The sequence below is a fragment of the Cupriavidus sp. C3SS-1 genome, from assembly GCF_057073755.1.
In genome coordinates this window covers 2,651,856-2,708,581 of the sequence record NZ_CP172700.1, presented here as the reverse complement: position 1 = coordinate 2,708,581, position 56,726 = coordinate 2,651,856, and the positions used below count along the sequence as shown (strand labels likewise).

Sequence of the window (56,726 nt, the reverse complement as noted above, 5' to 3'; positions counted from 1 at the left end):
GATGCCGCATCCGGGCGGCTCCGTTGTTATGACGATAGACATGCGCATGGACGATGTCAACAACTTCTATATAGGACTTCTACGTAGGAATAGTGGTTTTCTCGGGGATAGCCTTGTTTCTTCTTGACTAAGGCCACGTCGATTCTCTACATTGCATCTCAACACCTATACAGGAGTTAATCAATGCCCCGAGCCATCGTACTGAACCCGGCCGACAACGTGGCCACCCTGCTGGACGCCGGCCATGCCGGCGACGCCTGTGCCCTGGAAGGGGAACGAACCGGAAAGCTGGTCCTGCTGCAGGACGTTCCGTTCGGCCACAAGGTCTGCGTCACCGAGACCACGGCAGGCCAGGACATCCTGAAGTACGGCCAGATCATCGGCCGCGCCAGCCACGCGATCCGTGCCGGCGAACACATGCACGTTCACAACATCGAGTCGGCGCGGGCGCGCGGCGACCTGCACAAGGGCTAACACAGATGGCAACCACCTTTCTCGGTTACCCGCGCGAAAACGGCGCGGTCGGCGTGCGCAACTGGGTCGCCGTCGTCTCGGTCATGGACAACTGCAACCCCGTGACGCGCACCATTGCGCGCACCGTGGGCGGCTGCATCCCGGTCACCACGCTATTCGTGCGCGGCCAGTTCGGCGCCGACCTGGATTTCGCCTTCGAATCGCTGGCGGGTCTGGGCCGCAACCCGAACATCGCCTCGGTGCTGCTGGTGGGCCTGGAGCCGTCTTCCACCGAGGAAGTCGCGCGCCGCATCAAAGCCAGCGGCAAGCCCGTGGAACAAGTGCACCTGCAACCCAACGGCACCGTCGATTGCATTGCCGAAGGCACGCGCAAGGCCACGCGACTTTCCTTGCAGGCATCGCGCGCACGCCGCGTGCCGTGCCCGGTATCGTCGCTGGTGCTCGGCGTCGAATGCGGCGGATCGGATACCACCTCGGGCCTGAGCTGCAACCCGGTAATCGGCCGCATGGCCGACCTGGTGATCGCGGAAGGCGGCACGGTCATCATCTCCGAAACCTCCGAGTTCATCGGCGCCGATCACCTGTTTGCCGACCGGGCCACCGACGGGCGCGTGCGCGAGGCCTTCGTCACGGCCGTGCGCAATATGGAAAACCTGGCGATTTCGCGCGGCGTCGACATGCGCGAGGACCAGCCTTCGCCCGACAACAAGCGCGGCGGCCTGACCACGGTCGAGGAAAAAGCGCTCGGCGCCCTGGCGAAGGCCGGGACTACGCCGCTGGTGGGCGTACTGCGCTATGGCGAGGCGCCGCAGAAGAAGGGGCTGCATTTCATGGACGCCCCGGCCGCGGCAGTGGAAAATCTGACTGCGCTTGCTGCCGGCGGGTGCCAGCTCACGTTCTTCGGCACCGGAGTGGGCAACCCGATCGGCAGCATGGTGGCACCGACCGTCAAGGTGTGCGGCAACGTCAATACGCTGCAGACCATGGCCGACAACATAGATTTCGACGTCAGCGGGATCCTTCAGCACGGAGAAAAAATCTCCGATCTCGGCGATCAGCTCTATGCCTATGCGATGGACGTCGCATCCGGCACGCAGCTGACCAGCGAGGTGCTCGATATCCGGGAGACCGCGATCAGTCGATTCGCACTGAGCCTCTGAGCAACCATGACCAAACTCAACAGCGTCTCCGACGCGATCATCCGCTCCATCGAATCCGGCGACCTGCGCGAGGGCGACCGCCTGCCTTCGGAAGGCGAGCTGGCCGCGATACATGGCGTGAGCGTCGGAACGATCCAGAAGGCGCTGATCCGTTTGACGCACTCGGGACTGATCACGCGCGAGCAGGGACGCGGCACCTTCGTTTCCGGCACGCGCGTTGCGCCCGCGGATGTCCGCTACCTGCGCTTTCGCGATGAAGAGGGCAACGAGCTGCCGTCCTACGTCCATGCGCGCTCGGTCAAGCGCATCAAGCGCAAGGGCCCGTGGGCGGACTTCCTCGAAGGCGATGGCTACGTGCGCATCGAGCGCGTGATCAATGTCGGCGGCCGCTTCGACCTGTACAGCGAATTCTGGCTGCGCGAGGAAGACTTTGCCCAACTGGGTGGCCTGGACCGCGAGGCGCTGGAGAAGAACCTGCGCGAGCTGATCGGCCAGCGCCTGTCGCTGCCGACGCTGCGCGTGGACCAGTGGATCCGCTTCGGCCCGCCGCCGGCAACGGCCGCGCGCGAGCTGGGGCTCGACGCCGAAGCACCTGCCTTCATCATGGAAATGCGCGGCTACACGCTGCGCGACCAGCCGCTCTATTACCAGTCGGTCTATGCCGCCCCGTTCACCGAGCGGCTGATGATCGTACGGGAGAAATCTTCATGACCACACGCCGGACCGCCCAAAGCCTGGAGCGCTGGACGTCTGCCGTATTCGAAGCGTGCGGCGTGGCGCCCAAGCATGCCGCCGAGGCCGCCACCGCGCTCGTGCGCAGCGAACTGCGCGGCTACAAGACGCATGGCATGACGCGCGTGCCGTCCTATGTCGATCGTCTGCGCGCCGGTGACTTCAACCCGCGCGCCAGCATGTCGCACCGCACGTTCCCCGGCGGCATCGTGCTGGACGCCGATGGCGCCATGGGCCAGGTCGCCGGCCCGCACGCCGTGCAACTGGGCCTCGAAGCGCTGGAATCGAGTGCCAGCGTACTGGTTGCCGTGCAGTCGTGCGGCCACCTGGGCGCACTGGGCATCCACGCGCTGCTCGCGGCCGAAGCCGGCGCGTTCTGCATCGTCGGACAGCGCACGCCGCCCGTGCTCGGCATGGAAGGCTTTGCCCGTCCCGCCATCGGGCACAACCCCATTGCCTTCGGCTGCCCCCTGCCGGGCCAGGCACCGATCGTGTTCGACGTGGCCTGCAGCGTCGCCGCGCGCGGCCACATCCTGCTTGCCGCGCGGGAAGGCAAACCCATTCCGGAGGGCTGGGCGCTCGATGCCGACGGCGAACCTACCACCGATGCGCAGCGCGCGCTGGCCGGCTCGCTGCTGCCGACCGGCGGCCACAAGGGCATCGGTATCGCGATGATGGTCGAATGCCTGGCCGGCGCGCTGTCGGCTACCGCAGGCTCGCTTGACCCCGCGCGCAACAGCGTCGGCAGCGGCGGCGCGGTCGGACGCCAGGGCGGCTTTGTGTGGCTGGTGCGGCCCGAGGCATTTTCCGGCCAGGAGCTTTTCGCCGATTACATGGCGCAGTGGACCGGCAACTACCTCGCCGCCGGCGGCCCCGAGGCCAGGCTTCCCGGCCAGCGCGGCGACACACTCGAACGCGAGGGCCGCGAGCGCGGCATTGCCCTGCCCGAAGCCATCGCCCGCGAGCTGGGCGAACTTGGCCGGACCTTGGCCATCCCGTTTCCGGCCTAGCCGGGTTTTCGACCGACATCAACGATATCCGGGCTACCGGCAGACGCTGGCCGTCCCTACCCCACAAATACACAGGCTGAATTCGCCATGAACGCTCCAATTCTCCCCGACGAAGCCCGGAAGGCCATGGAGGCCGTGTCGATCGACGACAAGTACGCGCTCGAATCCGGCCGCGCCTTCATGAGCGGCGTGCAAGCCCTGGTGCGCCTGCCGCTGCTGCAGCGCCGGCGCGATGCGCTGGCCGGCCACAACACTGCGGCATTCATTTCCGGCTACCGCGGTTCGCCGCTCGGCACCTATGACCAGGCAATGTGGCAAGCCAAGAAGTACCTGGCCGACAACCACGTGGTGTTCAAGCCCGGCGTCAACGAGGAACTCGGCGTAACCGCCGTGTGGGGTTCGCAGCAGCTCGACTTCGACGCGGAAAGCAAGAAGTACGACGGCGTGTTCGGCATCTGGTATGGCAAGGGCCCCGGCGTCGACCGCAGCGGCGATGCGCTCAAGCACGCCAACCTGGCCGGCACCTCGCGCCTGGGCGGCGTGATCGCGCTGGCCGGCGACGACCACGTGTCCAAGAGCAGCACGCTGGCGCACCAGAGCGATCACACCCTGATCGCCTGCGGCCTGCCGGTGTTCTTCCCGTCGAACGTGCAGGACATCCTGGACCTGGGCGTGCATGCGTTTGCCATGAGCCGCTTCAGTGGCCTGTGGGCCGGCATGAAGACCGTGCAGGAAGTTGTGGAATCGGGCGCGTCGGTGATCACGGACTCGGACCGCGCGCGCATCCTCCTGCCGGAAGACTTCGCCATGCCCGAGGGCGGCCTGCATATCCGCTGGCCCGATGATCCCCTGGCCGCCGAAGCGCGCATGATGGAATTCAAGTGGCCGGCGGCGCTCGCCTACGTGCGCGCCAACCGCCTGAACCGCAACGTGGTCGAAGGCCCGAGCGACCGCCTTGGCATCATCGCCAGCGGCAAGGCCTATAGCGACACGCGCCAGGCCCTGCTCGACCTGGGGCTCGATGACGCGACCTGCCGCGCGATGGGCGTGCGGGTCCACAAGGTCAGCGTGGTATGGCCGCTGGAGCCGGACAGCGTGCGCGATTTTGCACGCGGACTGCGCGAAGTGCTGGTAGTCGAGGAGAAGCGCCCGCTGATCGAACAGCAGCTCAAGGACGAGCTTTACCACTATCCCGCCGATGCACGCCCGGCCGTGTTCGGCAAGTACCACCACACCGACGGCGCCGGCGGCGAATGGAGCCACCGCAAGCCGGCCGAGGACTGGCTGCTGCGCGCCAAGGCCGACCTGTCGCCGGCCCTGGTCGCCAAGGCCATCGCGCAGCGCCTCAAGGCACTGGGCGTGCCCGCCGACGTGGCCGCGCGCATGGATGTGCGCCTGCAGGAAATCGAGGCCAAGGAGCGCGCCACCGCGCAGGGCGATTCGCGCGCCGCCGACCGTCTGCCGTGGTTCTGCCCCGGCTGCCCGCACAACACCAGCACCAAGGTTCCGGAAGGCTCCGTCGCCACGGCCGGCATCGGCTGCCATGGCATGGTGGTCTGGATGGACCGCTCCACCACCTCGTGGTCGCAGATGGGCGGCGAAGGCGTGCACTGGATGGGCCAGTCGCCGTTCAGCAAGCGCAAGCACATGTTCGCCAACCTGGGCGACGGCACGTACAACCACTCCGGCTTGCTGGCGATACGCCAGTCGATCCACGCCGGCGTGAACCTGACCTACAAGATCCTGTTCAACAGCGCCGTGGCGATGACCGGTGGCCAGCCGGTGGACGGCGGCGAGCTCGATGTCCCCGCGATGTCGCGCGAGCTGCACGCCGAAGGCGTCCGCCAGATCGTGGTGGTCACGGACGAGCCGGAAAAGTACAAGGGGGTCGCCAACCTGGCGGCGGGCGTCACGGTGCGCCATCGCGATGAACTCGACGCCGTGCAGCGCGAACTGCGCGAAGTGAGCGGCGTGACCGCCATCATCTACGACCAGACCTGCGCCACCAAGAAGCGCCGCGAGCGCAAGCGCGGCACCATGCCTGATCCGGCCAGGCGTGTCGTCATCAACGAACTGGTGTGCGAAGGTTGCGGCGACTGCTCCGTGGAAAGCAACTGCCTGGCCGTGCAGCCGGTGGAAACCGAGTTCGGCCGCAAGCGCAAGGTCAACCAGGACACCTGCAACAAGGACTTCTCCTGCACCAAGGGCTTCTGCCCGAGCTTCGTGACCGTCGAAGGCGGCCAGCTGAAGAAGCCGTCGGCAGGCGGCAAGAAGCAGCCGGTCCCGACCGACATCCCGATGCCCCTGCTGCCCGATGCCGCCACGCCCCGGCGCATCGTCGTGGCCGGCATCGGCGGTACCGGCATCGTGACGATCGGCGGCGTGCTGGGCATGGCCGCGCACCTGGAAGGCAAGGGCGTGATCACGCAGGACGCCACCGGCATGGCGCAGATGGGCGGCTCGACCTGGAGCCACATCCAGATCGCCGCGAGCCCCGATGCCCTGCACGCCAGCCGCGTCGACATGGCGATGGCCGACCTGGTGATCGCCTGCGACACGGTGGTGGCCGCCAGCAAGGCATCGCTCGCCGCCATGTCGCCGCAGCGGACCTACGTGGTGCTCAACAGCCACGTCACGCCGACCGCCGCGTTCGTGCGCAATCCGGACTGGGACCCGCAAACCGCGGAAGCCGTTGGACGCATTGCGCAGGCCGCCGGCAGCGACAACGTGGGCAGCTTCGATGCCGAGCAGGTCGCGAAGCAGGTCATGGGGCAGTCGATCTACGCCAACCTGATGATGCTGGGCTATGCGTGGCAGAAGGGCCGCGTGCCGCTGTCGCATGCCGCGCTGATGCGTGCCATCGAACTCAACGGCGTGCAGGTCGACAGCAACAAGGCCGCATTCGAATGGGGCCGGATGTGCGCGCATGACATGTCGCGCGTGCCGCTGAAGGCTGCCAACGCGCAGGTGATCCAGTTCGTGCGCAAGCCGACGCTGGACGATCTGCTCGCCAGGCACGTCGAGTTCCTCACCGCCTACCAGAACCGCGCCTACGCCGCGCAGTACGAGTCCCTGGTCGACCGCGTCAGGAAGGCCGAGACCGTCACGGGCGGCACCCGCCTCACCGAAGCCGTGGCGCGTTCGCTGTTCAAGCTAATGGCCTACAAGGACGAGTACGAAGTGGCGCGCCTGCACACCGACGCCGCGTTCCGCAAGCAGATCGAGTCGATGTTCGAAGGCGACTTCCGCCTGGTGCACCACCTGGCGCCGCCGCTGTTCGCGAAGAAGAACAAGGATGGTGAGCCGCTCAAGGCTGCCTATGGTCCCTGGGTGCGCAAGGCCTTCACGTTGCTGGCCCGCTTCAAGGGCCTGCGCGGCACCGCGCTCGACCCGTTCGGCTACACCGCAGAGCGCCGTGAAGAGCGCGCGCTGATCGCGGAGTACCGCGACTGCATCGCGGCGCTGCTGCCGAAGCTCACCGCGCAGAACGTTGAACTGGCGCTGGAGATCGCACGGCTGCCAATGGACATTCGCGGCTATGGCCACGTCAAGGCACGCAACCTCGCTGCCGCCGGTGCCCGCTGGGAACGGCTGAAGGCGCAGTGGGACGGCAGCGAGGTCCGCGAAGAAGAAATCAAGCCGACCGTGGCGGCCTGAACCAGACTGGTGTAGCGAGGCCCCGCGCTGCAAGGACGGCGTGGGGACCATCCAACGATAAGAGGAGACAAGCCATGAAATCCGTACTGCACCGTGCCCTTGGCGCCATTGCGCTTGCCGCCTGTGCCGCCAGCGCCCTGGCCCAGGGTGGCTACCCGAACCGCCCGGTCAAGATCATCGTGCCCTGGCCGGCAGGCGGCGGCGTCGATACCGTCACGCGCACCGTGGCCGAGAAGCTGAGCGCCAGCCTGGGCCAGCAGTTCGTGGTCGACAACCGTCCCGGCGCGACCGGCAATATCGGCGCGGGTGCCGCGGCCAAGGCCGCGCCCGACGGCTACACGCTGCTGGTCGCCAGCGCACCGATGGCTATCAACGCGAGCCTGCAGAAGAACCTGCCGTTCGACCTGGGCAGGGACTTCGCGCCGCTCGGCCTGATGGCGAGCTCGCCTTACATGCTCGTGGTCAATCCGTCCGTCGCGGGCTCGGTCAAGGATCTCGTCGCCCGGGCGAAGGCGGAGCCGGGCAAGCTCAGCTACGCATCGGTAGGCCCGGGCACGCAGCAGAACGTGGTCAGCGAACTCTTCAAGGACATGGCTCGCGTCGATATCGTCCACGCGCCGTACAAGGGCGGCCCGCAGGCGCTCACCGACATGGTGGGCGGCCATATCCACATGATGTTCCACGGCGTGCCGGCGGTGATGCCGTTCGTGAAGGGCGGCCAGCTCAAGGGCATTGCGGTGGCAAGCAAGCAGCGCCTGCCGTTGTTCCCGGAGATCCCGACCATGGCCGAGGCCGGCTACCCCGGCATCGAGGCAAGCGAATGGTACGGGCTGGTCGCCCCGGCCGGCACGCCGAAGGACATCGTGGTCCTGCTGGGCAAGGAAATCGAGAAGGCGCTCAATGCGCCCGGCGTGCGCCAGCAGTTGGCGAGCAAGGGGTATGAGCCGGCTGCCCCTGGTTCGCCCGACCAGTTCGGGACCTTCATGGCCGCCGAGCAGAAGAAATGGGCACTGGCCATCAAGCAGACGGGATTCCGGCTGGAATAACGCACAGGTGTCCCGTCCCAGCGGGGGGACACTGGCAAGAAGCGAGGAGACGGTTATGACATTCCAGACGCGATGCACGCGAACGGTACTCGGCGCGATCGGACTTACGGCCATGATGATGACCTGCGCCTGGGCGCAGGGCACTTATCCGAATCACGTGGTCCGCGTCATCGTGCCGTGGCCCGCGGGCGGCAGCGTGGACATGGCCACGCGCGTGGTCGCCGAGCAGCTTTCCGGCGGCCTCGGCCAGCCGGTGGTGATCGAGAACCGTCCGGGCGCGGCCGGCAACATCGGCGCGGCCGCTGCGGCGAAAGCGGCCCCGGACGGGTACACCCTGCTGGTGGCGACCACGCCGATGATCATCAACCGCAGCCTGCAAGGCAGCACGGCGGTGGACCTGTCGCGCGAATTCGTGCCGGTCGGGCAGCTGGTCAGCCTGAACTACGTCATGGTGGTCAACCCCGCGGTGGCCGGCACGGTACAGGAGCTGGTGACGAAGGCCAAGGCCAGCCCCGGTCGCCTGAGCTATGCCTCTTCGGGGCCGGGCACGCAGCTCCACCTGATCGGCGAATCGTTCAAGCGAGAGGCGGGCGTGGACATCGTGCACGCGCCGTACAAGGGCGCGCCCCCGGCGCTGGCCGACCTCGTCGGCGGCCATGTGCAGCTGATGTTCCCGGGCCTTCCGGTGGCGGAGCCGCTGCTTCGTGCAAAGCAACTCAAGGCGCTTGCCGTAGTCAGCACCCACCGGCTGCCGCAGTTGCCTGACGTGCCGACGCTGGCCGAGGCGGGTATCTCCGGCATCGACTCAAGCGAGTGGTATGGCCTGGTGGCGCCTGCCGGCACGCCGCCGCAGGTGGTGGCCAGGCTGAGCGGAGAACTGGCCAAGGCCATGCGCAACCCAGCCGTCCGGCAGCGCCTGACGAGCCAGGGCTTCGAGCCGGTTGGCGGCACCCCGCAGGCATTCGCCAGCCTGATCGAGGCGGATCAGAGGAAATGGCCCCTCGCCGTGCGTCGCGCCGGGCTTCAGCCCGAGTAGCGTAGCGGGAAACAAGATTAAGTCGACGGCGCCCCGAAAGGGCCGTCATCGGTCAGATTCAGATTGAGACAACGCGGCAGCCGGACAAGACCTGCCGGCCCGCCGCGCCAGGAGAATTGCAATGCCTCTCGACCCCACCACCATGGCCGCACCGGCGCACCCGCCGGTATCCAGCCACGACACGGACCAGAAGAAACCCATGTCGAAGGCGTCGGCCATTACGGCCATCACCATCGGCGGCGCGCTGGAACTGTATGACTCCGGCGTCTACAACTTCTTCGCCACGCTGATCATTCCGCTCTACTTTCCCGTCGGCAATCCGTTTGGCCAGCTGCTGCTGTCCTTCGGCACGTTCGGCGCGGGCTACCTGATGCGCCCGCTCGGCGGGCTGGTGATCGGCGCCTATGCCGACCGCCGCGGCCGCAAGCCGGCGGTGCTGCTGTCGATGTGGCTGATGGCGTTCAGCGCGCTGATCCTGGTGGTGACACCACCGTATGCCCAGATCGGTGTCATGGCCCCGATCCTGATGATCGTGGCGCGGCTGGTGCAGGGCTTTGCGATCGGCGGCGAGATGGGCTCGGCCACCGCCATGCTGATGGAGTATGCCGACGAACGTTCGCGCGGCTTCTACACCAGCTGGCAGACCGCCAGCCAGGGCATTGCCGCCGTCTTCGCCGCACTGGTGGCGCTTGGGCTCACCCATTCCCTGAGCCCGGCAGCGCTGGAACACTGGGGCTGGCGCGCGGCATTCCTGATCGGCATTCTCGTGATTCCGGTCGGGCAGGTGATTCGCCGCCGCCTGGAAGAGACGCTGGAGCCGCCCGCGCGCAAGAAGGCGGCCGCCGGTGGCTGGAAGCTGATGCGCCAGCACTGGCGTGAACTGGTGGCCAGCGTGCTGCTGATGACGGGCCTGGCAGCCGCGGTGCACCTGATCGCCTACTACCTGCCCAACTATGCCAGCTTCCAGCTCAACATCCCGCGCGGTGACGCCGTCTGGGCGGGCTTTGTTGCCGCGGGCATGATGGTTATCTTCGGCCCCATCGCCGGCTGGATGAGCGACCGCTACGGGCGCCGCACCATCGTCTGGTGGTCGCGCGTGGCGCTGCTGGTGATGGCGTACCCGGCCTTCGAGCTGATCAACGCCTTCCCGACGCTGACGTGCCTGCTGGTGGTGGTCGGCTGCCTGGCGATCCCGATGGCGATGACCTCGCCCGCCACGCTGGTGCTGGTCAGCGAGGTGCTCCCACAGCGCATGCGCGCCACCGGCATGGCGGTGACCTACTACGTGGCCATCGCGGTGTTCGGCGGCTTCGCGCAGTTGTTCTCTACCGTGCTGATCCATATGACCGGGAGCCCTAATGCGCCGGCGTTCTACCTGATCGGCTGCGGACTGGTCTCGCTGCTGGGGCTGGCGATGGTACCCGAGACGCTGGGGAGGAAGCTTTCCTGACGGGGCGGCGAGCGCATACTGACGGTTATTCGAGAATCGTTTGAAGACGCGCCAGCGCGTCTTCCACAACCTCCGCCGGTGCTTGTTCGACTTTTCCGGCACCGCGCGCCTCAAGATCTCGGTTTCTGCATTGTAGATACCGAAAAGTGACAACGTGCCGATGGTCAATTTCTCGCCATACCGAGTTCACAAGGCGTAATATTCCTGAGCCGCATCCTGCCACTCTGTGATTGACGCTGCTCCGCGAGTTCATACCAGTGACGATCGCAGTCAAGCCGACGACTTTCTCCGAGGACAGTTATGAAAACGCTGTTTCTGCAGGCACCTTCATATGACGGCTTCGATGGGGGAGCGGGCTCGCGATTCCAGACCAAGCGCGAGATCCGGTCTTTCTGGTATCCGACGTGGCTCGCCCAGCCCGCCGCGCTGATCCCGGACAGTCGCCTGGTGGATGCGCCCGCAGACGGCCTGTCACTGGAAGCGACCCTGGACATTGCCGAGCCGTATGAGCTGGTCATCATCCATACCAGTTCTCCGTCGTTCCCGAGCGACATCCAGTTCGCGGAACACCTGAAGCGGCGCAATCCGGCGATCCTGATCGGCATGGTTGGCGCCAAAGTGGCCGTGGATCCCCACGGCTCGCTGACGGCAAGCGATGCACTCGACTTCGTGTGCCGCGAGGAATTCGACTTCACCTGCCGGGATATCGCGCAAGGCCTGCCGTTCGAATCCATTCTCGGGCTCAGTTATCGCCTGCCCGACGGTGGCATCACGCACAACGAGGCGCGGCCGATCCTGGAAGACATGGACCAGCTTCCGTTCGTCGCGCCGGTCTACAAGCGCGACCTCACGACCCGCAATTACTTCAGCGGCTACCTCAAGCATCCTTATGTCTCCCTCTATACGGGGCGCGGCTGCAAATCGCGGTGCACGTTCTGCCTGTGGCCGCACACGGTCGGGGGACATCGTTACCGCACCCGTTCGGTCGACAACGTCCTGGAAGAGGTGAAGTGGATCCGGGACAACATGCCCGAGATCAAGGAGATCATGTTCGACGATGACACCTTCACCGACCTCAGGCCGAGAGCAGAAGAGATCGCCCGCGGCCTGGGCAAGCTCGGGGTGACGTGGTCGTGCAATGCCAAGGCGAATGTGCCCTACTCCACGCTTAAGGTAATGAAGGACAACGGGCTGCGGCTGCTGCTGGTGGGCTACGAATCCGGCGACGACCAGATCCTCGTCAATGTCAAAAAGGGCCTGCGTACCGATATGGCGCGCCGCTTCAGCGACGACTGCCGAAAACTCGGCATCAAGATCCACGGCACGTTCATTCTCGGGCTTCCGGGCGAGACGCACGAGACCATCAAGAAGACGATCGAATACGCGAAGGAGATCAACCCTCACACCATCCAGGTGTCGCTCGCTGCGCCCTATCCGGGGACGGTCCTTCACAAGCAGGCGGTCGAGAATGGATGGCTCAACGACAGCAAGGTCATCACCCTGCTTAATGACTCCGGCACCCAGGCTTCGACCATCGGCTACCCGCACCTGTCGCGCGAAGAGATCTATCTTGGCGTGGAGGAGTTCTATAAGCGGTTTTATTTCCGGCCATCGAAGATCTGGGAAATCGTGCGCGAGATGCTGATGAGCTGGGACATGATGAAGCGGCGCTTGCAGGAAGGCGTGGAGTTCTTCAGGTTTCTCAGGGCGCGCAAGGCATAACGTCCAGGGGCGCGAAGCGCCCGTTCTCTCTCAAGCATTCGACACCGATGGTGCGCAGCACGCCAACCTGGCCGCGGCCTATGCGAAAAACGCTGGCGTGATGCTAAATCGCTGGCGACTGCCAACAGCCTGGCGCTGGGCAACGGCTACGTGCCGGGCAACGGGCAGAGCAATATGCTCGGCGTGGCGCTGGGCTTGCGGCACAAGTTCTGATCACTGGGCGGGCAGCACCGGCGACTGATCGGGTCGCCGGTAGAATCGCTGCTTTGATGGCCGGGCAGCGCGCCCGGCATGCGCCGGAACCGCACGTGCCCTTTATCCTGCTCGGACTTGCCCTCATCGGTGCCCTGATCTACGGGTACGTTCGTCTTTACCACGCCGTCGCCGCCGCGTTCGGCACCGTGGCAGGTGCCGGCGCCGTCGCGCTCGCCGTTGCCCTGCTGGCGGCGTTGGTCGCCGGCGGCGTGCGGCGCTGGCGCGCCATTCATGGCGTGCGCATCCAGGGCGAGCGCATCCTGTCGCTAGACGGCACGTGGGGCAGCCTGCGCGTCGATGCGGAACGCAAGCTTGGCACGGTGACACTCGGCGACGCGCAATCGCGCTTTATCTTCGCCGACATCGCCAGCGCGGAGCCGGTATCCGATGCAGGTGCCTGGGCGCTCGCCCTGCGGCTCGAGCACAATACCCGGCCGCTATGGCACATTCCCATGCCCACGCGCACGCATGCGCGGCGCTGGGCGAAGATCTTCTCGCTGGCCGCGCTGCAGAGGCTCTGAGGCTGGAGGTGTGCGATAGAGGCCGCCAGCCTCGGCTACCGCCACGCAGGCTCGCTCCGCTGCTCGAAATGCTCGTACGCGGCCACCAGGCCGTTCAGCACTTCGGCTGACGTTTCGAACAAGGCCTGGGCTTTTGGATCCGTGACCTTTCCGACATCCGAACGCATATGCTGCAGCGCCGCTTCCAACATCGACTTGATCTTGAGCGCGTGATGTCGCGGGTCGGTGTCCGGGTACTGTTTCTGGTCCGCCATCTCGATTCTCCTGAGGTGCCAACGGGCATGGGGAACGTCCATGATTTCGTTCTATACCAAGCCACTGGTCATCGATGTAGGGCGGTCACTGACAACCGCCGCGCTGGGCACCGTTGAACGGGGATCGCAAGCCACTCGAATGTGACCGTGCGGCGACCGCGTTGGATTACGGAGAAACTGCTACCCCCCGACGTTGCGAAGTCAGGAACATGACCAGGCCGAACAGCTGCAACCCTGCCATGCAGATCGCCATCTTGACCGGGGAGTCCAGTAGCGGGACCAGCAGCGCGGACAACAGCAGATTGCCGAACTGCTGGGTCGTGACATAACCACTGGACGCCAGCCCGCGCCGCGCGGGAAAGCAATCGAGCGCCAGCAGTTGCAGACTGGGTTGCGTGATGGTCATCCCGGCCGCAAAGACCGGCAGCGCAACCAGTGCCCAGGGCATGGCGGGGGCGTGCAGGGCGCATACGGCAATGTTGAAGGTACCGGCCAGCAGCATGATGGCATGCCCGATCCACACGCTCTGCTCCGGACGGACCCGGCCGGCGATGCGATGCGATGCCAGGGCCCCGAACAGAATTCCTGCCACGATCGGGATGAATACCCAGCCGAACGATTGCGCGCCCAGGCCGAGATACTGGGTCACAAAGCGCGGAGCGGTAAAAACGTAGACGTAGATGGCAACATTGACGCCGGCATTGGCTAGCGCCAGGGCGGCAAAGCGGCCATGCGTCAGCATGTTCCCATAGGCGCGCGCGAGCGACATGGGCTCGAGCGGATGCCGGCGCGCCCGCGGCAGGGTCTCCGGGACCCATAGCCAGCAGGCGGCAAGAAGCGATGCGGACACCAGCGCCAGGAAAACGAAGATGCTGCGCCATCCGATCCACAGCAATAGCCAGCCGCCGCAGACGGGTGCGAGGGCCGGCCCGAGTGCGAAGATCATGGCGACGAGTGCCATGACCTTCTGCGCCTTGATGCCGTGGAAAACATCCCTGACCATCGCGCGGCCCACGATCACGCCAATGCCGGCGCTGCCGCCCTGCAAAGCTCGCCCGACGTGAAGCCCCCAGATGCCGGTGGCACCCGCGCAGACCAGGGACCCCAGGGTGAACAGCGCGCAGCCGAGCAGGATCATCCGCCGCCGGCCGAGGGCGTCGGAGATGGCGCCGTGCCAGGGCATCATCAGCACGAACGGCAGCAGATAGGCGGTCAGCGACTGCTGCACCTGCGCCCCGGTGACGTGCATGTCATCGGCAATGACCGGGAAGGCAGGCAAATAGCTGGCAATGGCGAATTGCCCGAGCATCGACAATCCGGCGACGACGGCAGCCATGGCAGCGACCCCCGGCATGGGTTCCGTGTGCGGCGTTTCGCCGGATGCCGGCATGGAGGGGGTGTTCATCGGGATGTCATGAGGTTGCCCTTGGCATCCGATGTCGTGGACATTTCCGTCGTAGTCCACAGATGAACGAATCGTCGAGTTCCATCGGTCTCCGTGCCAGGCTGGCGAAAGCTCTGCCTCGATCGTACGAGCATCGGAGACCGCAAAGATCACAATAGGCGCCATTGACTTGGCAATTCGCGCCACAAGGCGAGTCGTCAGCCCCCGACCGAGCCCAGCGGGGGTACCGTGTCATCGGCATCCGGCAGGCCCAGCGAGAACTTCACCGGAAACCGCAGCGCGATCGCATCCTCTGCCGGCAAGTGGCGGATGAGTCCGCGTGCCTGGACGTGCGGATCGTCGAACAATTCCCCCGCCTGCAGCGACGGCGAGAACGGTACATCCAGCGTCGCGAACACCTGTGCCCACGCAGCCAGCGTGCGCGTGCGGAACATGTCCTGGAGCAGGCGATGCACCTCGCGCTTGTGCTGCTGGCGGCCGGCACGCGCGGCAAAGCGCGCATCGCGCAATGCCGGGAATTCCGCGCTCATGGCTTCGCACAGGTTCGTCCAGAACTTGTTCTCCAGGATGCCAAGCGCGAGGTGGCGGCCGTCGCGGGTCTCGAACAGGTCGTTGTCCGGCATCACCATCGGCGCGTCGACGGGACGGTCCGCGTAGTCGCGTGCCGCCCATGCCCCTTGCGCGGTCCACGACAGGATCGCGTCGTGGATCGACACGTCGAGATGCTGCCCATGGCCGCTGGCGCGCGCACTCATGATGGCCACGGCCAGCGACAGTGCTGCGTAGCCCGAAGCGGCATAGTCGGAGATGCGCGCGCGCGGCCGCGACACCGTGTCATGCACCTGCACCGGCACCGCCCAGTAGCCCGCCAGCGCCAGGTAGTTCAGGTCATGACCGGCATGGTCGGCGTAGGGTCCTTCCTGGCCAAAGCCGGAAATCGAGCACAGCACGATGGCGGGATTCACCTCGGCCAGCGCCGCGTAGTCGAGCCCGAGCCGACGCATCACGCCCGGGCGGAAACCTTCGACCACCGCATCGGCCTCGCGCGCCAGCGCCAGGAAAGCCTCGCGGCCCTCGGCAGTCTTCAAATCGAGCGCCACGGAACGCTTGCCGCGATTAAACTGCGCAAACACCGCCTTGCCAAGCTGGCGCGAGGTATCGCCCGTGCCTGGCTGCTCCACCTTGATCACGTCGGCACCGAGCTGCATCAGCAGGCTGGTCGCGTGCGGACCAGGCAGCAGCTGGCTGACGTCCAGGATCTTCACATCCTTGAGGCAGGACCACTCTGGCTTCATGGCAACGCTCCCGGGTTCAGCTGATATCGCCATTCATGCCGATCGAGCGCATCAGCGCCGCGTAGCGCGCTGTGTCGGCGGCGACCATGGCCTGGAACTGCGCCGGCGACGCGCTGCGGCGCACTTCGCCGGCGTTGGCCTTGACCTGCGCTGCCAGGCGCGGTCCGGACTGCAGCTCCGCCACGGCGGTGAACAGCCGTTGCGTCAGCTCGGCGGGGAAATGCGCCGGCGCGAACAAGCCACTCCAGTTGTCGATGGCAAACCCGGGCGGCAGCACCTCGGCCAGCGTCGGCACGTCGGGAAAGAACGGCGAACGCGACGACGAAGACACCGCCAGCGCACGCACCTGCCCGTTGCGCAGGTACTGCGTGGCGGTGGCGAGCACCGGCATGCCGAACTGGGTCTGGTGGCTCAGCATCGCCGAGAGGATTTCCGGCGCGCCCTTGTACGGGACATGCACGGCCTCGCAGCCGGCCTGGTGCAGCAGCGCTTCGACCGCAAGATGGGCGATGCTGCCCTTGCCGCCCGAGCCGTAGTTGAACTTGCCCGGCGCCTTCTTCATCGCCTGGATCAGTTCGGACGCGGTCTTGTAGGGCGAGTCCGCCGGCACCACCAGCGCGGTCGGGCCGCCCGAGATGGCGGAAATTGCGGTGAAGTCGTGCGCCGGATCGTACGGCGGCTGCCGGTACATATGCACGTTGATGACATGCGTATTCGCCAGCAGGCCGATGGTGTAGCCGTCGGCGGCGGCGCGCTTGAGCGCATTGGCGCCGATGATGCCGCCCGCGCCGGGCATGTTCTCGACCACCAGCGGCTGGCCGAGCCGCGCGCCGAGTTCGGCCGAAACCGTCCGCGCCGTGTTGTCGGGGGAACTGCCGGCCAGAAAGGGAACGATCAGCCGGATCGGGCGGTTGGGATAAGCGGCGGTCGCGGCGGTCGCCGCGCGCACCGGTGCCAGCACGGAACTCACGGCGGCTGCGCCTGCCGTGGCAAGCCATTGTCGGCGGTTCATGGTTGTCTCCGTGGCGGGCACCGTGTCCAGCGCCGCCTGATGTCGTGTTGAGGTGAAGCTGGCGTGCCGCGCAACGCGGCTTACGCCGCCGCCGGTGCCGGTGCCGGTTCGAGAATCGCCTTGGCGATGGTGTTGCGCTGGATCTCGCTGGTGCCGGTGAAGACGCGGAACATGCGCAGCTTGCGGAACGCCTGCTCGACCGGATGGCCGCGCGTCACACCCACGTTGCCGTGGATCTGCACGGCCTTGTCGGCGACCTCGAAGCAGCGCTCCGACACGAACAGCTTGCACGCGGCGGCCTTCATGCGCAGGTCCGCGCCGGCATCGGCGAGCGCGGCGGTCTGCGCGATCATGCATTCGCAGGCCCACAGCGCCGCAGCCATGTCGGCCAGCATGTGCTGGATGGCCTGGAAGCGAGCGATCGGCCCTCCGAACTGGCGCCGCCGTCCCGCGTACTCCAGCGACGACCGGTAAGCCTGCGTCGCCAGCCCCAGCATCGACGGGCAGTGCAACAGACGGTTGACGTTGATGCGCGACATGCCGAGGCGGAAGCCATTGCCTTCGCCGCCGAGGATGTTGGCGCGCGGCACGCGCACGTTGTCGAAGGCGATGTCGGCGTCGATATGCTGGCCCGACATCGGCACATAGGCTTGCGTCACCGTCACGCCCGGCAGGTCGAGGTCAACCAGCACGGCGCTGATGGCCGGCGGCGACACGCTCGCGTCGGTCACGCACATGACGATGGCGAAGTCGGCGAACGGCGCACCGCTGATGTAGTGCTTGCCGCCGTTGATCACCAGCTCGTCGCCGTCGGGCACTGCGGTGGTGGCGATGCTTTGCGCGTCCGAGCCCGAATGCGTTTCGGTCAGCGCGAAGCAAGTCGACTTCTCGCCGCGGATCACGGGACGGAAATAGCGTTCGAGCTGATCGGGCGTGGCGTACTTGAGCATATTGCCCACGCGCGGCGGCCCGCCGAGGTCGCCCAGCACATGGGGCGCTAGTGTGCAGCCGCTGGCCGCGAGGTCCGCCTTCAGCGCGCACTGCTCGACGATATTGAGCCCCTTGCCACCCAGCGCTTCAGGCAGGCAAGCGGCGTAGAGACCAAGCTCGCTCGAGCGGCGCCACACGCCGCGCAGGGTCTCGACGGGCCACGGGTCTTCCGGGCCCAGGCCGAGTTCGCGCTCGAGCGGACGCAGTTCTTCGTCGATGAAGCGCCGGATGGCCGCGCGCGTTTCGCGCAGCACGGGATTGGTCAGGGTATCGAACATGGCGGTGCTTTCCTCAGTTCACGCGGCGCGAAGCGCCATGCCAGTACGGCTCGCGCACCAGCTTGCGGGCCAGCTTGCCGCTGGCGTTCTTGGGCAGTTCATCGACGAAGTCGACCGAACGCGGCGACTTGTAGTCGGCAATCCGTTCGCGGCAATGCGAGATCAATGCCTGCGCGCTGGCCTCGCGTCCCGGGCGCAGCGTGACCACGGCCTTCACGCTTTCGCCCCAGGTGTCGTCGGGCACGCTGATCACGCAGGCTTCGAGCACGTCGGGGTGCTGGTACAGCGTGGCCTCGACCTCGGTCGGGTAGACGTTGAAGCCGCCGGAAATGATCATGTCCTTCTTGCGGTCCACCAGGTAGATGTAGCCCTGCGCATCGACACGCGCCATGTCGCCGGTGCGCAGCCAGCCATCGACCAGCACCTCCTGCGTCAGTGCGGGCTCGCCCCAGTAGCCCTGGAAGACATCCTCGCCGCGGATCACGAGTTCGCCGATCTGGTCGACGCCGACCTCGCGGCCGTGGTCATCGACCACGCGCACTTCCGTCTCGCTCAATGCACGGCCGCAGGAGGCAAGCCGCTCCGGGCACGAAGCCATCGCCAGTGCATGGTCGGCGGTGGACAGGCGCGTGACGCCCGAGGTCGATTCGCTCGCGCCATAGCCTTGCGACAGCACCGGGCCAATGCGTTCCCACGCCTCGCGGATCCGCGCCGGCGCCATCGGTGCGGCGCCGTAGGCGAGCGTCTTCAGGCTGCTGAGGTCCGCGCTGGCGAGAGACGGCTCGGCCAGCAGCATGTTGATCATGGCCGGCACCATGAACACGTGCGTGATGCGCAGGCGGGCCACCTCGGCCAGGAAGTGTGCGGGCTCGTACTTCTCGAACAGCACCAGCGTGGCCCCGCAGTACAGGTAGGGCTGCATCAGCATGCCGGAGGCGTGCGTGACGGGGCCGATCAGCGCCAGGCGATCGCCGGGACGCGGCGGGCTGTCCATGCTCATCAGCATCTTGCGCAGCGCCGCCAGCCGGTTGCCGTAGCTTTGCATGGCGGCCTTGATCTTGCCGGTCGAACCCGATGAAAAATGCAGCACGGCAAGGTCATCGGCTGCCGGCACGAGCTCCGTCAATTCGGTTCCCGCCCGGGCGAGCAGGGCTTCGTAGCCGGCATAGCCCGGGGCGTCCGCGCCGATGGCGATGAAGGTCTCCACCGAGCCGAAGCCGCGCGTGGCGGACGCGTAGCCGGTGTAGCCGGGCCCCGCGATCAATACGCGCGGCTTGCAGTTGTCCACCACGTCAGAGGCTTCGGCAGCCGTGAAACGCGGGTTCAGCGCGGCCTTCACCAGCCCCGCCTTGTACAGCGCGCATTCGATCTCGACCAGTTCCGGGCGGTTGCGCGACTGCACGGCCACGCGGTCGCCCTTGCGCAGCCCGAGCGCGAGCAGCGCGTTGGCGAGCCGCGTGGAGCGCTCATCCAGCTGCCGATAGGTCAACACCTGGTCGCGGTAGAGAACGGCCGGCTGGTCGCCCCAATAGCGCGCCGCGCGGCGCAGGAAATATGCAAAGCCCATGGGCGTCTCCGTGTATTCGTTTTTGCGTCTTGCCTGTGGCTAAGTCTGTAAGATGGACGACATCACCACAATGCATGAATGGCTATAAAGCCATAACTGATGGGAATGCCAGCATGGAGACACGCGACGTTGAATACATCCTTGCCGTGGAACGCAGCGGAGGGATCGGCCGGGCCGCGGACCAGCTGGGCATCAGCCAGCCCGCCCTGACCAAGGCCGTGCAGCGCGTCGAAGCCCAGGCTGGCCTGCCACTGTTCGAGCGGACGGCCAACGGCATGAGCGTCACCCATGCGGGCCGGCTCTTTATCGAACGCGCCCGCCGCATCCACCTGGAGTACGAAGACGCACTCAAGGAGATGCAGGGCATCCGCACAGGCGAACTGGGTATGCTGCGGCTGGGATATTCGCCTTCGTTGCCGAATGCCATCGTGCTGGGCGCCTGCCGCCAGCTCGTGAAGGAGCGGCCGGTGGCCCGCCTGAAGCTGCGCCGGCGCCTCGCCCGTGACCTGATGGACCTGCTCGCGGCCGGGGAGCTTGACCTGGCCGTGGCACCCCTGCCACGTCACGCAACCGAGGCCTTTGCAATCGAACCGCTGTTCGACGACCGGCTGGTCGTGGTGGCCGACGAATCCCATCCGCTGCAGCAGCGGCGCAACCTCAGCCTGGCGGACCTGGCCAGCCAGGAGTGGCTGCTGCCCGAAGGGCATATCGTGCTGCGCCAGCAGGTCGACGAGGCCTTCCGCCGGCGTGGCCTGCCGCCGCCTGCGCTGCGCGTGGAGGTCGATTTCGGTACCGCGTCGCTGTTCGCGCTGGTCCGCGGCACGCCGATGCTGAGCATTTCCAGCGCGCATGTCGAAGCCATCATGCCCGGGCTCAGGCCGCTGGACGTCGGGCTGGACGAACTGGACCTGCGGCGGCGCATCGGCGTGGTCACGCGCGCGGGTGCGTATCTTTCGCCACTGGCACAGCGCATGACGACCTTGCTGCGCGAGCAGGTCGGCTAAGACCGCTGCTGCGATAGCGAAACCGCTGGCCCGCGGCGCCGACTCCGTTTAAGATTGCGCGATTATCGAACAAGACAAGCACGATGGAGACTACCCGCCCCCTTGGCATCGGCCAGGCCCAGGCCGATACGGTCCGAGTTGCCCGCCCCCAGTCCGACCTGCTCGGCAGTTTCTCGGGCGATCCGAACTTCATGCTGTCGCTGGCGCGCGGCCTGACCGTGCTTGAAGCGTTTTCCGAACGCAAGCGCCCGCTGACGATCTCGCAGGTGGCCCAGCGCACGCAGCTGTCGCGCGCGTCGGTGCGCCGCTGCCTGTATACGCTCGAGCAGCTTGGCTACGTCAGCCAGCAGGACGGCCAGTTCGCACTGCGCCCGCGGGTGCTGCACCTGGGGCATGCGTATTTCTCATCGACGTCGATGGTGTCGCTGTCGCAGCCGATCCTCGACAACCTGAGCGCGCGCATCCACGAGACCTGCACGCTGGCCATCCTGGACGGTACCGACATCCTGTACCTGGTGCGCTCGGAAGTGCAGCGCGTGGTCAGTTACTCGCTCGGCATGGGCAGCCGGCTGCCGGCCTACTGCACGTCCAACGGGCGCCTGCTGCTCGCGCACCAGCCCTCGTCGGTGCTCGACGGCTTTTTCGAGCATGCGGACCTGCGTCCGCGCACGCTGCAGACCAAGGTGTCGCGCCAGGAACTGGAAAGCTGCTTCGAGCGCGCCCGGGAACTGGACTACGTGATCGTCGATGAAGAGCTTGAACCGGGCCTGCGCGCAATCGCGGTGCCGGTGCGCTCGGCCGCCGGCATCGTGCTGGCGGGCATCAGCGTGAGCGTGCGCGCGGCCAAGGTGACCGAGGCGGAGATGGTGTCGCGCCTGCTGCCGCCGATGCGCGAAGCGGCCGCGGCCATCGGGCGCCTGATCACGTCCTGATCAGCGTGTGAACAGCCGGGAGAGCCGCACTGCCGAATGCCGCGATGCGAGCGGGCAATCGAGCGCCAACCCCCGCCTCAGCCGCGGTGCGCAAGCTCCAGCGAGAACACCAGCCGCTGCAGGAAGTTCTCCATGCGGCCGTCCGGGCTGACGAAGGCGCAGCCGTAGTGGTGAATGGCGCTGTCGTCGTTGCCGACCAGCCAGTGCCCCACGATCTGGAGGTCGACGTCGAGCTTGCCCAGCTCGCGGAAGTCCAGCCGGCAGCGGCTCACCATGGTGCCGACCGGCAGCTGGTCCGCGCCCACGGTCCTGGAACGCAGGCCCACGCCAGACAGCGACAGGTCGGCGATGTCCAGCGCCAGCACGCTGTTGTCCGGGTTGCGGATCTCGCAGCGGTAGCCCTTGGTCACCAGCGTGCGCGCGCGGAAATGGCGGCGGCGCTGGAAGTGGTAGAGCTTCTCGGGAAACTCCACGATAAAGGCCGGACCTTGCTCGTAGCGCGTGGCCGACGGCCGGCCCACCATGAAATTGACCGGCACGCCACGCAACAGGCCCGAGAAGGCGTTCTCGTCCGAGGTCATCAGCGCGTGGCGCTCGGCATCGGCGTTGCACCAGTCGAAGATAAAGGTGCGGTTGACCGGGTCCATGTGCAGCACCGACGTCACGAACTGATGGCCCGTACGCGTGCGCACCGTGATCAGGCATTTCTGCCAGGACAGGTCCCGCAGCACTGTGCCGATCTGCGAGGTATGGGTCAGGCGGTAGCGCTCGTCAGGCAGGGCCCCGGCCTCCGTGTCGGTTTCGTCTTGCGGGCCGGAACCGGCTTGGGTGGACTCGGAGGAATCTTGGAAGCTCATGGAATCACGCAACATCAGAGTGGCAGCACCGCGCGTTGGCAGGAGCGCCGCGGCAGGATAGGCTTGCGGCCCGAGCGCCGCATATTAAGGGGACGCTCCACTGGACGGCAAGACTCATGGCATGGGCTTCGGCATTCTGTGGCGAAACTTGAGCACAGACTTTTGAGGGGTAGCGCTTGCGCCGCTTTCGCGCTGCGGCGGGCCGAATCCCGTTCACGCAGAAACGGGTACGCTTGCCATCGTGTGCGCGTCGCCGGGGTCGATGAGCGGCCACGCGGCGATCGGCGCGTGCGTGGCACCGTGCCGGTCGAGGCGGCTCTCGAACAGCACGAAACGCCGCGCCTGCCAGGGCGGCACGGCAAGCTCCCGATGCGCGGCTACCCAGTCGCGCAGCATCGCGTCGGGGACGGCCGGGCGGCACCGCGCGAGGGTCAGGTGGGCGCGGAAACGGCGCCGCTCGGGCGCGATGCCTGCGGCCTGCAGGCAATCGGTCACGGCCACATGGAGCGCGTCGAGCGCGGGACATGGCGCAAGGCCGGCCCACAGCACGCTGCCCTGCTGGCCGCGAAAGCGTCCGGCGCCCGTCACGCGCAGCGCGAAATCCTCGGCCGCCAGCGTGTCGAGCGCGGCGGTGATGCGTCCGGCCTGCTCCGCATCGCACTCGCCCAGGAAACGCAAGGTCAGGTGCACCTGCGCGGCTGGCGCGGGGCGGATGCCGCTTGCCGCCGGCACGATGCCCACCAGATGCGCCGCGACCGCCGGCGGTGCTTCCACGGCGATAAACAGGCGGGCCATGCTGGCTGCGCTGCCGCGCCTACGCTAACGCCAGCGCGGACTGCTGCATGATCGGCAGGCGCGCGGCCGCGGCAAAGCTTTCGAGCTTGAGCAGCGCGCGCTTGCGGTCAGTTCCGCCCGCATAGCCAGTCAGGTCCCCGTCGGCGCCCAGCACGCGGTGGCACGGCACGATCACCGACAGCGGATTACGCCCCACCGCGCCCCCGACCGCGCGGACATGGCCATGCGGCAGTTCGAGCTGCCGGGTGAGCTGGCCGTAGGACACCGTCTCGCCAAAAGGAATGGCACGCAGCGCCTCCCACACGCGCATCTGGAAGTCGGTGCCCGCCAGCCGCAGCGGCAGCGAGAACGCTTCGAGCGATCCATCGAAGTAGGCCGCAATCTGCGCCGCCACGTCGTCGAACAGGCGCGCGGTGGTTTCGGGCACGGCGCCCGGCACCGCGCCGTGCGGATAGTACTTCTGCCCGTCGAAATAGATACCTGTCAGGAAGCTGCCCTCCGCGCGCAGCAGCATGGCGCCAAGCGGGCTGTCGATCAGGCGGTAGCTGTTCATGTCGTCACCTCGATATCGGAATTGGCAGGAATCATGGCTGCCAAAGGTACCACTGCGCCGTCGCCCTGTGACTTCATCGCTTCATAGCGATGCCACAGGTGGATGGCGGCATAGGCGCGCCACGGCGCCCACTGCGCGGTGCGGGCCTGCATGGCGCGCACGGTGTTCACGCCCAGCATCTTGCGCAACGCATAGTCGGTGCCCGGGAACGCGTCGGGCCAGCCCAGCGCGCGCATGGCGACGTACTGCGCCGTCCAGTCGCCGATCCCGTCGATCTCGCGCAGCGCCGCCACGGTCTGTTCGGGCGCCGTGTGCGGGCCCAGCGGCAACGCGTCGCTGGCGACGCGCTGCGCGAGCGCGCGCAGCGTACGCGCCTTGACCGGCGACACGCCGGCGGCGGCCATTGCGGCATCGGGCAGCGCGGCCAGCGCTGCGGCGCAGGGAAAACAGTGCTGCAGCGGCATACAACCATCGATTGGCATCGCCGCGGCTGGCAAGGCATCTCCCGCCGCCTGCGCGAGCCGCGCCAGGATACGCCGGGCCTGCACCACCGAAATCACCTGGCCGATCACGGCGCGCACCGCGATCTCGAAACCATCGACGCTGCCCGGCAGCCGCATGCCCGGCACATCGCTGGCCAGTTCGCCGAGATGGCGGTCGACGATATCGGGCCGGCAGCCGAGGTCGCACAAGCGCCGCACCTTGCCCAGCGCCTGCGGAATCACGCGCGCGAGCGAGGCCGACAGGGTCACGCGCAGCACTGACCGCGCAGGCACGTGGTCGAGCCGCAGCCAGCCGCGATGCATCACGCCCCCGGCTTCCACCGCAAGCGTGCGGGCATAGGCGCCATCGCGCACCTGCTCGATGCCATCGACCGCGCGCACGGCCAGGAAGCCCAGCAGCGCCTGCCACGCCAGCGGCGGGCGGTAGCCCAGCTCGAACACCAGCCGGTCGGCCACGCCGTCGGACGCGCGCTTGCGCAAGGCCATCGGCGTCAGCCCGTAGCGCGTGCGCAGCACGTCGTTGAAGCGGCGCACGCTGCCGAAGCCCGCGGCCAGCGCCACTTCGGTCACGGGCAACGCGGTATCGGTCAGCAGCCGCTTGGCCAGCAGCAGGCGCTGCGTCTGCACGTACTCCAGCACCGACACGCCGAACTGCGCCGTGAAGAGGCGGTGCAGGTGGCGTTCGGTCACCCCGATGCGCGCCGCCAGTGCGGCCACGCCGGCATCGGCCATGAAGCCTTCGTCGATCAGCGTGGCCGCAGCCTGCGCGAGGCGGCCGGACAGATCGGCCAGCCCGTGGCCGGGCGCCAGTTCGGGTCGGCAGCGCAGGCAAGGGCGGAAGCCTTGCTTCTCCGCCGCCGCGGCGCTTTCGTAGAAGGTGCAGTTCTCGCGCTTCGGGGTACGCACCGCGCACACGGGCCGGCAATAGATGCCCGTGGACGACACGCCGACAAAGAAGCGGCCGTCGAAGCGGCGGTCGTGCGAGGCCACGGCCTTGTAGCAGGTATCGGGATCGAGTTCCATGCAGGCATGCTACCGCTTCAGGCAGGCCCGCACCCGCTGGATTCGGACATTCCCCTCTGGCCAGCGACCGTGCCATGGAGCACAGTCATGGCAAACCCAGTCCGGCTAGAATCACCAGCCTGTGTTGTTTCCCGGAGATTCCATGCGCCCAGTCAAACCGCTTCCGCTGACCTGCTCGCTCGCGCTCGCGGGACTGCTATGGCTGGGACTGCCTGGGGCTGCCGGAGCCGCGCCGGCCGCAGCCACAACGGCTGCGCCGTCAGGCCAGGCGACGGCAAGCGCGGTCGAGGTCACCTCGGTCGAGGGCATCACCGAGTACCGGCTGCCCAATGGCCTGCGCATCGTGCTCGCGCCCGATGCGGCCAAGCCGACCACCACGGTCAACATGACCTACCTGGTCGGCAGCCGCAACGAGAACTATGGCGAGACCGGCATGGCGCACCTGCTCGAACACCTGCTGTTCAAGGGCACGCCCACGCTGCCGAGCAAGACCATCCCGACCGAGTTCGCGCGGCGCGGCATGTCATCCAACGGCACCACGGCGCAGGACCGCACCAACTACTTCGAGACCTTCACCGCCAGCGACGACAACCTCGACTGGGCGCTGCGCATGGAGGCGGACCGCATGGTCAACAGCTTCGTCTCGCGCGCCGACCTCGACAGCGAGATGACGGTGGTGCGCAACGAGATGGAGATGGGCGAGAACAGCCCGGGCCGCATGCTGATCCAGCAGATGATGTCCGCCTCGTACCGCTGGCACAACTACGGCAAGGCGCCGATCGGCGCGCGCAGCGACGTGGAGCAGGTCAGCATCGACAACCTGCGCGCGTTCTACCGCCGCTACTACCAGCCCGACAATGCGGTGCTGGTGGTGGCCGGCAAGTTCGATCCGGCGTGGGCGATCGCGCGCATCGAACGCTATTTCGGCCCGATCGCGCGCCCGACGCGCGTGCTGCCACCCGAGCACACCGTCGAACCGCCGCAGGAAGGCGCGCGCGAACTCGTCGTGACGCGCCCCGGCGACAGCGGGCTGGTGGCGGCGCAGTACCACGTCAGCGCCGGCGCCCACCCCGATACCACCGCGCTGTCAATGCTGACCATCATCCTCGGCGACACGCCCGGCGGGCGCCTGTACAAGGCGCTGGTGGAGCAGAAGAAGGCCACCTCGGTCGGCACCTCGTTCAGTGCGATGAAGGACCCGGGCACGCTGCTGTTCATGGCCGAGACATCGAAGGACCAGTCGCTGGCAGCGGCGCGCGCGGGGCTGATCACGCAGGTCGAGGGCTTCGCCGAAGCGCCCGTGACGCCCGAGGAGCTGGAGCGGGCGCGCGTGCGCATGCGCAACGCCTACGAGCACTACCTGAACGATCCGGGCGCACTTGGCATTGCGCTGTCGGAAGCCATTGCCAAGGGCGACTGGCGCCTGTTTTTGATCGCGCGCGACCGCATCGAGACCGTGACGCTCGAAGACGTGCAGCGCGTCGCGCTCAACTACTTCCAGACTTCGAACCGCACGGTGGGCGTGTTCCTGCCGCAGGACAAGCCGCTGCGCGCGCAGATTCCCGCGACCCCCGACGTGGCGGCGCAGGTGCGCGGCTACCAGGGCAAGCCGGCGCTGGCGGCAGTGCCGGCGTTCGATCCGAGCCCGGCCAACATCGAGGCACACACGCGGCGCCAGACCCTGGCCAACGGCATGCAGCTGGCGTTGCTGCCCAAGCCCACGCGCGGCGGCGTGGTCAACGGCACGCTGATCCTGCGCATGGGCGATGTCGAGAGCCTGCAGGGCCTGACCACGGTGGGTGACCTGGCGGCATCGATGCTCAAGCGCGGTGCCGGCAACATGGACCGCCTGCAGCTTGCCGACCGCATCGAGGCCCTGCGCGCGCGCGTGATGGTCTCGGGTGGCTCCGAGCGCGTCACCGTCAGCTTCGAGACCCGGCGCGAACAGCTGCCGGAACTGCTGGCGCTGGTGCGCGACATCCTGCGCGCGCCCACCTTCCCGCAGGCGGAATTCGACACGCTGCGCAGCACCGCCATCGCCGATATCGAAAGCGTGCGCCGGCAGCCGGGCGTGATGGCCGCCGATGCGCTGGGCCGCCATGGCGACCCCTACCCGGCCGGCGATCCGCGCCACGCGCCCACGTTCGACGAGACCATTGCCGCGCTCAAGGCCACCACGCTGGAGCAGGTGCGCGATTTCCATGCGCGCTTCTACGGCACGGGCAATGCGCAACTGAGCCTGGTGGGCGACTTCGATGCCGACGCGGCCACCGCGCAGGCGGCCGAGCTGTTCGGCGACTGGCGCGCGCAACAGCCGTTTGCGCGCGTGGACCGGCCCTTCGTGGCGATTGCCCCGGCCGACTTCACGCTCGCCACGCCCGGCAAGGCCAACGCCGTGTACGTCGCCGCCGAACCGATCGACCTGGTCAGCGACCAACCCGACTTCGCACTGATGCTGATCGCCAACCGCGTCTTTGGCGGCGGCTCGCTGCGCAGTCGCCTGGCCGACCGCCTGCGCCAGAAGGAAGGGCTCAGCTATGGTGCGTCGAGCTGGGTGAACGTGGGTGCGCTGGACCGTGCGGGCCGCTTCGGCCTGCAGGCGCAATATGCCCCGCAGAACCTGGAGCGCCTGCAACGGGCCGTGTCCGAAGAGCTGGAGCGCTTCGTGCGCGACGGCATCAGCGCGCCCGAACTGTCGGAAGCCGTCAGCGGCATCCTGCAGCAGGGCATGGTGAGCCGCAGCAGCGACGGCGCATTGGCCGGCGCGCTCGCCAATCAGCTTTACCTCGGCCGCACCATGGCCTACACCGAAGAACTGGAAGCGCGATTGCGCGCGGCCACGCCCGAGGCGGTGAATGCGGCGATTCGCAAGTACGTGCGCCCGGACGGGCTGTCGCAAGTCTACGCGGGCGACTTCGCCACCGCCCCGGCACCCGATGGCGCCGCAGGCGAGGCGCCGGCTGCGCGCCCGTAGCCGCTGTCACGCAAGCGACAAGGAGACAGGCCAGAATGGACCGACGCTCCGGCAGCCAGCCGGGCGCCGGAGCGGGGCAGCCCCTTGCCGTGCCCTGGTGTTGACTGTATATTCGTACAGTATAAGTAGAGATAAGAGGTGTGGATGTCAAACGTGCGGGCTGGCAGCAAGGCGGAAGCGCTCCGGCTTCTCGCCGCGGAAGGCGTGCTGGGTCTGGAGCTGGACTACGAGACCGGATGGCAGGACGCCGTCGAACTCGGCAGGCTCGGGGAGAAGCGCGGCATCAAGGTGCAGTATCGCGGCCAGGAAAGTGTCGCCGTACGTTCGCGCGAAGCGCTGATCGAGGGCCTCGCCAAGGTCAAGGCAACGTTCCGGCAACGTAACCTGTACTGCCAGTTCGATCTCGGCACGCTGACGGACCACGAATTGCTCGATCTCGAAGCCCGGGCCACACGGCTTGGCGACTACATTCTTGCCGGACACCTGCTGCGGGACGTGGACTGCGTCTGGCCCGCCGAATAAGGCAGGCGCGAGCGCCGGTTCCTGCAATAAGGCGCGGGCGCCGGTTCCGAATCCTCCCAAAACGAACATGCCGCCAACCGGCGGCATGTTTGCTTCATAGCGGGCAGCGACTCACTCAGTGCCAGACGCGCGCGGCATTGGCCCAGCGCGCGGCGGCTGACTGCACCATCGCACTGCCGGCCACATCCTCGACAACGGCGGCGCAGGGGGTTGCCGCCGGCTGGATCGCGGTATGCCAGAGCACCGCCGACACCAGCGTCTGGCAGTGGCGACGCTCGCCATGGGCGAGCGCGAGCAGGCGCTCATAGCCATCGATCACAATCAGCCGGTCACCGGCCTGTGGCCGCATTTCCAGCGCATACAGGTGGTCGCATTCGCAATGCATGCGGCCCCCGCTTACCGCCACCACGATCGCGCCGGGCAGGGCGATGCCGCTGGCATGCACGTCTTCACGCAGGCGCTCCAGGTGCGCATGCGCGCGCGGATCGCGCGCCGCGGCCAGGTCGCCGGGCATGGCGCTGAGCGCCATCAGCTCGGCCGGCGACACCGCCAGCGTGTAGGCCGGAAAATCCGTCCGGTAGGTCGCCACCACGGCGCGCAGGCGACGCACGCCACGGCCATCCGGAAGGCTGCCCGGGTCGCGTCCCGCAGCCGTGACCGCCATCAGTCGCGCAGCAGGTGCTTGGCGATAATGACCTGCTGGATCTGCGTGGTGCCTTCGTAAAGGCGCAGCAGGCGCACGTCGCGGTAGAAGCGCTCGGCCGTGTACTCGGCGATGTAGCCCGCGCCGCCATGGATCTGCACGGCACGGTCGGCGATGCGGCCGACCATTTCGGTACAGAACATCTTGGTGCACGAGGCCAGCATGCTGACTTCCGGGTCGCTCTTGCCGGCGGGCTTGGCGTCATAGCGCTGCGCGCAATCGCGCATCATCGACAGGCCGGCGTACAACTCGGCCTGGCTGTCGGCCAGCATGCCCTGGATCAGCTGGAAGTCGCCGATCGGCTTGCCGAACTGCTTGCGTTCCTTGGCATAGGCCACGGCGTCGGTGATCAGGCGGTGCGCCATGCCGCAGGCCAGCGCCGACAGGTGCAGGCGGCCGCGGTCGAGCACTTTCATCGCGGTCTTGAAACCCACGCCGGGCACGCCGCCAATGATGTTGGCGGCCGGCACGCGCGCGTTTTCCAGCACCACGTCGCAGGTCTTGGTGCCGCGCTGGCCCATCTTCTTGTCCGGCTTGCCCAGCGAGATGCCCGGGGTGTCGGCCGGCACAATGAACGACGAGATGCCGGAGGCACCGGGACCGCCAGTGCGCGCCATCAGCGTGAAGGCACCGGCGCGTGGCGCGTTGGTGATGAAACGCTTGGTGCCGTTGATGACGTAATGGTCGCCGTCCAGCTCGGCCCTGGTCTGCAGCGAAGCAGCGTCGGAACCGGCGTTCGGCTCGGTCAGCGCAAACGAGATGATCAGCTCGCCGCTGGCGATCTTCGGCAGGTAGGCCTGCTTCTGCGCTTCGGTGCCATCCATCAGGATGCCTTGCGAGCCGATGCCGACATTGGTGCCGAACACCGAACGGAACGCGAACGCAGTGTGGCCCAGGTCGTAGACCACGTCGCATTCCTGCGACATCGACAAGCCGATGCCGCCATAGTTTTCCGGGATGGAGATGCCGAACAGGCCCATTTCCTTCATGTCGGCGACGATATCGGCCGGCACGTCGTCGAGCTCTTCGAGCGTGTCTTCAGCCGGCTTCAGGCGTTCGTCGATAAAGCGCTGCACCGAGGCGCGCAGCAGGGCAAAGGATTCCTGGTCAAGGGCCATGTTGGTTCTCCGATCAAGCCAATTCGACAGTATGGGCGCCAATGGTACGCGCACCGCCTGATTTGACAATCCACCCGATATTGAACAGAAGCGTCAACGAAATTTGACATTCAGTCGCGTGTGACGGCAAGCAGTCCTGCCAGGCCGATTGCCATTGCCGCGAGTGCATCGCCGGCGATCATCCCGCCGCCAACCAGCGACGTGGTGCTCATGTCGTCCGGCATGGGCTGGCTTGGCCGGCGTGGCCCGAACCGTTCGGCGAGGCCCGTCACGACCCCACCGGCCGCCATCCATGCCGCGGCGGGCAGGTTAACGAAGCCGCCGAACGACGAGGCATACGGAGAGGGCAGCAAGACGGCGTCCAGCGCGAAATCCACCGTCCGGCCCGCTTTGCCCGATTGTGCGAAGCGCCGGTAGCCCGCGTGCGCCCGCAGCCCCTTGCGCAGCACTTCCGTCACCAGGCCAATCACTGCCCCGATGATGACGGCAAGGTGCTGGTAGCCCCGTGCCTCGGCCAGCCCGCGCAGCACGCCGACGATCTTGTAGGTCATGGCCGAGGTCCAGCGCGCCGGCTGCTGCGCGGCCGTGAGCACGGTCTGGTCCAGCGCCAGCACCGGATACGCCTGCATGAACAGCCGCGCCAGCGCCACGGCAAGCAGCGCGCCGACGATGATCCCGGCAACCTGGTAGCCGAACTGCACCATGCGGTTGCTGCCCAGGCGCCAGCCGGTGGAGCGGTCCTGCTGCATGTCGCAGGCCTCGGCGGTGGACACCAGCAGCACCGTCGCGGCGATCAGGCCGACATGCGGCGCGCGCAACCCGGCGGCGGCCATGAGGATCACGCACAGCACGAATGCCGACGAGATCGGGTTCTGGTCGACCATGCCGACGGAAATGCCATTGACCAGCGCGAACACCAGCACCAGCAGCACCGCCATCAGCTGGAAGCCCAGCGGCTGCCCGAACCAGGCCACGCCCGCGGCCACCACGGCCGCGCCCCAGAACAGCACCCATGCCGCCACCCAGCGCATGTCGGGCCCGCCGGCTTGCCGCGTCGCGGGCGCGGTGCCGCCACGCCACTGTCGCCACGCACGCGCCAGCAGCAGCGAGACGTCGACCACCGCCGCCCCCAAGATCATGCCGAGCGCGATCAGGAAGGTGATCTTGCGGAAGGGCTCGCCCGGGGCCAGCCAGCCGATCGAGACGAAGGTCGGGGTCATCGCCCATCCCGCCAGGCCGCCGGTCAACGCGGCAATGCCGATGCGCGCGCCGACGATCATGCCGGCGCCGAGGGTCGAGGCCGACATATCGAGCGCCGCCAGCGGCGCCAGCCTGGAGAGCCACAGGCCACTGGCCAACCCCGCCGCCATGCCGCCGGCCAGGCGCGACACCGAGCGGCGCAAGAGATGCGGATCGGTCAGCGCGCGCAGGATATTCGCCACCGCCAGCCCGGACGGAAAAGTAAGCTGCATGCGGTCCACCAGCAGCGGCGTGTACAGCATGCCGACGCCGACGCCGTACATGCCGATGCACAGCATGTATCCGATCAATTGCCATAGCGGTGGCTGGGCCAATCCGAGCCAGCTCATCGCCTGGATCACGACGGCCATGCCGCCCATGCCGGCGACCGATGCCGCCGCGGTCTGGATGTAGTTGGCGCCGTGCCGCCCCGAGGCACCGTAGCCACAGGTCACCACCGAGCCAAGGATGCCGGCCAGCACCTGGCCGCCAACGAAAAAGCCGAGCGAGAAGTTCATATAGGCCGCGGCAATGCCGCCCAGCGGCCCAAGCACCAGCATGCCCGCCGCGCCAAGCAGCAGATGGTATGGCCAGCTCCCCGGCGCAGGTAGCCAGTGCAGGTGCGGAGCGGTTTCTGATGGGACTGAGGGCATGGCAAAGGGCGGCGTGCCGGACAAGTGCTTCAGGCAAAGCATAGGCGAGAGCAGGCTCCGCCTGGGTTTACACTAGTTTCTCGCGCAACTATATTGTCGATATAGTTGCGTGCACAACTACATTTGCAGAGGGTGTCCATGCCAGACCTTTCCGTGCCTGCTTGCGCGGCCATGCCCGCACCGCCTGCCACCGGGCCGCGCCCATGGCCTTTATCCGTCCCGGTGCTCATTGCTGGCGGCGGGCCAGTAGGGCTGGCGTTGAGCGCCCTGCTCGCACGGCATGGCATTGACTCGCTCGTGGTGGAGGCCGATGACGGCTACTGCGCAGGCAGTCGCGCCATCTGCATGTCGCGCCGTTCGCTGGAAATCCTCGGCTGGGTGGACGCCGACCAGGCCACCGTCGACAAGGGCCTGCCCTGGGTCGGCGGGCGCAGCTACTACCGCGACACGGAAGTGCTGCACTTCCAGATGCCAAGCGAACCCGGCGAGCGCTTTGCGCCGATGGTCAACATCCAGCAGTACTACCTGGAGGCCTTCGCCCACCAGGCCGCGCTGGCCTGCGGTCCGCACGCCGACGTGCGCTTCGGCGCGCGCGTGGCCGACGTGCGCCACGATGCGGATGGCGTCAGCGTGGACATCGGGACCGCGCAGGGCAGCCGGCAGGTCCGTGCCCAATGGCTGGTGGCGTGCGACGGCGGCCGTAGCACCGTGCGCGAAAAGCTTGGCCTGCGCATGGAAGGAACGCAGTACGAAGGCCGCTACGTGATCGTCGATATCGTGCAGAAGACGCGGCGCGAGGTGGAGCGGCTGGCGTGGTTCGATCCGCCGTCGAATCCGGGCTCGACCATCCTGATGCACCGCCAGCCCGATGACGTCTGGCGCATCGACTACCAGATCCGCGACGACGAGGATCCGGTTGAAGCCGTCAAGCCCGAAAACGTGCTGCCGCGCGTGCAGAGCCACCTCGATATGATCGGCGAGACCGAACCGTGGGAACCGCTGTGGATTTCGATCTACAACGCCAAGTGCCTCACGCTCGATGCGTACCGGCACGGCCGCGTGCTGTTCGCGGGCGACGCCGCGCACCTGGTGCCGATTTTCGGCGTGCGCGGGCTCAACTCCGGGCTGGACGATGCCGGCAACCTGGCCTGGAAGCTCGCCTCGGTCATCGCGGACCGCGCCGACGCGAGCCTGCTCGATTCCTATTCGACCGAACGTGTTCACGCCACGCGGCAGAACATCGCCTACGGCGCCAAGAGCACGGAGTTCATGGCGCCGCCCAATTTCGCCTTCAGCCTGATGCGCGAGGCCACGCTGCGCCTGGCGCTCGATCAACCCGCAGTGCGTTCGCTGATCAACCCGCGCCAGTCGGCGCCGATCGCCTATACGGGCGCGGGCTCGGCACTGAACGGCCCATCGGACTTCGGCGACGATTGTCCCGGCGCCGCACCTGGCATGCCCGCGCCGGAAGCGCGACTCGATGGCGAACACCTGACCGCCAGCTTCGGCCGGCGCTTCACGCTGCTGTGGTTCGGCGATCGCGCGTCCGTGCCTGCTGAACTGGCGGCCTTTGCGCGGACGCATGCGGCCAACGTGCAGCTTCGCGTGGTGGTTCCCGCCGACAGCGTGCCAAAGGACGGCGCGCTGGCCGATATCGACGGCCACGCCTTCACACGCTATGCCGCGCAAGCGGGCACGCTGTACGTGATCCGTCCCGATGGCTATGTACTCGCGCGCTGGCGCGCACCGCAAGCGGCGCAGGTACGCGCCGCCCTCGCCCCTTTCCTGCAAACCCCGCGCTGACGGAGCCCGCCATGCAAGCTGAAGAACTCGACCTCGCCTACACCCGCTTGTGCGAAGCCGTGGCCGGTGTCGGCCAGGACAAGGCGTCGCTGCTGCTCGCCATGGTTTGCCTGGGCCTGATGAGCCGCCAGGAGGCACTGGACCCGGTGCTTGCCTTGATCGAGACCGCCCGGGCGCGGGTGTAAACTTCCGCTCCCCTGTACGGATCCGCTATGAAAGCCCTGCCCCGCCTGGACCAGTTCCTGACCTACCGCCTGCACCAGGTCAACAAACTCAGCGACAAGGACAGCGCCTACGCCTACCTGGAGCAATGTGGCCTGCTGCTCAGCGAAGGCCGCTGCCTGGCCGCCATTGGCGCGTTCGCGCCGCTGTCGGTCAATGCGCTGGCGCAGAAGGCCAACCTGACCAAGGGCCAGGCGAGCCGCTCGGCGCAAGCTCTGGTCGCTCGCGGCCTGGTCAGCAAGTCCGCGAGCGAGGCGGACGGGCGCGGCGTGGTGCTCGAGCTAACGCCGCAAGGCAAGCCGATGTATCGGCAGGCCATTGCGATGATCGCCCGCCGCAACGAGGAAATCTTTGGCTGCCTGAACGAGCAGGAGCAGGCGGTGCTGGGCGGGCTGCTCGACAAGCTGGTGGCCCACGCCACGCGTGACGACCAGGCCGGCGACGCTTAGCGCCTCAGCCCGTCCACGTGGTCACGCGCCGCGCCGCGTCGCGCGGCCTCGGCCACCTCATTGGGCACCACGGTCTGCCCGATCGGTGCCAGCGCGATGCCGGCCAGCTTCAGGTGCTGGATGGCGAACGGAATGCCGATGATGGTCACAAAGCACGCGATGGCCGACATCACGTGGCCGATCGCCAGCCAGATCCCGGCAAAGAGGAACCACAGCACATTGCCGACCATGCCGAGCGCGCCGGTGCCGATATCGTCGCGCTGGTTCAGCTCGCGCCGGCTGATCGCCTGCTTGCCGAACGGAAAGAAGGTGAAGCTGCCGATCACGAAGCACGCCTTGCCCCATGGAATACCGACGATCGAGCAGAAGGCCAGCAGCCCCGCCAGCCACCAGGCCAGGCCCATGAAGACGCCGCCAAGAATGAACCAGAGGAAATTGCCAATCGCGCGCATGCATGCATTCCGGAAGTGAAGGAGTTCCCGATGATACGCGCCGGCCAAAGCGTACCCGTTTCTGCGTGCCTGCCAAACGCGCCGGGACGTCCGGGATTTCCGCAGTCAAAGCCAGCACCGGCACGCGCAAACATGCCGACTTTCCTGAAGCACGGCATACCAAAGCGTACCCAATTCTGCGTGCGTACCCGTTTCTGCGGACACCGCTCGGGAGGCAGCCGTACCCGTTTCTGCGTGCCGACATAGAGACAGCCGTCCACGCGGCGTGGCGCTGCAGGGCTAGAATGTGCGCCTCGTCTCCCTTGCGCCCTACGCCGTGACCACGGCAGTCGCTCCCGCAGTCTCCGTCATGAAGCCCGTCCTGCTTGTCCTGAACCCGATGTCGTCACAACACCTCGCCAGCCTTGGCGAGCGATTCACGGTGCACTACGCGCCGGATGCCGCCGCGCGCGCCGATGCCGTGGCTACGCATGGCAGCACGGTACGCGCGGTACTCACGATCGGCTCGATTGGCCTGACGGCGGCGGAGATCGACGCCATGCCGCAGTTGGAGTTGGTCAGCGCGCTCGGCGCCGGCTATGAAAACATCGCGCACACGCATGCCCGCGCGCGCGGCATCGCCGTGGCCAATGGCGCCGGCACCAATGACAGTTGCGTAGCCGATCACGCCATGGCGCTGTTGCTGGCCGTGGTGCGCGCGGTCCCGCAACTGGACCTCGCCACGCGCTCCGGCCAGTGGCGTGACACGCTGCCGCTGAGCCCGAACTTCTCGGGCAAGCGGATGGGCATCGTCGGCCTGGGAACCATTGGCCGCCGCATCGCGCGGCGCGGCGAAGGCTTCGACCTGGAAATCGGCTATCACAACCGCACGGCGCGAGCCGATACGACGTACCGGTATTTCGACAGCATCCCCGCGCTGGCGCAGTGGGCCGATTACCTCATCATCGCGACGCCCGGCGGTGCCGGCACGCGCCACCTCGTGGACGCCGGCGTGCTGGCCGCACTGGGTCCGGACGGCTTCCTTGTCAACATCGCGCGCGGCAGCGTGGTGGATACCGCCGCGCTCGCGCAGGCGCTGCGCGCGGGGACCGTTCGCGGTGCCGGCCTGGATGTTTACGAAACCGAGCCGGCACCGCCAACGGTGCTGCTCGACTGCCCGAACGTGGTGTTGACCCCGCACATGGCCGGCTGGTCGCCGGAGGCGATCCAGGCATCGGTGGACCAGTTCATCGAGAATGCCCGCCGCCACTTTGCCGGCGAGCCGCTGCTGACGCCGGTCTGAACCGCGAGCCGGCTCAGGCGGCCGGGAACGTCACGCGCACGCGCAGGCCGGGCGCAGCGTCCTCCAGCGCCAGGCTGGCGCCATGCGACTGCGCGATCTCGGCGACGATGGCCAGCCCGAGTCCGCTGCCGCCGGTGGGGGCATCGGGCAAGCGGTAGAAGCGGTCGAAGACGCGCCCGCGCTCGGCGGCGGGAATGCCCGGCCCGTTATCGCTGACCACCAGCTCCACCTGGCTGCCTTGCGGCGCCCTCACCTGCACGTCGACGCGGCTGCCGCGCGGAACGTACGCCAGCGCGTTGTCGATCAGGTTGGTCAGCAGGATGCGCAGGGCATCGGCATCGCCGCGTATGCGGGCTGCCGGCAGGCTGTCGGCGTCCATGCCGAGGTCGATTTCACGGTCGAGCGCGGCCTGCGCCATATCGGCCACCACGCCGGCTGCCAGCTCGGGCAGGTCCAGCGGCTCATGCGGCAGCGTTACCGCGCCGGGCTCCTGGCGCGCCAGCGTCAGCAACTGCGCCACCAGATGGGTCAGGCGCTCCAGCCCCTGGCGCAATTTGCCGACCGCCTCGCGCCGGGCCTGCGGATCTTCGGCGCGCTCCACCAGTTGCGCCTGCAACTGCAATGCCGTCAGTGGCGTGCGCAGCGCGTGCGCGGCATCGGCCACGAACGCGCGCTGGGTATCGAGCGCGTGCGACAGCCGTCCCAGCAACTGGTCGAGTGCGGCGCTGAGCGGCGCGATCTCGTCGGGCATCGGGCGCTTGGCCAGCGGCGCGAGTGAACTGGCGTCGCGCGCCCGCACTTCGGTGGCGATCTCGCGCAAGGGTCGCAGCCCGCGGCCCACCGCCATCCATACCAGCCAGGCCAGCAACGGCAGCAGGAGCAGCAGCGGCGCCACGGTGCGCAGCGCCATGCGCGCGGCCAGCGTGCGCCGCGCGCTCATGGGCTGCGCGATCTGAACCACGGCGGGTCCCAGCTGCATGCTGTAGAGCCGCCATTCGCCTTCGCCGGTGGTGACATTGGAAAAGCCCAGTTCCGCCCGTGCCGGCAACGCCGGATGCGCGTGCGAAAGGTACAGGCTGCGGCCCGAGCCGTCCCAGATATGGATGACCACGTCCTCGTCCGCGTGCAGCAGGTCGGCGCTGGCGCCCCCTTCCATGATGAACGGCGCCGCCACCGGGTCCACAAACTGGCTCGGCAAGGCGGCGGCGACCTGCTTCATCTGGTAGTCGAACAGCGCATTGGCCTCCTGGCGGGCCTGCCCGTAGATCAGCACGGTGGCCATGGCAATGCCGGCGAGCAGGCCGGCGGCGAGCCACCATAGCAAGGTTCGCTGGATCGAGCGCATCAGTGTCCTGGTTCCTCTTCGAGCCGGGGCACGACATAGCCCACGCCCCGGATATTGCGGATCAGCGCGGCGCCGAATTTCTTGCGCAGCGCGTGGATATAGACCTCCACCGTATTGCTGCCGACTTCGTCGTCCCAGCCGTACAAGCGCTCCTGCAACTGCGCCACCGACCACACCTTGCCCGGACGCGCCATCAGCGCCGACAGCAGCGAGAATTCTCGCGCGGACAGCCGCACGGGCTCGCCGCCCAGCGTCACTTCGCGCGTCGCCGCGTTGAGCGAAATGGCACCGTAGCTGAGGATCGGCTCGGCCCGTCCTTCCGCGCGGCGTGCGAGCGCATGCATGCGCGCGGCCAGTTCCTGCAGGTCGAACGGCTTGACGAGGTAATCGTCGGCGCCCGCATTGAGCCCGGCCACGCGGTCCGCCACCGCGTCGCGCGCGGTCAGGATCAGCACCGGCGTGGATACGCCGCGCGCACGCAGCGCGCGCAGCACGTCCAGGCCCGACCGGCGCGGCAGCCCGAGGTCCAGCAGGATCAGGTCATAGCAGGCTGCGTCGCCGGGCCCACCCGCGGGCGTGGCGGCGGCAAGACCGGCCTCGCCGTCCTGGACCCAGTCCACCGCAAACCCTTCCTGACGCAGCGCGAGCTTCACGCTGTCGCCGATCATGGCATCGTCTTCCACCAGCAACACACGCATGTCTTATCCGATAGTTGGCTGGCCGGGATGAAGCGTATCCGCCAGCGCGCGCGCCAGCCCGGGCAGCGCGGGATAGCTGGCGGTAATCACGTATACCGGCAGCTTGTCGAGGTAGCCCTGCATGCGTCCCTTGGCGACGAAGCGCGCGTTGAACGCGGACGCCTGCAGCGCCGGCACGAAACGCGGCAGGATGCCGCCACCCAGGTAAACGCCCCCGAGCGCGCCGAGCACCAGCGCCACATCCGCCGCGACCGAGCCGAGCAGGCCGAAGAATACCGCCATGGTGCGCTCGCAGAGCGGATCGTGGCGCTCGAACGCGCCCGTGGTGACCTGCTCCGGCGTCAGCGGCGCGTCGGCGAGCGTACCCGTTTCTGCGGACAGCGCGGCGTGGATATGCGACAGCCCCATGCCCGACAAAAGACGCTCCGCCGACACGCGTCCGAAGGTACGGTGCGCGGCTTGCCAGGCGATCCACTCGTCATCGGTCACGGGCATCAGCTCGATATGACCGCCCTCTCCCGCCAAGGCCACGGCACTGCCAGCGGGACACGGCACAAGACCCGACACGCCAAGTCCGGTGCCGGGTCCCACCAGCGCGCGCGGCGCGGTGGCCACGGCCTGGCCCGGCCGCACCTGCACGAGATCGCTCGCGCGGAGGTAAGGCAAGCCCAGTGCAAGCGAAGTGAAGTCGTTGATGGCGACCAGCCGCTCCAGCCCGACCGCCTGCCGCGTAGCCTCGACCGAGAAAGCCCAGTCGTGGTTGGTCAGCCGCACTTGGTCGCCGGTGACCGGATTGGCCAGGCCGATGGCCGCATGACGCGGCAGCGTGGCGCGCGCGGCGCGCAGGCCGTCCAGATAGTGGCGCATGGCCGCTTCGAGCGACGCGTGGTCGGCCACTTTCAGGGCGGTCACCGCGCCAATCTGCATCGGCGCCGTTTCGAGCGCAAAGCGCACGTTGGTGCCGCCCACGTCGGCAAGCAGGCGCGGGTAGGTGTCGTCGACAGACACGGCCGAAGCAGTCATGGCATGGCTCATGCGCGGAAAATATCGAAACCGTGACGCTGGTTGGCGAGCACGATGCTGACCGGCAAGGCAGGCGTCGGCCCTTGTTTGGCGCGATCGAGCACCTTGCCTTTGACCTCGCCCGCAATGGCCAGGAACGTCCGCTCGGCGGCCAGTATCGCGGCCATGTTCAGCGTCACGCGGACATGCGGCGCGTTGGCCGGGTGCGTGACCAGGTAGCCAGGCTTGGGGTCGCTCAGCGCAGTCTGCAGTTCGGGCGCGTCGGGAAACAGCGAACCGGTGTGGCCGTCCTCGCCCATGCCGAGGACGATCACGTCGGGCTGGCGGTACGCCTGGTTCAGGCGCGCCACCGCGCGCTCCGGAGCGGCCACTTCGGCGGCGTCGGCGATCAGCGGCACGAACGCTGCGCGCCCCGCGGCCTCGCGCAGCAGGTGCGCGCGCACCTGCGCGCCGTTGCTGTCAGGATCATCCGGCGGCACCGCGCGTTCGTCGACCAGCGTGACGGTCACGGCTTCCCAGCGCACGGGGCGGTAGCGCAGGCGCTCGAACATCGGGATCGGCGAGCGGCTGCCCGAGACCGCAAGCACGGCCCAGCCGTTGACGCGAATCGCCAGGTCCAGCGCATGGCCGATGGAGATCGCCAGCGCTTCGGCCTGGTCCATCACCGTTGCATGTTCGAACTCGCGCATGATTTGTGTCTCCGTGTCAGGCTTCCTCGTGCCACAGCGCGTCGTCGCGCGACATCAGCGCCGACGAGGCAGCCGGGCCCCACGTGCCCGCGGTATACGGCTTGGGCGGCACGTTGCTTTCCTGCCAGGTGTCGAGGATCGGCTCGACCCAGCGCCATGCCTGCACCTGCTCGTCACGCCGCACGAACAGGCCCAGCCGGCCGCGAATCACGTCGAGCAGCAGGCGCTCATAGGCACCGGCGCGGCGCACCTTGAACGAGTTAGCGAAATCGAGATCGAGCGACGTCGGCGTCAGCTCCAGCGTGTCGCCGGGCTGCTTGACCAGGAAGTACAGCCGGATGCTCTCTTCCGGCTGCAGCTGGATCACGAGCCGGTTCTGCGGCGACAGCGTCAGCGGGCGCGGAAAGATGGCATGCGGCACGTCGCGGAAATGAATCACGATCTCGGCCACGCGCGACTGCATGCGCTTGCCGGTGCGCAGGTAGAACGGCACGCCTTCCCAGCGCCAGTTGGCGATCTCCGCCTTGATCGCGACGAAGGTCTCGGTGCGGCTGTCGGCGGCAATGCCCTTCTCGTCGAGATAGCCCGCCACCGGCTTGCCGCCGATAGCGCCGGCCCGGTACTGGCCGCGCACGGTCTTCTCGGCCACCGCCTGTGGCGTGATCGGCTTGAGCGCCTTGAGGATCTTGATCTTCTCGTCGCGGATGGCGTCTTCGGACAGGCTGGAGGGCGGCTCCATGGCCACCATGCACAGCAGTTGCAGCAGGTGGTTCTGCACCATGTCGCGCAGTGCGCCGGTCCGGTCATAGAAATCGCCGCGCGTTTCGACGCCGAGCTCCTCGGCAATGGTGATCTGCACGTCCTGCACCCATTCGCGCCGCCACAGCGGCTCGAACAGCGCATTGCCGAAGCGGATCGCCATCAGGTTCTGCACCGACTCCTTGCCCAGGTAGTGATCGATGCGATAGATCTGGTCCTCGGCGAAGAACTTCGCCACGGCGGCGTTGATCGCTTCCGACGATTCGAGGTCGTGCCCCAGCGGTTTTTCCAGCACGATGCGCACATTGGGCGTGTTCAGCCCCGTGCGCGCGAGCTGCTCGCAGATCGGCACGAACAGGTGCGGCGCGGTGGCCAGGTAGCACACCACGACTTCAGGACGGCGCGACAGCACCTTCTCGGCGAGCGCGTCGAAGTGCGCGGGCACGCGTGCGTCGGCCTGCACGTAGCAGATGCGGGCCAAAAACGCGGCCCATGAGTCAGGCGGCGCATGGGCCAGCCCCGGGCGCACGCCCTGCTCCAGCGAATCGAGGTAATCCTGCTGGCTGAGCGGCTGGCTTCCCGTAGCCAGGATGCGCGCCTGCGGATGCAGCAGCCCGGCGTGATGGGCTTCAAACAGGGATGGCAGCAGCTTGCGCCGCGCCAGGTCGCCGGTGCCGCCAAACAACACCATGTCGAAATCAGGCATGCTCACCGTGGACTCCTTGAAGGATGGCGGTCAGAACACTGCGAGCGCTGCGAGCGCGGCCCTGCCCGATGCGGCCTCATGGATTGAGTGTCTGCCCGCGGCGCATAAGTTCCGGGCAGTTTACGTGAGTCCCCGCCGCTTGGCGAGGCGCACGCGCCACAAGCGTACCCGTTTCTGCGTGACCGGCGCCGATCCCGTGGCGCGTGCAGCGTGCCGCGAAGTGCGCTAGGCTGGAAGCAACCTTGCAGGAGAATCCTATGCCACGTCACCCAGTGCTCGAACGGGTCACGGCCCGCATCGTCTCGCGCAGCGGCCCTTCCCGGCAGGCCTACCTCGACCGCACCCGCGCCATGGCGGGCCAGAAGGTCGAGCGCTCCCAGATATCGTGTACCAACCTCGCGCACGCCATCGCCGCCATGCCGGACGAAGCCAAGATCCGGCTCAAGGCCGACGAGCGGCCCAACCTGGCGATCGTCTCCGCATACAACGACATGTTGTCCGCTCACCAGCCGCTGGCAGCGTTCCCGAAGTGGCTCAAGGAAGCCGCGCTGGAGGCCGGCGGCACCGCGCAGTTCGCCGGCGGCACGCCCGCCATGTGCGACGGCGTGACCCAGGGGCAGGACGGCATGGACCTGTCGCTGTTCTCGCGCGATGTGATTGCACTGGCCACGGCGGTAGCGCTGTCGCATCAGATGTTCGATGGCGCGCTGTACCTGGGCGTGTGCGACAAGATCGTGCCGGGGCTGGTGATGGGCGCCCTGTCGTTCGGCCACCTGCCAGCGGTGTTCGTGGCGGGCGGCCCGATGACCACGGGCCTTAGCAACGACGAGAAGGCGCACGTGCGCCAGCTCTATGCCGAAGGCAAGATCGGCCGCAAGGAACTGCTCGAAGCCGAGACGCGTTCCTACCACGGCCCGGGCACCTGCACGTTCTACGGCACGGCCAACTCGAACCAGATGCTGATGGAGATGATGGGCCTGCATCTGCCGGGCACGGCCTTCATCAATCCGAACACGCCGCTGCGCGAAGCGCTCACGCGCGAATCGGCGCGGCAGGCGCTGCGGCTGGTGCATGGCGGCGAACGCTATACGCCCGTTGCCGAGGTGCTGGACGAGCATGCCTTTGTCAATGGCATCGTCGGCCTGCTCGCCACGGGCGGCTCGACCAACCACACGCTGCACCTGATCGCCATGGCGCGTGTCGCCGGCATCGTGCTGACGTGGGATGACTTCGACGAACTGTCGGCGGCGGTGCCGCTGCTCGCGCGCGTCTATCCGAATGGCAAGGCCGACGTGAACCAGTTCCAGGCTGCGGGCGGGCTCTCCGTGGTGATCCGCGGGCTGCTCGAACTGGGCCTGCTTCATGACGACGTGAACACGGTCGTCGGCCGCGGGCTGGAAGCCTACACGCGCGAGCCGGTGCTGCGCGACGGCAAGCTTGAATGGATCGACGGTCCGGCTACCACGCTGGAGGACACCATCGTGCGCGGTGCCGCCCAGCCGTTTCTGCCGGACGGCGGCATCAAGCTGCTCGATGGCAGGTTGGGGCGCGCGGTAATCAAGACCTCTGCGGTGAAGCCGGAGCACCAGGTGGTGGAAGCGCCTGCGATCGTGTTCGAGCACCAGGACGACGTGATTGCCGCGTTCAAGCGAGGCGAACTGGAGCGCGACTTCGTCGCGGTGCTGCCGTGGCAAGGGCCCGCGTCATGCGGCATGCCCGAACTGCACAAGCTCACGCCGACGCTGACGGTGCTGCAGGACCGGGGCTTCCATGTCGCGCTGGTGACCGATGGGCGCATGTCGGGTGCATCGGGCAAGGTGCCCGCGGCCATCCACGTCTGTCCGGAAGCGCTGAACGGCGGCGGCATCGGGCGCGTGCGCACGGGCGACATGGTGCGTGTCGATGCGCCCGCCGGTGTGCTGACCGTGCTCCTGGACGATGCCGAGTGGAATGGGCGGGAGTCCGTACGGCCGGACCTGAGCGCCAACCGTCACGGCGTGGGTCGCGACCTGTTCGCGACCTTCCGCCGCAACGTCAGCGACGCCGAAGCGGGTGCCTGCACGCTCTTCGCCGATGAAGACGCGCGCGCCTAGCCCGCGCGGCGCAACGGGTTGGCGCGCGGATCCGGCGTGGCTGCTGCCGGCGTGGTGACCGGCGTTGCGCCCGGGTCCGGCATACGGACTTCCTGGATCGGCACCGCGATCTTGCAGCCAGCGTCCTCCAGCACGTGCTTGATGCGCTCATAGAACGCGTATCGCACGGCCCAGTAGTGTTCGTTGGAGGTCCAGCAGCGCAGGTTCAGCGTAATGCCCTGCTGCGTGTAGTTGACCACCATCGCCTCGGGCTTCGGCTCGGGCAGCAGGCGCGGTTCGTCGGACAGCAGCTTGCGCAGCGCGTCTAGCCCCTTGTGCATATCGCTGCCGAATGCCACGGTGGTCTCGATGTCCATGCGGCGCGAGGGGTTCTCGCTGTAGTTCGTGATCGCGCTGCCCCACAGCTTGCCATTCGGCACGCGCAGGCAGACCCCGTCGGCCGTGGTCAGTTCAGTCATGAACAGCCCGGTCTCGCGCACCGTACCGGCCACGCCCTGCGCATCGATATATTGCCCCACGCGGAACGGCCGCAGCAGCACCAGCATGATGCCCGCGGCAATGTTCTGCAGCGTGCCCTGCAGCGCGAGCCCGATCGCAAGGCCGGCAGCACCGAGCATGGCGATGATGCTTGCGGTCTGCACCCCGAACTGCGACAGCACCAGCACGATGGTCAGCACGCGAACCATCCACTGAATCGCGCTGGCGAGTAGCGGCCGTATGGTCTCGTCGACGTGGGTGCGATCGAGTGCGCGGTGGATGGCCGCGGCCGCGCAGCCGGACAGCCACCAGCCGGCGATCAGGATCAGCAGGGCTGCAATGGCATTCAGGCCCTGGTGCAAGGAGAACTGCACGAGGAAATTCCAGGCAGTCTCGATTTTGGCGGCGTCGATGCTCCAGTTATTCAAAAGCGGCTCCTGTCTTTGGGGGCGTACCCGTTTCTGCGCACGCAAATCTGCATGGCGCGACGGTCCGAAGCCGCCGCAAAGCCATCTATACGCCCCTTGATCGCGTAAAAATGGCGGACATTCACCGACAAAGGGCGCGATTGCGCAATTGATCCTGCTTCTAAGAGGACCGGTACAAGGGGAATTGGTTTCCCGCCCCAGGGATCGCAATCACGCAGAAACAGGTACGCTCACCACCCCGCGCTCAGCGCGGATGGTCGTGCAGGCGGTCGCGGTGGGTCAGTGCCGGGAACACGCGCATCCACAGCGCCACCACCAGCAGCGTGCCCACGCCGCCCATGACCACCGCGCCGATCGGGCCCAGCAGCGCCGCGGTCACGCCGGACTCGAACTCGCCCAATTGATTGGACGCGCCAATGAAGACCGAGTTGACGGCGCCGACGCGCCCGCGCATGTCGTCGGGCGTATCGAGCTGGACCAGCGTCGAGCGCACCACCACGCTGATCATGTCCGACGCGCCCAGCACGACGAGCGCAGCCATCGACAAGGGCAGCCAGTGCGACACGCCGAACACCAGCGTGGCCGTGCCGAATACCGCCACGGCGCCGAACATCACCTTGCCCGCGCGGCGATTGAGCGGATGACCGGCCAGCCACAGCGCCGTGACCAGCGCGCCGATGGCCGGCGACGAGCGCAGCAGTCCCAGGCCCCACGGGCCGGTGTGCAGGATGTCGCGCGCATAGATCGGCAGCAGCGCGGTCGCCCCGCCGAGCAGCACCGCGAACAGGTCCAGCGAGATCGCGCCGAGCAGCACCGGGCGGCTGCGGATATAGGCAAACCCCGCAAACAGGGTCTTCACGCTGACCGGTGCGGTCAGCCGCTGCATGGGCTGGCGCAGCGTCAGGCCGCTGACGAGGACCGCGGCGACCGCGAACAGCGTCGCGCTCAGCGCATACACCACCCCCGGACCCGCCACATAGGCAAAGCCCCCGATGGCCGGGCCGATGATGATGGCGGCCTGCGCCGCCGAACTGGCCAGCGCCACGGCGCGCGGCAACTGGCGCGGTGTCACCACGCTGGGCAGCAGCGCCTGCAGCGTCGGCGTCTCGAACGCGCGCGCGGCACCGATCAGCGCGACGAACACGAAGATGTGCCCGGGGTTGATCCGGCCGGAAAGGCTCGCCACTGCCATCGCCACGGCGATAAGCGCTTCAAGCGCCTGGCAGGTACGGACGATGCGGCGGCGGTCGAAGCGGTCCGCCGCGTGACCGGATATCAGGATCAGCACAACAGACGGCAGAAACTGCACCAGCCCCACCAGGCCGAGCATGAACGCGTTGCGCGTCAGGTCGTACATCTGCCATCCGACCGCCACGGTGAAGATCTGGTAACCGATGGTGGTGCACAGGCGCGCGAACCAGAAGCGACGGAACGAGGTATCGCCGAAGATGCGCTCGGACGCATCGGTGGCAGCAGGGGCGGCAGGGGCGGCAGGGGAAGACATGGGCGGGGATCGCTGGCGGGCAGGGCAGGACAACAAAGATGCGCCGCTTCGGGCACTAAGTACGCCAGCGTGACGGCAAAAGCGCCATTTTAAGACGCGCCACCATTCTGCGTGCATGCAACTGCCGACATTCGCGCACGACGTGTTTCCCACGTGTCGCCAATGTATCGAACATGATGCATGGAGACGACAGAAGTACGACAAGATTCGCATTTATAATCGCGTCCTGACGCAGCGCACGCTCCACTTTCCGCTGCGCGTTTTTCAGGACCTTTCCGCGCGCGATTCCGCAGGCCTTCGCGGCCCAGGCATCGGTCGAGAGCGACATCTATTCGCACGGCGGCAGCGTGAAGACCACGCCGCTATATGCTGACGAACATCCGCGCCGGCTATGACTTCGGCAAGAATGCCAAGATCGCGGTCGGCATCAAGAACCTGTTCGACCGCCGCTATTTCACGCGCTCCAACGACCAGAACTTCGGCAAGTACGTCGGCATGCCGCGCACGTTCTACGTGCAGGCCACGCTGTCGTACTGATCCGGCAATTCCGGTAAAGCAAAACGGCCCGGAGCAATGCGGGCCGTTTTGCCATCTGTGCAAGGTTGGCGTCAGACGATCTCGCGCGTTTCCATGAACTGCACGTTCGGGAACTTCTCCTGCGTAAGCCGCAGGTTGACCATGCTCGGTGCCAGGTAGACGTGATCGCCCGCACCATCGAGCGCGACGTTGTGGCCCGCCTTGGCAATCAGTTTCTCGATCTCGCCCGGCTCGCCCCGCAGCCAGCGCGCAGTCGCGCATTCATGCGATTCGAAGATCGCGTCGACACCGTATTCATGCTCGAGCCGGTGCGCCACCACGTCGAACTGCAGGATACCCACCGCGCCCAGCACCAGGTCGTTGGACACCAGCGGGCGGAACATCTGCGTAGCGCCCTCTTCGGCCAGCTGCTGCAAACCCTTCTGCAACTGCTTGACCTTGAGCGGGTTGTTCAACCGCGCGCGGCGGAAGAATTCCGGCGCGAACGACGGGATGCCCGTGAACTTGAGCGGCTCGCCTTCTGTGAAGACATCGCCCAGGCGGATGGTGCCGTGGTTCGGCACGCCGATGATGTCGCCGGCGTAGGCTTCTTCCGTGGTGTTGCGGTCCTGCGCCATGAAGGTGATGGCGTTGTTGATCGCCACGGTCTTGCCCTGCGCCACGTGCAGCAGCTTCATGCCGCGCTCGAAGCGGCCCGAGCACACACGCACGAACGCAATGCGGTCGCGGTGGCGCGGGTCCATATTGGCCTGGATCTTGAACACGAAGCCCGTGAACTTGGCTTCCTGCGGCTCCACCACCCGCGTTTCGGTGTGGCGCGCGAGCGGCGGCGGCGACAGCTGGCACAGCGCGTCGAGCAGCGACTGCACGCCGAAGTTGTTGATCGCCGAACCGAAGTACACAGGCGTCTGCTTGCCGGCCAAAAAGGCGTCCTTGTCGAAGTTGTGCGAAGCGCCGCGCACCAGTTCGATCTCGAGTCGCAACTCATCCGCCTGGCTGCCCAGGATGCGGTCCAGCTCCGGGTTGTCGAGCCCGTCGAGAATCGCCGCCGTGCCCTTGTCGCCGCGCGGATCGAACAGCTGCACCTTGTCGTCGATCAGGTGGTACACGCCGCGGAACGCCTTGCCCATGCCGATCGGCCACGTCATGGGCGCGCACTGGATCTGCAGCACGTCCTCGATCTCGTCGAGCAGCTCGATCGGCGAGCGGCCTTCGCGGTCAAGCTTGTTGATGAAGGTGAGGATGGGTGTCGCGCGCAGACGGCAGACGTTGAGCAGCTTGATGGTCTGCGCTTCCACGCCGTTGACCGAGTCGATCACCATCACGGCCGAGTCGACCGCGGTCAGCGTGCGGTAGGTGTCCTCGGAGAAGTCCTCGTGGCCCGGCGTGTCGAGCAGGTTGACGATGTTCTCCTCGGCCTTGCCATCGGCAGCTTCGCGACGGTACGGGAACTGCATCACCGAAGACGTCACGGAAATGCCGCGCTGCTTCTCCAGCTCCATCCAGTCCGACGTGGCGTGGCGGTCTGCTTTGCGCGCGCGCACTTCGCCGGCCACCTGGATCGCGCCGCCGAACCACAGCAGCTTCTCGGTCAGCGTGGTTTTACCCGCGTCAGGGTGGGAAATAATGGCAAAGGTGCGTCGACGCGCAATTTCGGAAACGAGCGAGCTCACGGCGGATAGGAATCGGGAGGATTGCAGGGCCCGGCATGCGGGGGCCGGCCGGGCAACAGCGAGGACCGCACGCGGGCGGTCGGGCCGGCACTGCGGGCACGCACGAAAGGGAATGGGGCGCTATTTTACCGGTTCGCCGCCCGCCCCGGGAATCGCATCCACCTGCTGGCCGCGCAAGCTGCCAAACTGCAGCGCGTACTGGCGCGTGAGTTCGGCACCGAAAAAGAAGATCTGTGCCGAGTAATACACCCATAGCATCAGCGCCACGACCGAGCCCGCCGCCCCGTAGGAAGACGCCACCGCGCTGTTGCCGAGATAGAGGCCAATCCCGCGCTTGCCGACGGAGAACAGCAGCGCGGTGATGATCGCGCCCATGGTGACGTCACGCCAGGCGATGCGTGCATTGGGCAGCATCTTGAAGATCACTGCGAACAGCAGCGTCACGACTGAGAACGAGAACAGCGTGGACAACACGTCCGCCACCGGCGCGAACCAGGACTGCGTCCACAGCTGGCCCCAGAAGCGTTCCACCACGGCCAGCGCGGCATTGACGATCAGCGACACCAGCAACATGAACGCCAGCACCAGCACCAGGCTGAACGACAGCAGGCGCGAGCGCAGCAGCTGCTGCCAGCCCGCAGTGGCCGGCACGGGCACGTGCCAGATATCGTCCAGGCTGCTCTTGAGCTCGGCAAAGGCGCTGGTCGCGCCGACAAACAGGATGCCCGTGGCGATCATGGCGGCCGGGCCGCTGCCGCCGGCACGGTGCGTGGCGGCCAGGATACCCTGAATCGCGCTGGCGCCCTGCTCGCCGACCAGACCCTGCAGCTGCTCGAAGATCTCGCCACGCGCCGCTTCGGCGCCAAAGAACAGCCCCGCGATGGAAATCACGAGTACCAGGATCGGGGCCAGCGAGAACAGCATGTAGAACGACAGCGCCGCGCCCTTGCTGGCGGCGCGGTGGGCAAACCATGACTGCACGGCGGCCGTCACCACGCGGACGGTGCGCTGCCCGGTATGGCGATCAGGCAGGTAACGCCGCGCGCCCGGGGGCGGACGCGACGCGCCGGAGTGGCGATGTCGGTCATCTGGCAGGTTATGTTCTTCGGCAGCCATGCTCGGGAGGTCCTTCGCAGCATTAGGGACAGCACGCAGCGGACGCGGCACCTGCGTTCATGATACTGCGCATTGGTGCGCTTCACCGAGCCGGGGGCGCCATGCCCGGCAGTGCGGAACCAACCTGCTACAGTAAGACAAGGCACGCTTGCCAGCGCCTGTGACGCGACCTGCGCCGCAAGGACTGCGAAAGGAGGCAATGTGACCCTCATCACCCCGGGGCGGATCCTGACCGCCCTCCTTCTGCTCGGATTGAGCCTCGTCACCGGGGGCTGCGAGCGTAGCCAGCCCGGCCCCAAGCCAATTTCGGGCGCCACCGCGAGCGGTGCCAGCGAGTCGGCGGCTGCGGCGCAACCCACCTCACCACTGCGTTGAAGCGTACCCGTTTCTGCGTCCTGCCGTGCCAGCGTGCAAGGGATACGGACGTGGCGCCTGTATCAGCGCTGTAACCGCACCCGATTCGTCAGGCTTTGCGCCTGCCGAGGTGTCATGCCGCGCGGGGCGCGGGATCGCGGCATGTGAGTCTTAAGCCCGCTGGCCGTCGCGGTGCAAGATTGGGAATGTCGGCGTTGCAGCAACGTAACCGATTCGTCAGCGGCCGCAGCGCAAGCCCACCATGAGCCCCTTGCACTTCCCCGAAAGCCGCATAAAACAAGCGTTTGCGGCCATTGGCATACTTGTCGCTCTCTGTCTGAACGGGAGTCGTCAAGAGACATAGCAAAATGACCTGCAGCATGCAGGAGGAGCCCCAGCCATGCGTCATCCGCCAGCACGCATGACGGCACGTCGGCGCTCGCACCGGTTGGCAGGACCGCCACCGTCCGTGATCGACCTTTTGTCGGCGCCGTTGCTGCCGTATCCGCGTTTGCCCGAGCGGCCCGTATCGCCTTGCGCGCTGTGGAGCCGGGCGCTTGCGATTTCGGCATACCGGCGCAGGACGGGACACTAGACCTGGACCACGGCGCGCCACAGGAGAGCGCCGCAAACCAGCAGGAATTTGTGCTCCGTCCCCCGGCGGGCACTTTTTTCCACCAAGGGAGGGAGCGACCCATGAAAGCCGGATGCCTTGCCGCCGCCCTGGCTCTGTTCTCGACCAGCGCCGCAGCGGCCAGCTATGCCTGGTTCGACCGGCCCGACAATGCCAGCGCCAACTCGCATGCTGCCGTGAGCAACGATATCTATGTGCGCGGTTTTGGCTGGGCATGGGGCGAATTGCAGTTCAAGCAGGACCCGGGCGCCGCGACGCCGAGTGAGCGGCAGGCACGCGATGGCCTGGACCGCCGCGACACGGCGCCCGGCCGCCACAGTGAAGGCGGCTATGCGCAGCCGCGCCATACGCGCGGCAAGATCAGCATGAACCTGGCGACCACGCCGGCCGCCGGGACGCAAGACACCGCCGGGACGGCGCGCAAGCCATCCGTGCCGGCCAACACCGTTGTGCGCTGACGTGCCGCAAGGCATGGGGAAAGGGGAACCGGAGAGCGGACGTCGCCAGTTCCCCTTTCCCTGGAGCGCCTGAGGTGCGCTACAGCCGCGCGACCTGGAGCGTGACGGGCCCGGTGCTACTCGCCTGCGGCAGGCTGCGTTTCCACGCGAATGTTGTGCTTGTGCATGAGCCGGTACAGCGTCACGCGCGACACGTTCAGTTCGCGCGCGGCGGGCACGACGTGAAAGCCGTGGCTGGCCATGACGCTGCGGATCGCCTCGCGCTCGGCTTCTTCGCGAATGGCATCGAGCGTCTTGCGCGGCAGCTCCGTTCCCCCATGCAGCTGCAGGTCCTCCGCCGTGATCTTGCGGTTGTCGGTCATGACGATGGCGCGCCGCACCCGGTTGATCAGCTCGCGCACATTGCCCGGCCACGCGTACTGCATCATCGCCTGCGTGGCGCAGGGGGAGAATCCGCGGATGCGCCGGTGGGCTTCGTGGCCATGCTCGGTCAGCACGACATTGGCCAGCAGCAGGATGTCCTCGCCACGCTCGCGCAACGCCGGAATCGTCAGCGTCAGCACGCACAGCCGGTGGAACAAGTCCGAGCGAAAGCGGCCATCGGCCTGCGCCGCCACCAGGTCCACGTGCGTGGCCGAGATAATGCGAAGATCCAGCGGAATGGACTGGTGTCCGCCCAGCCGTGTGATGGTGCCTTGCTGCAGGAAGCGCAACAGCGCCACCTGGCTTTCGAGCGGCAGGTCGCCGATTTCATCGAGGAACAAGGTGCCGCCCTGCGCCTGCTCGATCCAGCCGATCTTGCGCTGGTTCGCACCGGTGAAGGCGCCCTTCTCGTAGCCGAACAGTTCCGACTGCACCAGGTGCGATGGAATGGCACCGCAGTTGATCGCTACAAATGGCCCCTTGCGCCGGCTCGAGGCTTCGTGGATCGCCTGGGCGGCAAGCTCCTTGCCCGTGCCCGACTCGCCCGAAATGAATACCGGCGCTTCATTGTGCGCGACTTTCGCCAACGAACGGAACATGCTGCGCATGGGCGCGCATTCGCCGATCATCGCGCCGTGCGACGCCATCTCGGTGGCGCGGCCATGATGCAGGCAGGCCATGCCATGCGCGTGCTTGAGGGTGTACAACAACTCGTCGTGCGAGAAGGGCGTACGCACGTAGTCGACGCAGTAATCGCGGATCAGGATGCGCACGCGCTGGTCCGCCAGTTGGGCGTCGGTGGTGATCGCCACCCACGTCACGTGCTGGTGTTGCAGGCTCTGCTCCAGTTGCGCGAATTCTGCATCACTGTATTCGGCTTGCAGGTCGATCACGCCCGCCATGGGCGCGCTCCCGCGGACGACCCGCTCGAGGTCGCGCACCTGCTGGATGCGGCGCACGTCCCAGCCCGGCCCGAACTGGGCAGGGGTAAAACCAAAATCCTCATGACGCGACACGACCACGACCTGCGCAGCGCGTGCCGGCGCCTTGCACAGTCGGTCCATAACGATCTCCCGGACGTTGGGCTTATTGTTCACCCCGGTTTCCCGGCGCATTGGCACCGACCCTCCCGGCCGGTGCGCACGCCGCGGACTCGACGTCGGTATCACGAACTGGACTGACTATGCGCCGGATCGCCCATGGCGGCGAGCGGATCGCTGCCCAGGTGCAGTTCCTCCTGGAGACGGCGGCGGACAATATCGCGCTCGCGCATCAACTCGACGCGCGGCGACTCGGGCGTCTGCCCGGAATACTGGTAGTACAGCGCCTTGTAGGTCTGCTGGCTCAGGATCCATTCCTGCAGCAGTTCGCGCTGGCGGACCAACTCGGCTTCAAGCAGCCGATGCCGCCGCAGCAGGTTCTCAACGGCCTGGCGCGTGGTCGAGGACAAATCGCCTTCCTCGAGCAGAGTGGTCACGTCGGACACCGCTGCGCCGTCATGGCGGATCTTGCGGGTCGCTGAATCTCCTGTGGCGTCTCCCAACACTGCCCAGGTTCGATGCATGGAACGATTGGCGGACTCGCTGATGGGCCCGATGGCGGGTCGCCGGATTTCTCCTGCGTTCATATCTGATCCCCGTTGTACAACACCCCCGGCACTACACGTTCGCGTTTACCACTCTTCTGTCTTGAAATTCTTGTTTGTTTGGCGCACGTGTGTCCGCACGCTCTGTCTTCGTGGTGGCGATGCCGTATTGAAATACGGTCTGATCGGATGCGTCCCACGACGGGCGGACTTGCCGAAGATATATCACGGCGCTCGCTGGCGCCTTGCCGGGATGAACCGGAGTCGAGAAGGGGCGCGTCACGCGCCCCTCCGTTTGCCACGTCTCTAGTTCAGTGCATTTGCGGCGGTTTGTCCAGCCCCGAGTGGGGGATGTCCGACCAATCTCATGCCGGACTCATCCTTTGGGATGAAGCGCACATGAAGCATCGCATTCGCTGCATTTTTCCCAAATAGGCGCTTCCATGGCAATGGGCCAGGGTGTGACCGCCCCCCAGAAACGGGTACGCCTTGTTGCGCCATACCACGCAGAAACGGGTACGCGGCAGTCGCCGCAGCATGCATTTCGGACAGGCGATGCTACGGCTTCCCAGTGTCAGTGACCGGGCAGATAGTAGAACTTGAAGATAAACACGGCCGCGATGATCCACACCATCGCCGGCACCTGCCGGGCCCGTCCGGTCAGCAGCTTGAGCACCGCGTAGGTGATGAAACCGAACGCCACGCCATTGGCCACAGAATAGGTAAACGGCATGCCGAGCGCCGTCAGAACGGCCGGAACAACTTCAGTCACGTCATTCCAGTCGATATCGAGCAGCTCGCGCAGCATCAGGCAGGACACATAGAGCAGTGCCGGCGCGGTGGCATAGGCCGGAACCGTGCCGGCCAGCGGCGCGATGAACAGGCAGGCCAGGAACAGGACCGCAACAGTCACCGCAGTAAGGCCGGTGCGTCCCCCCGCCTGCACGCCCGAAGCGCTTTCGATATAGGCCGTGGTCGACGACGTGCCGAGGAACGAGCCGGCCATGATGGCCGTGCTGTCAGCCATCAGCGCCTTGTTGAGGCGGTCCATGCGGCCGGCCTTGAGAAGGCCGGCGCGGTTGGCCACGCCCATCAGCGTGCCGGTCGCATCGAACAGTTCGACCAGGAAGAAGACCAGCACCACGTTGATGATGCCGATCGACAACGCCGCGGACACATCGAGCTTGAACAGCGTGGGGCTGATCGACGGCGGCGAGGAGAACACGCCGTGGAACGTATTGCCAGCGAAGAGGAAGCTCAGCACCGTGGTCAGCAGGATGCCGATCAGGATGGCGCCTTTCACCTTCAGTTGGTCCAGCGAAACGATAACGAAGAAGCCGACGATCGCGAGCACGGCGGACGGCTGGTGCAGGTCGCCGATAGTGACGAGCGTGGCCGGGCTGGCGGTAACGATGCCCGCGTTCTTGAGCGCGACGATCGCCAGGAACAGGCCGATGCCCGCCGTGATCGCCACGCGGATCGAGTGCGGAATGCCGTTGACGATCATTTCGCGCACGCGGAACAGCGTCACCAGCAGGAACAGACAGCCCGAGATGAACACGGCGCCCAGCGCGGCTTGCCAAGCAAAACCCATGCCCTTCACCACGGTATACGCGAAGTAGGCATTCAGGCCCATGCCCGGCGCCATGGCAATCGGATAATTGGCGTACAGGCCCATGATCAGCGTGCCGATCGCGGCCGCCACGCAGGTTGCCACGAAGACCGCATCCTTGGGCAAGCCGGCATCCCCGAGGATCGACGGGTTCACGAAGATGATGTACGCCATCGTAAGGAAGGTGGTCATCCCCGCCAGGACTTCGGTACGCACATCGGTCTGGTGTTCGGATAGCCTGAAGATCCGCTCGAGCAGGGAGGGCGTGGGCTGGCCTGCGGCGGGGCCGGCCGCCTTGGAAGCGGGTTCCGGTATCGACATCAAAGGTCTCCTGAAAGTCTGTCGTTATGGCATCGGGCTGCCGCATGGACAACAGCCGCCACGGCAGGTGTAGTGGCGGCCATGACTGGAGCACGCATGGCGCACAGGGCTGCGGCCAGCGTACTCTGGCGCAGAATGGCCGCGCAGGTGCCCGCGCCGACGCATGAACAACATGTAAAGCGCGTGATGATCCCACAGCGCAGGAATGTGATGCCAGCCCCCGCTACGGGCCATCCCGAGCTTGACGGTAGCATCGATCCCCCGTATAAATCGCACTAGATTCAAGCGACGAGGCAACAGTTCATTCGTTAGCCACCGTCTGGTACTTCGGTTGTCCATGGTGTCCTTTCCTTGAGTTCCGTGTAGAGTGGCGCATTCGTCATTCGTTTATTTTATTTTTTCTGGAAAGCAAATCATGCAAACCGGTATCGTCAAATGGTTCAACGACGCCAAGGGCTTCGGCTTCATCAAGCCGGACGCAGGTGGCGACGACCTCTTCGCTCACTTCTCGGAAATCCGCTCGGACGGTTTCAAGTCGCTGCAGGAAAACCAACGTGTGTCGTTCGAAGTCAAGAACGGCCCGAAGGGTCTGCAAGCCGCGAACATCACCCCGCTGTAAGCTGGCACGCGGCGCGCCCTGCGCGCCACGACAAGAAACCCGCCCCCGAGGCGGGTTTTTTTGTGCCCGGCGCCAGCGTACGCCAGTCGGCGCCGTTTTCATCCCCTTCCTCCTGGCCCACTGCGGTGCAGTCCCCGAACTGCTACAGCACATTCTTCCGCGGCTAGCTCTCGTTCGCAGAAACGGGTACGCCCGCGCTCGAATCCCATTCGTTTGAAGTAACGCATTGCGGCGCACCACGCAGAAATGGGTACGCTGCCGCCGCCTCTTGTCCGCAGAAACAGGTACGCAGCGGGCCGCGCGCACCCCCCCGCCGGAAACTGGCGCGCAGAAATGGGTACGCAGAAGCCTGGATACGCGCGAAGGGCCTCGCCGGCGTTGCGTAAACACACTCCACCAGGTGCGTCGGTCAGCATCACTTTTCCTCGCAGAAACGGGTACGCGCCATGTTGCAGCGCGGCATGCAGCCGCCTAGAGCTCGATGTTTACGCACTCCGCAGAAATGGGTACGCCCGTTTTGGTTTTCCTGACGACAACGAAGCGCAGAAATAGGTACGCGGGATAGCAACTCCATGTCGGGCCGACATCGATTGGCCGCGTCCGGCAGCGCGCGCATCGCAGAAACGGGTACGGGCGAGATACCCCCATGCGACCACGTATACGTTGAAAGTAAGCACTGGCTTTTAGCCAAGGCCCGGTGTATAATAGGATGTGCGATGAGGGT

General features: G+C 66.9%; 48 protein-coding genes and 1 pseudogene. 22 read left to right on the top strand and 27 right to left on the bottom strand.

Annotated features, from left to right (window positions below; translation table 11 throughout):
- Positions 1–183 precede the first annotated feature (183 nt).
- The 8 genes from ACIGJC_RS28430 (at position 184) to ACIGJC_RS28395 (ending at position 10,565) form a co-directional block, all read left to right on the top strand.
- Positions 184–474: a UxaA family hydrolase gene (locus tag ACIGJC_RS28430; RefSeq protein WP_483712884.1), complete on the top strand. Its 291-nt coding sequence runs from the start codon at positions 184–186 to the stop codon at positions 472–474.
- A gap of 5 nt (positions 475–479) precedes the next feature.
- Positions 480–1,634 (top strand): UxaA family hydrolase, encoded by a 1,155-nt coding sequence (locus ACIGJC_RS28425; protein ID WP_483712883.1) that lies wholly within the window; start codon positions 480–482, stop codon positions 1,632–1,634.
- 6 nt (positions 1,635–1,640) lie between these two features.
- Positions 1,641–2,345, top strand: coding sequence for a GntR family transcriptional regulator (locus tag ACIGJC_RS28420; RefSeq protein WP_483712881.1), 705 nt, complete (start codon positions 1,641–1,643; stop codon positions 2,343–2,345).
- On the top strand, positions 2,342–3,376 hold the full coding sequence (locus ACIGJC_RS28415; protein ID WP_483712879.1) for an Ldh family oxidoreductase: 1,035 nt from the start codon (positions 2,342–2,344) through the stop codon (positions 3,374–3,376). The genes ACIGJC_RS28420 and ACIGJC_RS28415 overlap by 4 nt, the downstream gene beginning before the upstream one ends.
- A gap of 87 nt (positions 3,377–3,463) precedes the next feature.
- The gene (locus ACIGJC_RS28410) at positions 3,464–7,033 is read left to right on the top strand and encodes an indolepyruvate ferredoxin oxidoreductase family protein (RefSeq protein WP_483712878.1); all 3,570 of its coding nucleotides are present in this window, start codon (positions 3,464–3,466) and stop codon (positions 7,031–7,033) included.
- Positions 7,034–7,107: 74 nt separating this feature from the next.
- Complete coding sequence (locus tag ACIGJC_RS28405) at positions 7,108–8,079, top strand: tripartite tricarboxylate transporter substrate binding protein (RefSeq protein WP_483712877.1); 972 nt, start codon at positions 7,108–7,110, stop codon at positions 8,077–8,079.
- 55 nt (positions 8,080–8,134) lie between these two features.
- Complete coding sequence (locus ACIGJC_RS28400) at positions 8,135–9,115, top strand: Bug family tripartite tricarboxylate transporter substrate binding protein (protein ID WP_483712875.1); 981 nt, start codon at positions 8,135–8,137, stop codon at positions 9,113–9,115.
- Between the two features lie 121 nt (positions 9,116–9,236).
- Complete coding sequence (locus ACIGJC_RS28395) at positions 9,237–10,565, top strand: MFS transporter (RefSeq protein WP_483712873.1); 1,329 nt, start codon at positions 9,237–9,239, stop codon at positions 10,563–10,565.
- 25 nt (positions 10,566–10,590) lie between these two features.
- Here ACIGJC_RS28395 and ACIGJC_RS28390 read toward each other — a convergent pair.
- Positions 10,591–10,692: pseudogene (locus ACIGJC_RS28390) on the bottom strand (type II toxin-antitoxin system ChpB family toxin); the annotation flags it as partial.
- A gap of 173 nt (positions 10,693–10,865) precedes the next feature.
- Between ACIGJC_RS28390 and hpnJ the strand changes: the two are divergent.
- On the top strand, positions 10,866–12,287 hold the full coding sequence (gene hpnJ / locus ACIGJC_RS28385) for a hopanoid biosynthesis associated radical SAM protein HpnJ (protein WP_483712871.1): 1,422 nt from the start codon (positions 10,866–10,868) through the stop codon (positions 12,285–12,287).
- Positions 12,288–12,595: 308 nt separating this feature from the next.
- Complete coding sequence (locus tag ACIGJC_RS28380; protein WP_483712869.1) at positions 12,596–13,063, top strand: hypothetical protein; 468 nt, start codon at positions 12,596–12,598, stop codon at positions 13,061–13,063.
- A gap of 35 nt (positions 13,064–13,098) precedes the next feature.
- On the opposite strand, the gene ACIGJC_RS28375 is transcribed toward ACIGJC_RS28380, so the two are convergent.
- The 6 genes from ACIGJC_RS28375 to ACIGJC_RS28350 form a co-directional block, all read right to left on the bottom strand.
- Positions 13,099–13,317 (bottom strand): hypothetical protein, encoded by a 219-nt coding sequence (locus ACIGJC_RS28375; protein ID WP_483712867.1) that lies wholly within the window; start codon positions 13,315–13,317, stop codon positions 13,099–13,101.
- Positions 13,318–13,483: 166 nt separating this feature from the next.
- Positions 13,484–14,908: a multidrug effflux MFS transporter gene (locus ACIGJC_RS28370; RefSeq protein ID WP_483712865.1), complete on the bottom strand. Its 1,425-nt coding sequence runs from the start codon at positions 14,906–14,908 to the stop codon at positions 13,484–13,486.
- A gap of 11 nt (positions 14,909–14,919) precedes the next feature.
- A complete protein-coding gene (locus tag ACIGJC_RS28365; RefSeq protein ID WP_483712863.1) occupies positions 14,920–16,017 on the bottom strand; it encodes a CaiB/BaiF CoA transferase family protein in 1,098 nt (365 codons plus the stop codon).
- 16 nt (positions 16,018–16,033) lie between these two features.
- Entirely contained in the window at positions 16,034–17,029 is a 996-nt protein-coding gene (locus ACIGJC_RS28360) for a tripartite tricarboxylate transporter substrate binding protein (RefSeq protein ID WP_483712862.1), read from the bottom strand.
- A gap of 80 nt (positions 17,030–17,109) precedes the next feature.
- Positions 17,110–18,297: an acyl-CoA dehydrogenase family protein gene (locus ACIGJC_RS28355; RefSeq protein WP_483712861.1), complete on the bottom strand. Its 1,188-nt coding sequence runs from the start codon at positions 18,295–18,297 to the stop codon at positions 17,110–17,112.
- A 13-nt stretch (positions 18,298–18,310) separates the two neighbouring features.
- Positions 18,311–19,864 carry an AMP-binding protein gene (locus ACIGJC_RS28350; protein ID WP_483712860.1) on the bottom strand — a complete coding sequence of 518 codons (1,554 nt, stop codon included), beginning with the start codon at positions 19,862–19,864 and terminating at the stop codon, positions 18,311–18,313.
- 113 nt (positions 19,865–19,977) lie between these two features.
- On the opposite strand from ACIGJC_RS28350, the gene ACIGJC_RS28345 reads away from it, so the two are divergent.
- Together ACIGJC_RS28345 and ACIGJC_RS28340 are read left to right on the top strand one after the other, a co-directional pair.
- Positions 19,978–20,868, top strand: coding sequence for a LysR family transcriptional regulator (locus tag ACIGJC_RS28345; protein WP_483712859.1), 891 nt, complete (start codon positions 19,978–19,980; stop codon positions 20,866–20,868).
- Between the two features lie 83 nt (positions 20,869–20,951).
- Positions 20,952–21,800 carry an IclR family transcriptional regulator domain-containing protein gene (locus ACIGJC_RS28340; protein WP_483712857.1) on the top strand — a complete coding sequence of 283 codons (849 nt, stop codon included), beginning with the start codon at positions 20,952–20,954 and terminating at the stop codon, positions 21,798–21,800.
- A gap of 77 nt (positions 21,801–21,877) precedes the next feature.
- On the opposite strand, the gene ACIGJC_RS28335 is transcribed toward ACIGJC_RS28340, so the two are convergent.
- From ACIGJC_RS28335 to ACIGJC_RS28320, 4 genes are all read right to left on the bottom strand, one after another.
- Complete coding sequence (locus tag ACIGJC_RS28335) at positions 21,878–22,657, bottom strand: flagellar brake protein (protein ID WP_483712856.1); 780 nt, start codon at positions 22,655–22,657, stop codon at positions 21,878–21,880.
- 213 nt (positions 22,658–22,870) lie between these two features.
- Entirely contained in the window at positions 22,871–23,452 is a 582-nt protein-coding gene (gene thpR / locus ACIGJC_RS28330; RefSeq protein WP_483712855.1) for an RNA 2',3'-cyclic phosphodiesterase, read from the bottom strand.
- Between the two features lie 19 nt (positions 23,453–23,471).
- Positions 23,472–24,005 (bottom strand): methylated-DNA--[protein]-cysteine S-methyltransferase, encoded by a 534-nt coding sequence (locus ACIGJC_RS28325; protein ID WP_483712854.1) that lies wholly within the window; start codon positions 24,003–24,005, stop codon positions 23,472–23,474.
- The gene (locus ACIGJC_RS28320) at positions 24,002–25,531 is read right to left on the bottom strand and encodes a DNA-3-methyladenine glycosylase 2 family protein (RefSeq protein ID WP_483712852.1); all 1,530 of its coding nucleotides are present in this window, start codon (positions 25,529–25,531) and stop codon (positions 24,002–24,004) included. The genes ACIGJC_RS28325 and ACIGJC_RS28320 overlap by 4 nt, the downstream gene beginning before the upstream one ends.
- A 142-nt stretch (positions 25,532–25,673) precedes the next feature.
- On the opposite strand from ACIGJC_RS28320, the gene ACIGJC_RS28315 reads away from it, so the two are divergent.
- Together ACIGJC_RS28315 and ACIGJC_RS28310 are read left to right on the top strand one after the other, a co-directional pair.
- Complete coding sequence (locus ACIGJC_RS28315; protein WP_483712851.1) at positions 25,674–28,505, top strand: M16 family metallopeptidase; 2,832 nt, start codon at positions 25,674–25,676, stop codon at positions 28,503–28,505.
- 144 nt (positions 28,506–28,649) lie between these two features.
- The gene (locus ACIGJC_RS28310) at positions 28,650–29,027 is read left to right on the top strand and encodes a PHA-granule associated protein 4 (protein WP_483712850.1); all 378 of its coding nucleotides are present in this window, start codon (positions 28,650–28,652) and stop codon (positions 29,025–29,027) included.
- Positions 29,028–29,142: 115 nt separating this feature from the next.
- Here the strand turns inward: ACIGJC_RS28310 and ACIGJC_RS28305 are convergent, their stop codons facing one another.
- The 3 genes from ACIGJC_RS28305 to ACIGJC_RS28295 all read right to left on the bottom strand — a co-directional run bounded on the left by ACIGJC_RS28305 (position 29,143) and on the right by ACIGJC_RS28295 (position 32,740).
- Entirely contained in the window at positions 29,143–29,691 is a 549-nt protein-coding gene (locus tag ACIGJC_RS28305) for a hypothetical protein (RefSeq protein ID WP_483712848.1), read from the bottom strand.
- Complete coding sequence (locus ACIGJC_RS28300; protein WP_483712847.1) at positions 29,691–30,848, bottom strand: acyl-CoA dehydrogenase family protein; 1,158 nt, start codon at positions 30,846–30,848, stop codon at positions 29,691–29,693. Before ACIGJC_RS28300 ends, ACIGJC_RS28305 begins: the two co-directional genes overlap by 1 nt.
- Before the next feature lie 110 nt (positions 30,849–30,958).
- Positions 30,959–32,740 (bottom strand): OPT/YSL family transporter, encoded by a 1,782-nt coding sequence (locus ACIGJC_RS28295; RefSeq protein WP_483714430.1) that lies wholly within the window; start codon positions 32,738–32,740, stop codon positions 30,959–30,961.
- A gap of 138 nt (positions 32,741–32,878) precedes the next feature.
- On the opposite strand from ACIGJC_RS28295, the gene ACIGJC_RS28290 reads away from it, so the two are divergent.
- The 3 genes from ACIGJC_RS28290 to ACIGJC_RS28280 are packed head-to-tail and all read left to right on the top strand — an operon-like array spanning position 32,879 to position 35,214.
- Positions 32,879–34,543 carry an FAD-dependent oxidoreductase gene (locus tag ACIGJC_RS28290; RefSeq protein WP_483712846.1) on the top strand — a complete coding sequence of 555 codons (1,665 nt, stop codon included), beginning with the start codon at positions 32,879–32,881 and terminating at the stop codon, positions 34,541–34,543.
- An 11-nt stretch (positions 34,544–34,554) separates the two neighbouring features.
- Positions 34,555–34,728, top strand: a complete 174-nt coding sequence (locus ACIGJC_RS28285; RefSeq protein WP_483712845.1) for a hypothetical protein — start codon at positions 34,555–34,557, stop codon at positions 34,726–34,728.
- A 27-nt stretch (positions 34,729–34,755) separates the two neighbouring features.
- Complete coding sequence (locus tag ACIGJC_RS28280; RefSeq protein ID WP_483712844.1) at positions 34,756–35,214, top strand: MarR family winged helix-turn-helix transcriptional regulator; 459 nt, start codon at positions 34,756–34,758, stop codon at positions 35,212–35,214.
- On the opposite strand, the gene ACIGJC_RS28275 is transcribed toward ACIGJC_RS28280, so the two are convergent.
- Entirely contained in the window at positions 35,211–35,666 is a 456-nt protein-coding gene (locus ACIGJC_RS28275) for a YccF domain-containing protein (RefSeq protein WP_483712843.1), read from the bottom strand. The two genes, ACIGJC_RS28280 and ACIGJC_RS28275, sit on opposite strands and share 4 nt — an antisense overlap.
- Positions 35,667–36,015: 349 nt before the next feature.
- Here ACIGJC_RS28275 and ACIGJC_RS28270 point away from each other — a divergent pair, with 349 nt between their 5' ends.
- On the top strand, positions 36,016–36,948 hold the full coding sequence (locus ACIGJC_RS28270) for a 2-hydroxyacid dehydrogenase (protein ID WP_483712842.1): 933 nt from the start codon (positions 36,016–36,018) through the stop codon (positions 36,946–36,948).
- A gap of 13 nt (positions 36,949–36,961) precedes the next feature.
- On the opposite strand, the gene ACIGJC_RS28265 is transcribed toward ACIGJC_RS28270, so the two are convergent.
- The 5 genes from ACIGJC_RS28265 to zwf are packed head-to-tail and all read right to left on the bottom strand — an operon-like array spanning position 36,962 to position 42,168.
- Positions 36,962–38,293, bottom strand: coding sequence for a sensor histidine kinase (locus tag ACIGJC_RS28265; protein WP_483712841.1), 1,332 nt, complete (start codon positions 38,291–38,293; stop codon positions 36,962–36,964).
- On the bottom strand, positions 38,293–38,991 hold the full coding sequence (locus ACIGJC_RS28260; protein WP_483712840.1) for a response regulator: 699 nt from the start codon (positions 38,989–38,991) through the stop codon (positions 38,293–38,295). Before ACIGJC_RS28260 ends, ACIGJC_RS28265 begins: the two co-directional genes overlap by 1 nt.
- A 3-nt stretch (positions 38,992–38,994) precedes the next feature.
- Positions 38,995–40,014, bottom strand: a complete 1,020-nt coding sequence (locus ACIGJC_RS28255; RefSeq protein ID WP_483712839.1) for a glucokinase — start codon at positions 40,012–40,014, stop codon at positions 38,995–38,997.
- Positions 40,015–40,022: 8 nt separating this feature from the next.
- Positions 40,023–40,703: a 6-phosphogluconolactonase gene (pgl, locus tag ACIGJC_RS28250; protein ID WP_483712838.1), complete on the bottom strand. Its 681-nt coding sequence runs from the start codon at positions 40,701–40,703 to the stop codon at positions 40,023–40,025.
- A gap of 16 nt (positions 40,704–40,719) precedes the next feature.
- A complete protein-coding gene (gene zwf, locus ACIGJC_RS28245) occupies positions 40,720–42,168 on the bottom strand; it encodes a glucose-6-phosphate dehydrogenase (RefSeq protein WP_483714429.1) in 1,449 nt (482 codons plus the stop codon).
- 257 nt (positions 42,169–42,425) lie between these two features.
- Here zwf and edd point away from each other — a divergent pair, with 257 nt between their 5' ends.
- Positions 42,426–44,261: a phosphogluconate dehydratase gene (gene edd / locus ACIGJC_RS28240; RefSeq protein ID WP_483712837.1), complete on the top strand. Its 1,836-nt coding sequence runs from the start codon at positions 42,426–42,428 to the stop codon at positions 44,259–44,261.
- Here edd and ACIGJC_RS28235 read toward each other — a convergent pair.
- Together ACIGJC_RS28235 and ACIGJC_RS28230 are read right to left on the bottom strand one after the other, a co-directional pair.
- Positions 44,258–45,166 (bottom strand): mechanosensitive ion channel family protein, encoded by a 909-nt coding sequence (locus tag ACIGJC_RS28235; protein WP_483712836.1) that lies wholly within the window; start codon positions 45,164–45,166, stop codon positions 44,258–44,260. The genes edd and ACIGJC_RS28235 overlap by 4 nt on opposite strands.
- Before the next feature lie 244 nt (positions 45,167–45,410).
- Positions 45,411–46,670 carry an MFS transporter gene (locus tag ACIGJC_RS28230; RefSeq protein ID WP_483712835.1) on the bottom strand — a complete coding sequence of 420 codons (1,260 nt, stop codon included), beginning with the start codon at positions 46,668–46,670 and terminating at the stop codon, positions 45,411–45,413.
- Positions 46,671–47,036: 366 nt separating this feature from the next.
- On the opposite strand from ACIGJC_RS28230, the gene ACIGJC_RS28225 reads away from it, so the two are divergent.
- Entirely contained in the window at positions 47,037–47,207 is a 171-nt protein-coding gene (locus tag ACIGJC_RS28225) for a hypothetical protein (protein WP_483714523.1), read from the top strand.
- 71 nt (positions 47,208–47,278) lie between these two features.
- Here the strand turns inward: ACIGJC_RS28225 and ACIGJC_RS28220 are convergent, their stop codons facing one another.
- Positions 47,279–48,880: a peptide chain release factor 3 gene (locus ACIGJC_RS28220; RefSeq protein WP_483712834.1), complete on the bottom strand. Its 1,602-nt coding sequence runs from the start codon at positions 48,878–48,880 to the stop codon at positions 47,279–47,281.
- Positions 48,881–49,000: 120 nt separating this feature from the next.
- Positions 49,001–49,996: a YihY/virulence factor BrkB family protein gene (locus tag ACIGJC_RS28215; protein WP_483712833.1), complete on the bottom strand. Its 996-nt coding sequence runs from the start codon at positions 49,994–49,996 to the stop codon at positions 49,001–49,003.
- Between the two features lie 1,050 nt (positions 49,997–51,046).
- Between ACIGJC_RS28215 and ACIGJC_RS28210 the strand changes: the two genes are divergently transcribed.
- Complete coding sequence (locus tag ACIGJC_RS28210) at positions 51,047–51,442, top strand: hypothetical protein (RefSeq protein WP_483712831.1); 396 nt, start codon at positions 51,047–51,049, stop codon at positions 51,440–51,442.
- Between the two features lie 116 nt (positions 51,443–51,558).
- On the opposite strand, the gene ACIGJC_RS28205 is transcribed toward ACIGJC_RS28210, so the two are convergent.
- The 3 genes from ACIGJC_RS28205 to ACIGJC_RS28195 all read right to left on the bottom strand — a co-directional run bounded on the left by ACIGJC_RS28205 (position 51,559) and on the right by ACIGJC_RS28195 (position 55,383).
- Positions 51,559–52,929: a sigma 54-interacting transcriptional regulator gene (locus ACIGJC_RS28205; protein ID WP_483712830.1), complete on the bottom strand. Its 1,371-nt coding sequence runs from the start codon at positions 52,927–52,929 to the stop codon at positions 51,559–51,561.
- Between the two features lie 101 nt (positions 52,930–53,030).
- Positions 53,031–53,342 carry a hypothetical protein gene (locus ACIGJC_RS28200; RefSeq protein ID WP_483712829.1) on the bottom strand — a complete coding sequence of 104 codons (312 nt, stop codon included), beginning with the start codon at positions 53,340–53,342 and terminating at the stop codon, positions 53,031–53,033.
- Positions 53,343–54,024: 682 nt separating this feature from the next.
- Positions 54,025–55,383 (bottom strand): NCS2 family permease, encoded by a 1,359-nt coding sequence (locus ACIGJC_RS28195; protein WP_483712828.1) that lies wholly within the window; start codon positions 55,381–55,383, stop codon positions 54,025–54,027.
- 415 nt (positions 55,384–55,798) lie between these two features.
- Here ACIGJC_RS28195 and ACIGJC_RS28190 point away from each other — a divergent pair, with 415 nt between their 5' ends.
- Entirely contained in the window at positions 55,799–56,002 is a 204-nt protein-coding gene (locus ACIGJC_RS28190) for a cold-shock protein (RefSeq protein WP_006159057.1), read from the top strand.
- Positions 56,003–56,726: the final 724 nt, after the last annotated feature.

Bases quoted from the DNA above. Each gene is read 5' to 3' on its own strand.
- ACIGJC_RS28430 (WP_483712884.1), top strand. From the start codon at position 184: ATGCCCCGAGCCATCGTACTGAACCCGGCCGACAACGTGGCCACCCTG.
- ACIGJC_RS28425 (WP_483712883.1), top strand. From the start codon at position 480: ATGGCAACCACCTTTCTCGGTTACCCGCGCGAAAACGGCGCGGTCGGC.
- ACIGJC_RS28420 (WP_483712881.1), top strand. From the start codon at position 1,641: ATGACCAAACTCAACAGCGTCTCCGACGCGATCATCCGCTCCATCGAA.
- ACIGJC_RS28415 (WP_483712879.1), top strand. From the start codon at position 2,342: ATGACCACACGCCGGACCGCCCAAAGCCTGGAGCGCTGGACGTCTGCC.
- ACIGJC_RS28410 (WP_483712878.1), top strand. From the start codon at position 3,464: ATGAACGCTCCAATTCTCCCCGACGAAGCCCGGAAGGCCATGGAGGCC.
- ACIGJC_RS28405 (WP_483712877.1), top strand. From the start codon at position 7,108: ATGAAATCCGTACTGCACCGTGCCCTTGGCGCCATTGCGCTTGCCGCC.
- ACIGJC_RS28400 (WP_483712875.1), top strand. From the start codon at position 8,135: ATGACATTCCAGACGCGATGCACGCGAACGGTACTCGGCGCGATCGGA.
- ACIGJC_RS28395 (WP_483712873.1), top strand. From the start codon at position 9,237: ATGCCTCTCGACCCCACCACCATGGCCGCACCGGCGCACCCGCCGGTA.
- hpnJ (WP_483712871.1), top strand. From the start codon at position 10,866: ATGAAAACGCTGTTTCTGCAGGCACCTTCATATGACGGCTTCGATGGG.
- ACIGJC_RS28375 (WP_483712867.1), bottom strand. From the start codon at position 13,317: ATGGCGGACCAGAAACAGTACCCGGACACCGACCCGCGACATCACGCG.
- ACIGJC_RS28365 (WP_483712863.1), bottom strand. From the start codon at position 16,017: ATGAAGCCAGAGTGGTCCTGCCTCAAGGATGTGAAGATCCTGGACGTC.
- ACIGJC_RS28360 (WP_483712862.1), bottom strand. From the start codon at position 17,029: ATGAACCGCCGACAATGGCTTGCCACGGCAGGCGCAGCCGCCGTGAGT.
- ACIGJC_RS28355 (WP_483712861.1), bottom strand. From the start codon at position 18,297: ATGTTCGATACCCTGACCAATCCCGTGCTGCGCGAAACGCGCGCGGCC.
- ACIGJC_RS28350 (WP_483712860.1), bottom strand. From the start codon at position 19,864: ATGGGCTTTGCATATTTCCTGCGCCGCGCGGCGCGCTATTGGGGCGAC.
- ACIGJC_RS28345 (WP_483712859.1), top strand. From the start codon at position 19,978: ATGGAGACACGCGACGTTGAATACATCCTTGCCGTGGAACGCAGCGGA.
- ACIGJC_RS28340 (WP_483712857.1), top strand. From the start codon at position 20,952: ATGGAGACTACCCGCCCCCTTGGCATCGGCCAGGCCCAGGCCGATACG.
- ACIGJC_RS28335 (WP_483712856.1), bottom strand. From the start codon at position 22,657: ATGAGCTTCCAAGATTCCTCCGAGTCCACCCAAGCCGGTTCCGGCCCG.
- thpR (WP_483712855.1), bottom strand. From the start codon at position 23,452: ATGGCCCGCCTGTTTATCGCCGTGGAAGCACCGCCGGCGGTCGCGGCG.
- ACIGJC_RS28325 (WP_483712854.1), bottom strand. From the start codon at position 24,005: ATGAACAGCTACCGCCTGATCGACAGCCCGCTTGGCGCCATGCTGCTG.
- ACIGJC_RS28320 (WP_483712852.1), bottom strand. From the start codon at position 25,531: ATGGAACTCGATCCCGATACCTGCTACAAGGCCGTGGCCTCGCACGAC.
- ACIGJC_RS28315 (WP_483712851.1), top strand. From the start codon at position 25,674: ATGCGCCCAGTCAAACCGCTTCCGCTGACCTGCTCGCTCGCGCTCGCG.
- ACIGJC_RS28310 (WP_483712850.1), top strand. From the start codon at position 28,650: ATGTCAAACGTGCGGGCTGGCAGCAAGGCGGAAGCGCTCCGGCTTCTC.
- ACIGJC_RS28305 (WP_483712848.1), bottom strand. From the start codon at position 29,691: ATGGCGGTCACGGCTGCGGGACGCGACCCGGGCAGCCTTCCGGATGGC.
- ACIGJC_RS28300 (WP_483712847.1), bottom strand. From the start codon at position 30,848: ATGGCCCTTGACCAGGAATCCTTTGCCCTGCTGCGCGCCTCGGTGCAG.
- ACIGJC_RS28295 (WP_483714430.1), bottom strand. From the start codon at position 32,740: ATGCCCTCAGTCCCATCAGAAACCGCTCCGCACCTGCACTGGCTACCT.
- ACIGJC_RS28290 (WP_483712846.1), top strand. From the start codon at position 32,879: ATGCCAGACCTTTCCGTGCCTGCTTGCGCGGCCATGCCCGCACCGCCT.
- ACIGJC_RS28285 (WP_483712845.1), top strand. From the start codon at position 34,555: ATGCAAGCTGAAGAACTCGACCTCGCCTACACCCGCTTGTGCGAAGCC.
- ACIGJC_RS28280 (WP_483712844.1), top strand. From the start codon at position 34,756: ATGAAAGCCCTGCCCCGCCTGGACCAGTTCCTGACCTACCGCCTGCAC.
- ACIGJC_RS28275 (WP_483712843.1), bottom strand. From the start codon at position 35,666: ATGCGCGCGATTGGCAATTTCCTCTGGTTCATTCTTGGCGGCGTCTTC.
- ACIGJC_RS28270 (WP_483712842.1), top strand. From the start codon at position 36,016: ATGAAGCCCGTCCTGCTTGTCCTGAACCCGATGTCGTCACAACACCTC.
- ACIGJC_RS28265 (WP_483712841.1), bottom strand. From the start codon at position 38,293: ATGCGCTCGATCCAGCGAACCTTGCTATGGTGGCTCGCCGCCGGCCTG.
- ACIGJC_RS28260 (WP_483712840.1), bottom strand. From the start codon at position 38,991: ATGCGTGTGTTGCTGGTGGAAGACGATGCCATGATCGGCGACAGCGTG.
- ACIGJC_RS28255 (WP_483712839.1), bottom strand. From the start codon at position 40,014: ATGACTGCTTCGGCCGTGTCTGTCGACGACACCTACCCGCGCCTGCTT.
- pgl (WP_483712838.1), bottom strand. From the start codon at position 40,703: ATGCGCGAGTTCGAACATGCAACGGTGATGGACCAGGCCGAAGCGCTG.
- zwf (WP_483714429.1), bottom strand. From the start codon at position 42,168: ATGCCTGATTTCGACATGGTGTTGTTTGGCGGCACCGGCGACCTGGCG.
- edd (WP_483712837.1), top strand. From the start codon at position 42,426: ATGCCACGTCACCCAGTGCTCGAACGGGTCACGGCCCGCATCGTCTCG.
- ACIGJC_RS28230 (WP_483712835.1), bottom strand. From the start codon at position 46,670: ATGTCTTCCCCTGCCGCCCCTGCCGCCCCTGCTGCCACCGATGCGTCC.
- ACIGJC_RS28225 (WP_483714523.1), top strand. From the start codon at position 47,037: ATGCTGACGAACATCCGCGCCGGCTATGACTTCGGCAAGAATGCCAAG.
- ACIGJC_RS28215 (WP_483712833.1), bottom strand. From the start codon at position 49,996: ATGGCTGCCGAAGAACATAACCTGCCAGATGACCGACATCGCCACTCC.
- ACIGJC_RS28210 (WP_483712831.1), top strand. From the start codon at position 51,047: ATGAAAGCCGGATGCCTTGCCGCCGCCCTGGCTCTGTTCTCGACCAGC.
- ACIGJC_RS28205 (WP_483712830.1), bottom strand. From the start codon at position 52,929: ATGGACCGACTGTGCAAGGCGCCGGCACGCGCTGCGCAGGTCGTGGTC.
- ACIGJC_RS28195 (WP_483712828.1), bottom strand. From the start codon at position 55,383: ATGTCGATACCGGAACCCGCTTCCAAGGCGGCCGGCCCCGCCGCAGGC.
- ACIGJC_RS28190 (WP_006159057.1), top strand. From the start codon at position 55,799: ATGCAAACCGGTATCGTCAAATGGTTCAACGACGCCAAGGGCTTCGGC.